This window comes from Streptomyces sp. CA-146814, assembly GCF_050942385.1.
Lineage (GTDB): Bacteria > Actinomycetota > Actinomycetes > Streptomycetales > Streptomycetaceae > Streptomyces.
The window spans coordinates 6,105,161-6,162,831 of the sequence record NZ_CP192068.1 but is presented as its reverse complement, the minus strand read 5'-3'; the positions used below and the strand labels follow the sequence as shown (position 1 = coordinate 6,162,831).

The 57,671-nt window shown below is 71.5% G+C and carries 48 protein-coding genes (2 of these 48 running past the window's edge); 17 read left to right on the top strand and 31 right to left on the bottom strand.

Annotation, left to right across the window (positions count from 1 at the left end; genetic code table 11):
- From ACQP09_RS27680 to eccD, 4 genes are all read right to left on the bottom strand, one after another.
- Positions 1 to 283, bottom strand: partial view of a M16 family metallopeptidase gene (locus tag ACQP09_RS27680; RefSeq protein WP_433404364.1) — the start only. The gene continues 1,097 nt to the left of window position 1, outside the view; only the first 283 of its 1,380 coding nucleotides appear in the window; the start codon lies at positions 281 to 283; its stop codon lies beyond the left edge, outside the window.
- Positions 280 to 2,493, bottom strand: a complete 2,214-nt coding sequence (locus ACQP09_RS27675; RefSeq protein ID WP_161268387.1) for a polyribonucleotide nucleotidyltransferase — start codon at positions 2,491 to 2,493, stop codon at positions 280 to 282. Before ACQP09_RS27675 ends, ACQP09_RS27680 begins: the two co-directional genes overlap by 4 nt.
- Before the next feature lie 289 nt (positions 2,494 to 2,782).
- Complete coding sequence (gene rpsO / locus ACQP09_RS27670) at positions 2,783 to 3,073, bottom strand: 30S ribosomal protein S15 (protein ID WP_355880623.1); 291 nt, start codon at positions 3,071 to 3,073, stop codon at positions 2,783 to 2,785.
- Positions 3,074 to 3,268: 195 nt separating this feature from the next.
- Complete coding sequence (gene eccD, locus ACQP09_RS27665; protein ID WP_433404360.1) at positions 3,269 to 4,774, bottom strand: type VII secretion integral membrane protein EccD; 1,506 nt, start codon at positions 4,772 to 4,774, stop codon at positions 3,269 to 3,271.
- 305 nt (positions 4,775 to 5,079) lie between these two features.
- Between eccD and eccCa the strand changes: the two genes are divergently transcribed.
- Complete coding sequence (eccCa, locus tag ACQP09_RS27660; protein WP_433404357.1) at positions 5,080 to 9,057, top strand: type VII secretion protein EccCa; 3,978 nt, start codon at positions 5,080 to 5,082, stop codon at positions 9,055 to 9,057.
- A gap of 225 nt (positions 9,058 to 9,282) precedes the next feature.
- Here eccCa and ACQP09_RS27655 read toward each other — a convergent pair whose 3' ends face one another.
- From ACQP09_RS27655 to eccB, 7 genes are all read right to left on the bottom strand, one after another.
- The gene (locus ACQP09_RS27655) at positions 9,283 to 9,582 is read right to left on the bottom strand and encodes a WXG100 family type VII secretion target (protein ID WP_432152322.1); all 300 of its coding nucleotides are present in this window, start codon (positions 9,580 to 9,582) and stop codon (positions 9,283 to 9,285) included.
- Positions 9,583 to 9,616: 34 nt separating this feature from the next.
- Positions 9,617 to 9,979, bottom strand: a complete 363-nt coding sequence (locus ACQP09_RS27650) for a WXG100 family type VII secretion target (protein WP_404058761.1) — start codon at positions 9,977 to 9,979, stop codon at positions 9,617 to 9,619.
- Between the two features lie 73 nt (positions 9,980 to 10,052).
- Entirely contained in the window at positions 10,053 to 11,312 is a 1,260-nt protein-coding gene (locus ACQP09_RS27645) for a S8 family serine peptidase (protein WP_433404353.1), read from the bottom strand.
- 28 nt (positions 11,313 to 11,340) lie between these two features.
- A complete protein-coding gene (locus ACQP09_RS27640; RefSeq protein WP_433404351.1) occupies positions 11,341 to 13,017 on the bottom strand; it encodes a hypothetical protein in 1,677 nt (558 codons plus the stop codon).
- Complete coding sequence (locus ACQP09_RS27635; RefSeq protein WP_433404348.1) at positions 13,014 to 13,463, bottom strand: hypothetical protein; 450 nt, start codon at positions 13,461 to 13,463, stop codon at positions 13,014 to 13,016. The genes ACQP09_RS27640 and ACQP09_RS27635 overlap by 4 nt, the downstream gene beginning before the upstream one ends.
- A 194-nt stretch (positions 13,464 to 13,657) precedes the next feature.
- Positions 13,658 to 14,914, bottom strand: coding sequence for a type VII secretion-associated serine protease mycosin (gene mycP, locus ACQP09_RS27630; protein ID WP_433404345.1), 1,257 nt, complete (start codon positions 14,912 to 14,914; stop codon positions 13,658 to 13,660).
- A 14-nt stretch (positions 14,915 to 14,928) separates the two neighbouring features.
- A complete protein-coding gene (eccB, locus tag ACQP09_RS27625) occupies positions 14,929 to 16,455 on the bottom strand; it encodes a type VII secretion protein EccB (protein WP_433404342.1) in 1,527 nt (508 codons plus the stop codon).
- A gap of 183 nt (positions 16,456 to 16,638) precedes the next feature.
- Here eccB and eccE point away from each other — a divergent pair, with 183 nt between their 5' ends.
- From eccE to ACQP09_RS27570, 11 genes are all read left to right on the top strand, one after another.
- Positions 16,639 to 17,979, top strand: a complete 1,341-nt coding sequence (gene eccE, locus ACQP09_RS27620) for a type VII secretion protein EccE (RefSeq protein ID WP_433404340.1) — start codon at positions 16,639 to 16,641, stop codon at positions 17,977 to 17,979.
- Positions 17,980 to 18,020: 41 nt separating this feature from the next.
- Complete coding sequence (locus ACQP09_RS27615; RefSeq protein ID WP_433404337.1) at positions 18,021 to 18,731, top strand: hypothetical protein; 711 nt, start codon at positions 18,021 to 18,023, stop codon at positions 18,729 to 18,731.
- 95 nt (positions 18,732 to 18,826) lie between these two features.
- Positions 18,827 to 19,060, top strand: coding sequence for a DUF397 domain-containing protein (locus ACQP09_RS27610; protein WP_356752851.1), 234 nt, complete (start codon positions 18,827 to 18,829; stop codon positions 19,058 to 19,060).
- A 241-nt stretch (positions 19,061 to 19,301) separates the two neighbouring features.
- Positions 19,302 to 22,373 (top strand): SCO5717 family growth-regulating ATPase, encoded by a 3,072-nt coding sequence (locus tag ACQP09_RS27605; protein WP_433404334.1) that lies wholly within the window; start codon positions 19,302 to 19,304, stop codon positions 22,371 to 22,373.
- A gap of 196 nt (positions 22,374 to 22,569) precedes the next feature.
- On the top strand, positions 22,570 to 24,447 hold the full coding sequence (locus ACQP09_RS27600; protein ID WP_433404331.1) for an ABC transporter substrate-binding protein: 1,878 nt from the start codon (positions 22,570 to 22,572) through the stop codon (positions 24,445 to 24,447).
- Positions 24,448 to 24,450: 3 nt separating this feature from the next.
- Positions 24,451 to 25,542 (top strand): ABC transporter permease, encoded by a 1,092-nt coding sequence (locus ACQP09_RS27595; RefSeq protein WP_433404328.1) that lies wholly within the window; start codon positions 24,451 to 24,453, stop codon positions 25,540 to 25,542.
- Positions 25,539 to 26,468 carry an ABC transporter permease gene (locus tag ACQP09_RS27590; protein ID WP_433404326.1) on the top strand — a complete coding sequence of 310 codons (930 nt, stop codon included), beginning with the start codon at positions 25,539 to 25,541 and terminating at the stop codon, positions 26,466 to 26,468. Before ACQP09_RS27595 ends, ACQP09_RS27590 begins: the two co-directional genes overlap by 4 nt.
- On the top strand, positions 26,465 to 27,517 hold the full coding sequence (locus tag ACQP09_RS27585) for an ABC transporter ATP-binding protein (protein ID WP_433404323.1): 1,053 nt from the start codon (positions 26,465 to 26,467) through the stop codon (positions 27,515 to 27,517). Before ACQP09_RS27590 ends, ACQP09_RS27585 begins: the two co-directional genes overlap by 4 nt.
- Positions 27,514 to 28,533 carry an oligopeptide/dipeptide ABC transporter ATP-binding protein gene (locus ACQP09_RS27580; protein ID WP_433404321.1) on the top strand — a complete coding sequence of 340 codons (1,020 nt, stop codon included), beginning with the start codon at positions 27,514 to 27,516 and terminating at the stop codon, positions 28,531 to 28,533. The genes ACQP09_RS27585 and ACQP09_RS27580 overlap by 4 nt, the downstream gene beginning before the upstream one ends.
- 116 nt (positions 28,534 to 28,649) lie before the next feature.
- A complete protein-coding gene (locus tag ACQP09_RS27575; protein WP_433406783.1) occupies positions 28,650 to 29,243 on the top strand; it encodes an ArsR/SmtB family transcription factor in 594 nt (197 codons plus the stop codon).
- On the top strand, positions 29,240 to 30,559 hold the full coding sequence (locus ACQP09_RS27570; RefSeq protein WP_433404318.1) for an MFS transporter: 1,320 nt from the start codon (positions 29,240 to 29,242) through the stop codon (positions 30,557 to 30,559). The genes ACQP09_RS27575 and ACQP09_RS27570 overlap by 4 nt, the downstream gene beginning before the upstream one ends.
- Here ACQP09_RS27570 and ACQP09_RS27565 read toward each other — a convergent pair.
- From ACQP09_RS27565 to rimP, 10 genes are all read right to left on the bottom strand, one after another.
- Complete coding sequence (locus tag ACQP09_RS27565; RefSeq protein ID WP_433404315.1) at positions 30,556 to 31,668, bottom strand: XdhC family protein; 1,113 nt, start codon at positions 31,666 to 31,668, stop codon at positions 30,556 to 30,558. The genes ACQP09_RS27570 and ACQP09_RS27565 overlap by 4 nt on opposite strands.
- A 49-nt stretch (positions 31,669 to 31,717) precedes the next feature.
- A complete protein-coding gene (locus tag ACQP09_RS27560; RefSeq protein WP_433404312.1) occupies positions 31,718 to 32,674 on the bottom strand; it encodes a bifunctional riboflavin kinase/FAD synthetase in 957 nt (318 codons plus the stop codon).
- A 47-nt stretch (positions 32,675 to 32,721) separates the two neighbouring features.
- Positions 32,722 to 36,393, bottom strand: a complete 3,672-nt coding sequence (locus ACQP09_RS27555) for a serine protease (RefSeq protein WP_433404309.1) — start codon at positions 36,391 to 36,393, stop codon at positions 32,722 to 32,724.
- Positions 36,394 to 36,591: 198 nt separating this feature from the next.
- Positions 36,592 to 37,491, bottom strand: coding sequence for a tRNA pseudouridine(55) synthase TruB (gene truB / locus ACQP09_RS27550; RefSeq protein WP_433404307.1), 900 nt, complete (start codon positions 37,489 to 37,491; stop codon positions 36,592 to 36,594).
- On the bottom strand, positions 37,488 to 37,964 hold the full coding sequence (rbfA, locus tag ACQP09_RS27545) for a 30S ribosome-binding factor RbfA (protein WP_433404304.1): 477 nt from the start codon (positions 37,962 to 37,964) through the stop codon (positions 37,488 to 37,490). Before rbfA ends, truB begins: the two co-directional genes overlap by 4 nt.
- Before the next feature lie 37 nt (positions 37,965 to 38,001).
- Positions 38,002 to 38,295 (bottom strand): DUF503 domain-containing protein, encoded by a 294-nt coding sequence (locus tag ACQP09_RS27540; RefSeq protein WP_015611818.1) that lies wholly within the window; start codon positions 38,293 to 38,295, stop codon positions 38,002 to 38,004.
- A gap of 198 nt (positions 38,296 to 38,493) precedes the next feature.
- Positions 38,494 to 41,628, bottom strand: coding sequence for a translation initiation factor IF-2 (gene infB / locus ACQP09_RS27535; protein WP_433404300.1), 3,135 nt, complete (start codon positions 41,626 to 41,628; stop codon positions 38,494 to 38,496).
- A 148-nt stretch (positions 41,629 to 41,776) separates the two neighbouring features.
- The gene (locus ACQP09_RS27530; protein ID WP_199787082.1) at positions 41,777 to 42,055 is read right to left on the bottom strand and encodes a YlxR family protein; all 279 of its coding nucleotides are present in this window, start codon (positions 42,053 to 42,055) and stop codon (positions 41,777 to 41,779) included.
- Between the two features lie 113 nt (positions 42,056 to 42,168).
- The gene (gene nusA, locus ACQP09_RS27525) at positions 42,169 to 43,209 is read right to left on the bottom strand and encodes a transcription termination factor NusA (RefSeq protein ID WP_404058817.1); all 1,041 of its coding nucleotides are present in this window, start codon (positions 43,207 to 43,209) and stop codon (positions 42,169 to 42,171) included.
- Positions 43,210 to 43,211: 2 nt separating this feature from the next.
- A complete protein-coding gene (gene rimP / locus ACQP09_RS27520; protein ID WP_366423944.1) occupies positions 43,212 to 43,715 on the bottom strand; it encodes a ribosome maturation factor RimP in 504 nt (167 codons plus the stop codon).
- A 176-nt stretch (positions 43,716 to 43,891) separates the two neighbouring features.
- Between rimP and ACQP09_RS27515 the strand changes: the two genes are divergently transcribed.
- Genes ACQP09_RS27515 through ACQP09_RS27505 form a run of 3 tightly spaced genes read left to right on the top strand, consistent with a single transcriptional unit; the run spans position 43,892 to position 45,867 of the window.
- A complete protein-coding gene (locus ACQP09_RS27515) occupies positions 43,892 to 44,410 on the top strand; it encodes a hypothetical protein (protein WP_433404295.1) in 519 nt (172 codons plus the stop codon).
- Positions 44,407 to 44,919, top strand: a complete 513-nt coding sequence (locus ACQP09_RS27510; protein WP_433404293.1) for a ferritin-like domain-containing protein — start codon at positions 44,407 to 44,409, stop codon at positions 44,917 to 44,919. The genes ACQP09_RS27515 and ACQP09_RS27510 overlap by 4 nt, the downstream gene beginning before the upstream one ends.
- Positions 44,920 to 44,949: 30 nt before the next feature.
- Positions 44,950 to 45,867 (top strand): aminoglycoside phosphotransferase family protein, encoded by a 918-nt coding sequence (locus tag ACQP09_RS27505; RefSeq protein ID WP_433404290.1) that lies wholly within the window; start codon positions 44,950 to 44,952, stop codon positions 45,865 to 45,867.
- A 64-nt stretch (positions 45,868 to 45,931) separates the two neighbouring features.
- Here ACQP09_RS27505 and ACQP09_RS27500 read toward each other — a convergent pair whose 3' ends face one another.
- The 7 genes from ACQP09_RS27500 to ACQP09_RS27470 form a co-directional block, all read right to left on the bottom strand.
- On the bottom strand, positions 45,932 to 47,635 hold the full coding sequence (locus ACQP09_RS27500) for a proline--tRNA ligase (RefSeq protein ID WP_433404287.1): 1,704 nt from the start codon (positions 47,633 to 47,635) through the stop codon (positions 45,932 to 45,934).
- Positions 47,636 to 47,704: 69 nt separating this feature from the next.
- Positions 47,705 to 48,277: a GNAT family N-acetyltransferase gene (locus ACQP09_RS27495; RefSeq protein ID WP_433404284.1), complete on the bottom strand. Its 573-nt coding sequence runs from the start codon at positions 48,275 to 48,277 to the stop codon at positions 47,705 to 47,707.
- A 97-nt stretch (positions 48,278 to 48,374) separates the two neighbouring features.
- Entirely contained in the window at positions 48,375 to 49,217 is an 843-nt protein-coding gene (locus ACQP09_RS27490) for a GNAT family N-acetyltransferase (protein ID WP_432151107.1), read from the bottom strand.
- Between the two features lie 166 nt (positions 49,218 to 49,383).
- Complete coding sequence (gene ispG / locus ACQP09_RS27485; protein ID WP_433404281.1) at positions 49,384 to 50,541, bottom strand: flavodoxin-dependent (E)-4-hydroxy-3-methylbut-2-enyl-diphosphate synthase; 1,158 nt, start codon at positions 50,539 to 50,541, stop codon at positions 49,384 to 49,386.
- A 174-nt stretch (positions 50,542 to 50,715) separates the two neighbouring features.
- A complete protein-coding gene (locus tag ACQP09_RS27480; protein WP_433404278.1) occupies positions 50,716 to 52,026 on the bottom strand; it encodes a M50 family metallopeptidase in 1,311 nt (436 codons plus the stop codon).
- Entirely contained in the window at positions 52,023 to 53,276 is a 1,254-nt protein-coding gene (dxr, locus tag ACQP09_RS27475; RefSeq protein ID WP_432151027.1) for a 1-deoxy-D-xylulose-5-phosphate reductoisomerase, read from the bottom strand. The genes ACQP09_RS27480 and dxr overlap by 4 nt, the downstream gene beginning before the upstream one ends.
- Positions 53,277 to 53,409: 133 nt before the next feature.
- Positions 53,410 to 55,365, bottom strand: coding sequence for an acyl-CoA dehydrogenase family protein (locus ACQP09_RS27470; protein ID WP_433404274.1), 1,956 nt, complete (start codon positions 55,363 to 55,365; stop codon positions 53,410 to 53,412).
- Between the two features lie 181 nt (positions 55,366 to 55,546).
- On the opposite strand from ACQP09_RS27470, the gene ACQP09_RS27465 reads away from it, so the two are divergent.
- Positions 55,547 to 55,837 carry a hypothetical protein gene (locus ACQP09_RS27465; RefSeq protein ID WP_433404271.1) on the top strand — a complete coding sequence of 97 codons (291 nt, stop codon included), beginning with the start codon at positions 55,547 to 55,549 and terminating at the stop codon, positions 55,835 to 55,837.
- Between the two features lie 13 nt (positions 55,838 to 55,850).
- On the opposite strand, the gene ACQP09_RS27460 is transcribed toward ACQP09_RS27465, so the two are convergent.
- Both ACQP09_RS27460 and ACQP09_RS27455 read right to left on the bottom strand, forming a co-directional pair.
- Positions 55,851 to 56,144: a GNAT family N-acetyltransferase gene (locus ACQP09_RS27460; RefSeq protein WP_433404268.1), complete on the bottom strand. Its 294-nt coding sequence runs from the start codon at positions 56,142 to 56,144 to the stop codon at positions 55,851 to 55,853.
- Between the two features lie 162 nt (positions 56,145 to 56,306).
- A complete protein-coding gene (locus ACQP09_RS27455; protein WP_433404265.1) occupies positions 56,307 to 56,735 on the bottom strand; it encodes a hypothetical protein in 429 nt (142 codons plus the stop codon).
- Positions 56,736 to 57,083: 348 nt separating this feature from the next.
- Here ACQP09_RS27455 and ACQP09_RS27450 point away from each other — a divergent pair, with 348 nt between their 5' ends.
- Entirely contained in the window at positions 57,084 to 57,431 is a 348-nt protein-coding gene (locus tag ACQP09_RS27450) for a hypothetical protein (protein ID WP_433404262.1), read from the top strand.
- A gap of 156 nt (positions 57,432 to 57,587) precedes the next feature.
- Here ACQP09_RS27450 and ACQP09_RS27445 read toward each other — a convergent pair whose 3' ends face one another.
- Positions 57,588 to 57,671, bottom strand: the 3' portion of a protein-coding gene (locus ACQP09_RS27445) for an aldehyde dehydrogenase family protein (protein WP_433404259.1). The gene runs 1,362 nt beyond the window's last position; 84 of the gene's 1,446 nt are visible here — the last part of the coding sequence; its start codon lies off the right edge, out of view; its stop codon occupies positions 57,588 to 57,590.

The following is a 57,671-nucleotide window of genomic DNA, read 5'->3' as shown; positions in this document are numbered from 1 at the left end:
GGGCGGTGCGCTTGGCGGTGCCCTTGAAGAGGAGGTGTTCCAGGTAGTGGGTCGCGCCGTTCAGGGTGGGCGTCTCGTCGCGTGAACCGACGTTGGCCCAGATGCCGAAGGTGGCGGACCGGACGGAGGGCAGGGTCTCGGTGACGATCCGCAGACCGCCGGGGAGGACGGTGCGGCGGACGGTGCCGATGCCGTTGGTGCCCTGGAGAAGCGTTTGGGTACGGGCGACGGCCCGCCCCTCCGAGGAGGGGCGGGCCGTCGTCGCGGAACTACGGGACGTCACTTGTCGGTGTCGTCCTTCGTCTCGTCCTCTTCACCCTCGATGACGGGGATGAGGGAGAGCTTGCCGCGGGAGTCGATCTCGGCGATCTCGACCTGGACCTTGGCGCCGACGCCGAGCACGTCCTCGACGTTCTCCACGCGCTTGCCACCGGCGAGCTTGCGGATCTGCGAGATGTGCAGCAGGCCGTCCTTGCCCGGCATGAGCGAGACGAACGCGCCGAAGGTGGTCGTCTTGACGACCGTACCCAGGTAGCGCTCGCCGACCTCCGGCATGGTCGGGTTGGCGATCGCGTTGATCGTGGCGCGGGCGGCCTCGGCCTGCGAACCCTGCTGGGCACCGATGTAGATGGTGCCGTCGTCCTCGATCGTGATGTCGGCGCCGGTGTCCTCCTGGATCTGGTTGATCATCTTGCCCTTGGGGCCGATGACCTCACCGATCTTGTCCACCGGGATCTTGACGGTGATGATCCGCGGGGCGTTCGGGGACATCTCGTCCGGGACGTCGATGGCCTCGTTCATGACGTCCAGGATGTGCAGACGCGCGTCACGGGCCTGCTTCAGCGCGGCGGCCAGGACCGAGGCGGGGATGCCGTCGAGCTTGGTGTCGAGCTGGAGCGCGGTCACGAACTGCTTCGTACCGGCGACCTTGAAGTCCATGTCGCCGAAGGCGTCCTCCGCACCGAGGATGTCGGTGAGGGCGACGTAGTGGGTCTTGCCGTCGATCTCCTGCGAGATCAGGCCCATGGCGATACCGGCGACGGCGGCCTTGAGCGGCACACCGGCGTTCAGCAGCGACATGGTGGAGGCGCAGACCGAGCCCATGGACGTCGAGCCGTTGGAGCCCAGCGCCTCGGAGACCTGGCGGATCGCGTACGGGAACTCCTCGCGCGACGGCAGCACCGGCACGATGGCGCGCTCGGCGAGCGCACCGTGGCCGATCTCGCGGCGCTTGGGCGAGCCCACGCGGCCGGTCTCACCGACGGAGTACGGCGGGAAGTTGTAGTTGTGCATGTAGCGCTTGCGGGTCACCGGGGAGAGGGTGTCCAGCTGCTGCTCCATACGGAGCATGTTGAGGGTGGTGACGCCCAGGATCTGGGTCTCGCCACGCTCGAACAGCGCCGAGCCGTGCACGCGCGGGATGGCCTCGACCTCGGCGGCGAGCGTACGGATGTCCGTGACGCCACGGCCGTCGATGCGGACCTTGTCCTTGATGACGCGCTCGCGGACCAGCTTCTTGGTCAGCGAACGGTACGCGGCGGAGATCTCCTTCTCGCGGCCCTCGAACGCCGGCAGAAGCTTCTCTGCGGCGATCTCCTTGACGCGGTCCAGCTCGGCCTCGCGGTCCTGCTTGCCGGCGATGGTGAGCGCCTGCGTCAGCTCGGAGGTGACGGCCTTGGCGAGCGCCTCGAAGACGTCGTCCTGGTAGTCCAGGAAGACCGGGAACTCGCCGACCGGCTTGGCGGCCTTGGAGGCGAGGTCCGACTGGGCCTTGCAGAGCGCCTTGATGAAGGGCTTCGCGGCGTCCAGACCGGCGGCGACGATCTCCTCGGTGGGAGCCTCGGCGCCGTCCTTGACGAGCTGGATGGTCTTCTCGGTGGCCTCGGCCTCGACCATCATGATCGCGACGTCGCCGTCCTCCAGGACGCGACCGGCGACGACCATGTCGAAGACGGCGTCCTCGAGCTCGGTGTGCGTCGGGAACGCGACCCACTGGCCCTTGATCAGGGCGACGCGGGTGGCGCCGATCGGGCCGGAGAAGGGCAGGCCCGCCAGGATGGTGGAGCAGGAGGCGGCGTTGATCGCGACCACGTCGTACAGGTGGTCGGGGTTGAGCGCCATGATCGTCTCGACGATCTGGATCTCGTTGCGCAGGCCCTTCTTGAAGGAGGGGCGCAGCGGGCGGTCGATCAGGCGGCAGGTGAGGATCGCGTCCTCGGAGGGCCGGCCCTCACGGCGGAAGAAGGAGCCGGGGATCTTGCCGGCCGCGTACTGCCGCTCCTCGACGTCCACCGTGAGGGGGAAGAAGTCGAGGTTCTCCTTGGGCCGCTTGGAAGCGGTGGTGGCCGACAGCACCATGGTGTCGTCGTCCAGGTACGCGACGGCGGAGCCGGCGGCCTGCTTGGCCAGGCGGCCCGTCTCGAAGCGGATGGTGCGGGTGCCGAAGGTTCCGTTGTCGATGACGGCCTCGGCGTAGTGGGTCTCGTTCTCCACTAGTGATTTCTCCATACTCGTCGTCTTTCGTCCTGCCGCCCGTGTGGCGGAGGACGGTGCGGGAGAGGCGCACCGTGGTGCGGGCCGGTCTTCGATCGAAGCTCCCGGGCATGTTCCCGGGGGCCACTACCGAGGACCGGCGGCGGCGTCACTGCGCCTCTCCCTGGTGTTGCGCTGGTGTTGCGTGGTGTTCCGGTGTCCAGATTACTGAGCTTGACACCGGTTGCGCACGTACGGCAAAGGGAGCGGTCCCCTCAGACGCGGGAACCGCTCCCTCTCCACGGCGTACTTACTTGGCGCCGCCGGCCGCACCGCGGCGGATGCCGAGGCGGTCGACCAGCGCACGGAAGCGCTGGATGTCCTTCTTGGCCAGGTACTGCAGGAGGCGGCGACGCTGGCCGACCAGGATCAGCAGACCACGACGGGAGTGGTGGTCGTGCTTGTGCGTCTTGAGGTGCTCCGTCAGGTCCGAGATCCGGCGCGAGAGCATGGCGACCTGGACCTCGGGGGATCCGGTGTCACCTTCCTTCTGCGCGAAGTCGGCCATGATCTGCTTCTTCGTAGCGGCGTCGAGCGGCACGCGTACTCCTCTTGATGTTCGAAGCGCCCACGAGTGCCCCTGGTCTTGTTCTCAGGGGAGCTTCCGTGACTCGGAGGCGAAGGTCCGATGAGCGCAGTCCCCAGGATGATCCGGAGAGGCGTACACAAACGGCCACTGGACAGACTACCAGCCATTCGGGTCACCCCCGGACGGTCTCCGTCCGGGGGCCGGCGGTCAGCTCGTGAGGGCGCGGATCGAGCGGTAGACGTCGAAGACCGCCAGGCAGAGCGGCAGCAGGGTGAGCAGCACGACCGTCTCGGCGATCTCCAGGAAGCGGCCCCAGAACGGGGTCACCCCCTTGCGCGGCACGATCAGGCCGATGGCGGTGATCAGGGCGGCGACGCCCGCGACGGCGGCGGCGAGCCACACCGTACGGATGTCCAGTGCGGCGCTGTCGCCCCGCAGCGCGTCGCGGACCAGGGTGAGCGGCGGGTTGAGGGAGAGGCCGAGGCCCAGGAACACCAGGGAGCCGAGGCCGGCGGCGAGCGTGCAGCCGACCTGGGCGGTGTAGCGGAAGAGGTGGGCGCGCATCAGCATGGCGATGCCGGTGGCGAGTGCGAGGAGCTGGCCCCAGAGGTTGTCCGAGAAGCCGAGCACCGCGGCGGCGGCCACGGCGACCAGCGCGCAGCCGCCGACCAGGCCGAGGAGCAGCTCGTGGCCGCGGCGGGCCTGGGCGGCGATCCGTACGGCGTCGACCGGGCCCTGCGGCGCCGGCTCGGAGGTGCCGTAGTCGCCGACGGCGGAGCGCGGCGGTTCGAAGCCGATGGGGAGGCGGGCGAAGCGGGTGGAGAGGCCGGGCAGGAAGGCCAGCGCGCCGACGGCGAAGGGGGCGCAGACGGCGGCGGCCTCGGTGGGCTTCAGCTCGGCGCTGATCGCGATGAAGGTGACGACGAGGCCGGTGGCGCTCGCGAAGACGAACGCGACGAACGGGCCGTCGCCGCCGGGCGCGGTGATCATGAGGATGACCGCGACCACCAGCACGGCGGCGCAGGCGAGCAGGAACTGCAGCCGTCCCACGCCCTGGCCCGTGCTGAGCGAGAGCAGTCCGGAACCGGCGACCGCGGCGTTCACCATCGCGCCGGTGCCGAGCGCGATGGCCGAGCCCCGGTCGTCGTAGACCCGGGCGCGGACGCAGGCGAGGGCGAGCAGGAGTACGGCGGTGGTGGCTGCCAGGATGCCGGGCAGGCCGTGCATGTCGTGGCGCGGGTCGGCGGTCCAGAGGACGAAGCCGAGCAGGCTGAGCAGGACGGAGCCGCCGAAGAGGCCGGCACCGCGCATGAGGGAGTCGCCCCAGAGCGTGCGGTCCTTGGCCACGGCGGTGGCGACGGCGTCGGACACGTCGTCGAAGACGGCGGGCGGCAGCGATTCCGCGAAGGGCCGCAGCGAGAGCAGCTCGCCGTCGAGGATGCGGTGGCCGGCCAGCGTACGGGCGCTGTCCAGGACGGTGCCGTCGCGGCGTACGAGGTGGTAGCCGACCGGTGCGCCGGGTGCGGGGCTCTGTCCGGAGAGCCGGAGGATCTCGGGGTAGAGGTCCGCGACGGGTACGTCTTCGGGCAACGCCACGTCGACCCGGCCGTCGGGTGCGACGACCGTGACCCGGCAGAAGCCGGTGCCGTTGCCGGACGGAACCCCGTGACTCGGCCGGCCGCCGGTCGTGGTGGCTGCCGCTTGGGCCGTCATTGTCACCTGCTGCTCCCCCTGTTGCTCCGGACGTCCGGTGGCGCTCCTCGGTGACCGCGGCTTCGCCGGAAACCGCTCTGTGCCGTTCTGGAGCTTCTGCCGGAAACACCCCTCAGGACGGTGGATCCCTCCCCGCGTCCCGAATGACCGTCTTCTTGCGGTAGTTAGCGGATGCGTATACGCATCGCGTCACCCTACCGCCATGGGGCCCCCGCTCCGCCAGTAGGATCCCTCCCGCGGATGGAGCCCGTCGCCACGGGGGCGCCGATAGGAACACTTCCGTCCGGCAAGGGAATTGGTGAGCTGTGAGCCAGATCGTCGTCAAGCGCCCACCTCGGGCCCTGCCCTCCGAAGTACCGGTCGATCAGGTGCAGTTGCAACCTCCGCCGGAGCTCCCCCGGGGCCAGCAGGAGGGCATGCTCATGCAGCTCCTGCCGATGCTGGGCATGGGTGGTTCGGTCGTCTTCTTCTTCATGGGGGACAACCCGATCATGCGGATCATGGGCGTGATCATGATCGCCTCCACGGTGGCGATGGCGATCGCGATGATGGTGCGTTTCCGGCGGGGCACGCAGGGTCAGCTGGCGGACATGCGGCGGGACTATCTGAAGTACCTGACGCAGACCCGGCGCGCGGTGGTGAAGACCGCGCGCAAGCAGCGTGACGCGCAGTTCTATCTGCACCCCTCGCCCGAGCAGCTCTGGGCGCTGGTCGCCGAGGGCAGCCGGGTGTGGGAGCGGCGGGTCGGTGACCCGGACTTCGCGCAGGTACGGATCGGGCTCGGCAGTCAGGAGCTGGCCACGCCGCTCATCGCGCCCGAGACGGCGCCGGTGGAGGAGCTGGAGCCGCTGACGGCCGGCGCGATGCAGCAGTTCCTGACGACGCACTCCACGCTGGACGGCCTGCCGATGGCGGTGTCGCTGCGGGCCTTCTACCACCTGACGGTCAGCGGCCACGCGGAGTCCGCGCGCTCGTCGGCGCGGGCGATGGTCGGCGCTCTGGCCTCGCTGCACTCGCCCGAGGACCTGGTGATCGGGATCGTGGCGGGCGCCGAGGCGGCCCCGCGGTGGGAGTGGGCGAAGTGGCTCCCCCACGTACAGGACAGGTCGTCGACCGACGGGGCCGGCAGCCGACGTCTGATCACCGGCAGTGTGCTGGAGCTGGAGCAGCAGCTGGCGGCCCGGCTCGACGGCCGGCCGCGGTTCCAGCCCGGCGGCCAGCCGCTCCTGGAGCAGCCGCACGTCGTCATCGTCCTGGACGGCGATGCGGTGCCGCCGATGTCGGTGCTGGCCTCGGCCGAGGGGTTGCAGGGCGTGACCGTCATCGAGGTGGTGCCGGGCGAGGTGACCGGGGCGCGCGGCGGGCTCTCGGTCGTGGTGCAGCCGCAGTCGCTGCAGCTGGAGTCGGGACAGGGCCTCGTCTACGAAGGGGTGCCGGACCTGCTGAGTCACGAGGCCGCGGAGGCGCTCGCCCGTCAGCTGGCCCCGCTGCACATGGCGACGGGCGGGGACGACGACGAACCGCTCCTGGCCAACCTGGAGTTCACCGACCTTTTGAACCTGGGGGACGCGGCCTCCATCGAGGTGAGCCGGACCTGGCGGCCGCGCGCCCAGGCCGAGCGGCTGCGTGTGCCGATCGGTGTCGGTGAGGGCGGCGCGCCGGTGATGCTGGACCTCAAGGAGGCGGCGCAGGAGGGCATGGGCCCGCACGGGCTCTGCGTGGGAGCGACGGGTTCCGGAAAGTCGGAGCTGCTGCGCACGCTGGTGCTCGGCCTGGCGGTGACGCACACCTCGGAGACCCTCAACTTCGTCCTCGCGGACTTCAAGGGCGGCGCGACCTTCGCCGGTATGGCGCAGATGCCGCACGTGGCCGCGGTGATCACCAACCTGGCGGACGACCTGACGCTGGTGGACCGCATGGGCGACTCCATCAGCGGTGAGCTCAACCGCCGCCAGGAGATGCTGCGCGACGCGGGCAACTACGCCAACATCCACGACTACGAGAAGGCGCGTGCGGCGGGTGCGCCACTGCAGCCGATCCCGTCACTGGTCCTGGTGATCGACGAGTTCAGCGAGCTGCTGACGGCGAAGCCGGACTTCATCGACATGTTCGTGCAGATCGGGCGCATCGGCCGGTCGCTGGGCGTGCATCTGCTGCTGGCGTCGCAGCGCCTGGAGGAGGGGCGGCTGCGGGGCCTGGAGACGTACCTCTCGTACCGCATCGGTCTGCGGACCTTCTCGGCGGGTGAGTCGCGGGCGGCGATCGGGGTGCCGGACGCGTACCACCTGCCGAACGTGCCGGGCTCCGGGCTGCTCAAGTTCGGTACGGAGGAGATGGTGCGGTTCAAGGCCGCGTACGTCTCCGGGGTGTACCGGGCGGAGGGCCGTCAGGCGGCCGCGTCCGGGGGGCCGCTGCCGGTGGACCGGAGGCCGGTCGCTTTCACGGCGGCGCCGGTGCCGGTGCGGTACGTGCAGCCGGGCCCGGAGGCCGCGGCCGGGGTGCCGGAGCAGCGGAGCGGGGACGACGACGCGCTGGCGGACACGGTGCTGGACGTGATCGTGCGGCGGCTGGAGGGGCGCGGCGCCTCGGCCCACCAGGTGTGGCTGCCGCCGCTGGACAACCCGCCGTCGCTGGACGAGATCCTGCCGGGGCTCTCGGCGGTGCCGGGACGCGGGCTGACGCAGCCCGGGTTCGAGGGTGCGGGACGTCTCGTCGTACCGCTGGGTGTGATCGACAAGCCGTTCGAGCAGCGGCGCGACACGTTGTACCGGGACTTCTCCGGCGCGGCCGGCCATATGCAGATCACCGGTGGCCCGCAGTCCGGCAAGTCGACGCTGCTCCGTACGCTCATCGCGGGCTTCGCGCTCACGCACACCCCGCAGGAAGTCCAGTTCTACGGGCTCGACTTCGGCGGCGGCTCCATGTCGTCCATCTCGGGCCTGCCCCACGTCGGCGGGGTCGCCTCACGACTGGACCCGGAGCGGGTGCGGCGTACGGTCGCCGAGGTGTACGGCATCCTGTCGCGGCGCGAGGAGTACTTCCGCAGCGCGGGCATCGACTCGATCGCCACCTTCCGCCGGATGCGGGCGCGCGGCGAGATCTCGGTGACGGACCAGCCGTGGGGCGACGTCTTCCTGATCATCGACGGCTGGGGCAACTTCCGTACGGATTACGACGCCCTGGAGAACGCCGTCGTGGACATCGCGGCGCGGGGCCTCGGTTACGGCATCCACCTGGTCGTCACCGCGTCCCGGTCCATGGAGGTCAGGGCCAGCCTGAAGGACCACCTGATGAACCGCCTGGAGCTGCGGCTCGGCGACGTCATGGACTCCGAGCTGGACCGCAAGATCGCGGTCAACGTACCGGCGGGCGTGCCGGGGCGCGGGCTGACGCCGGAGAAGCTGCACTTCATGGCGGCGGTGCCGCGCATCGACGGCATCAACTCCGACAGCGACCTGTCCGAGGCGACGGCCGCGATGAACACCGAGGTCTCCCGGCACTGGACGGCTCCGCCCGCGCCGCAGGTACGGCTGCTGCCGCGCTCCCTTCCGGCGGCCGAACTCCCGCCGGGCCACGCCGTTCCGGAGCGCGGGATCGCCATCGGTATCGACGAGAACAACCTGGCGCCGGTCTTCGTCGACTTCGACCACGACCCGTTCTTCCTGATCTTCGGCGAGAGCGAGTCCGGCAAGTCGAACCTGCTGCGGCTGGTCATCAAGCAGCTCACCGAGCGGTACGACGGCGACACCTGCAAGCTCTTCGTCATCGACAACCGGCGCTCGCTGCTGGATGTGACTCCCGCGTCGCACCTGGCGGAGTACATCCCCATGTCCAACAACATGGACCACCACATGGTCGCGCTCCACGACCTGATGAAGCGCCGCACGCCGTCGGCCGATGTCACGGCCCAGGAGCTGCGGGACCGCAGCTGGTGGCGCGGCCCGACGGTCTACGTGGTCATCGACGACTTCGACCTGGTCGCCACGTCGAGCGGCAACCCGCTGTCGTCCTTGACGGAGCTGCTGCCGTTCGCCCGTGACGTGGGCGTCCGCTTCATCATCGCCCGCAACACGGCGGGCGCGAGCCGGGCGCTGTACGACCCGTTCCTCCAGCGCATGACGGAGCTGGGCGCGCAGGGCGTGCTGCTGTCGGGCGACCCGATGGAGGGCGACGTCCTCGGCGGCGTACGGCCACGGCCGATGCCGGCGGGACGGGGCGTCTTCGTCACGCGGCGGAGGGGGAACCCGCTGGTGCAGACGGGGTTGGTGGACGGGGGGCGGTAGGGGGCTGCGGGTGGAGATGGGGGCGCCGGGTGTTCGGCGCCCCCCTTTGTGCGTCCGCTTGTACGCCTGCTTGTAGGTCTGCTTGTACGTCCGCATTGCCTGTGCTGACGTACAGCGGGCATGCATCAGGGTGGACACCTCCCGCGCGTGTCCACCCTGAATGGTGCTGCTGCCTTGCAGGCTGCTTCTTCCAGTCCGGAACTGCTACTGGCTACTTGCCACTGTCTACTGGAAGTTGGCCGCCGCGCGCTTGTCACCGCTGCGGTAGGCCGTCTCCGCGTCACGCACGGCGCGGGAGATCTGGGCCAGGTTCTCCTTGATGCCCGTCGCCTGCAGGTCCCACCGGTCCTGCGCGGTGCGGTAGGCCGTCTTGGCTTCGCCCTCCCACAGCTCCGAGACCGAGGCGATCATGCTCTTGATCGCCCGGAGGTCCTGGTCGAGCTGCTTGGCCTGACGATCGATCGACGCGGCCGCGAGATCGAGGCTGGCATAAGTGACGACCGTCGTACCGTCGTTGGTGGCCATGTGGTCCTCCTTCAGTCGAGTTACGGAATACCGGTCAGAAGTTGTTCAGGTTCGAGGTACGGGCCGTGGCCGCGGCGTCGCCCGAGTAGCCGTCGACGACGTCCACGCCCATGAGGGCCGCCTTGATCTGGTCCTCGTTGTCGCCGGAGATGGTACGGGCGGCCTTGATGGCCTCCTGGAAGCGCAGCAGTTCGTTGCCGATGCCGACCATGCTCTTGTTGATCTCGGACTGCTTCTGGTTGAAGTGACCGGCCCCGATGCCCTTCCAGGCGCCTTCCAGGCTGTCGATGGTCGCCTGCAACTGCTTGAGCTGTCCCTTCACCGAGTCGAACCGCTCGGAGAGCTGGCCTTCGAGCCTGAGTAGGGCTTCAGCTGAGACTTTCTGGTCTGCCGACATGGCTTTCCTTTCGTTCCGGTGGATCCTGCAAGCCGGCATGGATCGCCGGCCGGTACATGTGAGGAATCTGAGGTCAGGCCGCGCCGCGTCTGCGGACGACGGCGAAGACCACTCCGCCGAGGACGGCGACGCCTGCGATGCCGCCGAGGATCAGGCTCAGCGGGACGCCGCCGTCGGACGCCCCCTCGCTGTCGCCCGCTGCGACGGTCTCGTCGACCTTGTCGGCGCCCTCGTTCTGGGCGGGCTGTTCGCCGGCGGGGGCGGAGGGCGAGGGTGCGGAGGAGGCGGCGGGCGAGGCCGGGGAGCCGCCGGTCCGCTCCTCGGTGAGGGGGCTGATGTCGGGGTCTCCGGGGTCGCCCTTGCCCTTGAGGATGTTCATCGCGGGGCGGATGAGGCCGTGGCCGAGGTAGGCGCTGCGGTCGCCCTTCTTCCAGCTGCGGCTTGCTGTGTCGAAGAGGACGTTCAGGACCTGGTTGGCGGTCCAGTCGGGGTTGGCGGACCAGACGAGGGCGGCGGAGGCAGAGGCGAGGGCGGTGGCGGAGCTGGTTCCGCTACTGCCATAGCAGTAACTCTGGAAAGAATTGTCGCACCATCGCGGAATTTCTTTTCCGGGAGCTGCGATATCCACCATGTTCCCGTTCTGTGAATCCTCCGCAACCTTTCCGTTGCGATCCGCTGACGCGACACCGACCACTTGAGGATAGGCAGCCGGATACTCCTCCTTGTTGTTACCCGCCCCATCGTTACCGACCGCAGCGAAGAACAATTTCCCCTTGCTTTCGGCGTACTTAACCGCCTCGCGCTCACCCCTCGTGGAATACAGACTACCGAAAGACATGCTGATGATCTTTGCTTCGCTGTCAGCGGCGGCCCGAATGGCATCTTCAGTATCACGAGCGTTTACAGAATGCTTATTCTGAAATTCCGTGTCGGTGATGCGCATAGGGATGATCTTCGCCCCCGGGGCGAGCCCCTTGAGGCCGCCACCGGCTCCGGTACCAGCAATCAGCTCGGCCATATTCGTGCCATGACCATCGTAGTCATCGTTCTCATCTCCGGCGGCCCCTGTGGCATCAAAGCCTTTGAGGACTTGCCCTTTCAGAGAAGAGGTGTTCGGGTTGACGCCCGTGTCGATGACAGCAACTTTGATGCCTTCGCCCGTCGTGACCTTCCACATTTCCTCGGCTTGCAACGCGCTGAGGTACCACTGCTTGGACTGCACGTCCGCAGCCGCAGCAGGCTGTGCCATACCGGCAAAGACCACGCTCCACGAAGCTGTCACAGCCAGCGCGCTGAGTACACGCTTCTGGGGTCGGCCCATTCTTGCTGTCATTCCGACTTCCGAACCTTCCCTGGGGCTACTACTCGACCACCGGCGGAACGGCTCCGCGCCGTCGGGCCGCCCATGTTTCTTCGTCTTCCGTCAGGTAGTCCGGACGAGTCGATCCGGTGTTCTCCTCGTCCTTCCGGTCGTTCTTCCGCCGACCGGCGGGGCCTCGGACCAGGCCTGCGCCCCCAGCGGTGAAGCCCTTGGATCCGGAGCCCGACGTCCCCCGGGGGGCGCCGACCACTCCGTTGGCACCCGAGACAGGCGCGCCACGCTGGCCGGAGCGCGGAGCACTGCCACTCGCGCCGGGCCCGCCGATCACCGTTCCTCGCGGTACTCCACGTGCCCCGCCGGTCCCGGACGCCGCCGAAGTGGCCCGTTGCGGAGTACCACCGACGATGCCGTTGCCCTGTCCCGTACGAGTGCCACCGGGTGCGGCGGTGCCGCCGTGGGCAGGCATGGGACGGCCGCCCATCACGCCGGACTGACCAGCCGTCGGCAGGTGTGGGCCTCCGACGGAACGTCCCGTCGCGGACGGTCCACCTGCCATCGGACTTGGCCGGCCGACGGGCGTACCGGTGGCACCCTTGGCCGTGACACCCGCGCCCGTGGAGGCTGCCTTGCCCAGACCTGCTCCGGCCTGGGTCGCAGACCGGGGCACAGCCGGTGAACCCGTGGCTCGCGAGGAGCCCGCCGAGACGGGGGTGCCGAAACTGGGCGCTATCGCGGGCGTCGGTGTATTCACAGGTGCTGGGCCACTGGTGGCCGACGGGATGGGAGCGGTGCCCGTGGTCATCGTCGGGGCGGTCGGTGTCGCGACACTGTTGATCTCTGTCGATGTGCTCTTGTCCAGCACGGGCGCGGGGCCCAAGCTCTCGCCCAAGTTTCGGCCGTTGGAGGTGGGCGCCGTTTCAAGTCCGCCCGTGGCCACACGCGCCGGGGGGCCTTGTATCGGAGCATTACCGAGACTGTCTGCGCCCCTGGGCGCACCCTCAGCGGGCGACCCTTCCCTCTTGCCTTGAGGCTTGGGCACATTGATCCCGAGCCGATTGTCGAACCGCGGCGGTTCCTGCCCCGCCAGCACCTCCTCCGACACCGCGTAGTACGACGCCAGCCGGTTGATCTGGTTGATGGCCTCCTGGCGGTTCTTCTCCACCGTGAGGGCCGCCGCGTACTGCGGGTTGGTCTCGGTCCGGGCCGGGAACAGGATGTCGTCCACGTCCGTCTGGATCATCCGGCGGTCGCGCGGCGGCATGGAGTTGCGTACCGATGCCAGGCCGGTGCCGGCCACCGTGATCTGGGTGCCCGCCGCGTCCGCGAAGTCGCCGAGCTTCTCGGCGTGGGTGGCCAGGCCAAGGCCCCACTTGCGGAACGCCTCACCGGACTCGCCCTGCCAGTCGACCCCCTTGATGTAGTCGCTCAGCTCCTTTGACGCACGCTGGATCGCGTCCCTGGCCTCCCAGAGCGCCTTGCCCGCGTTCTCCATGTCCGCCGGGTTGGCGTTCTCCACCAGGTCGATGATGGCGTTGAGGTCGTGTCCCTCGAACGAGGTACGGCCTGCTCTGCCGCCGCCGCCCCCGAAAGGAAAGAGGCTCAGGACCTCCCGGCCCAGCTCCGTCATATCGGTGACGACCAACTGCGTATTGACGCGGCCCTCGTCCTGCTTCTGCAGTTCGGCAGGGGTCAGTTCCGGCTGCTTCTCGTCGCTCACTTCGTCTCCCACCCGTCGCCGGACTGGCCTTCACGGTTGTCGGCCTCGGGCTTGGCGGCCTTCTCCCGCTCCCGGTCCATCCGCGTCTGGATCTCGTGGAAGCGCCGCCGCGTCTCGTCGTCGACGTTGTCGAAGCCGACCGCCGCCGCGTGCACGCCCAGGCTCAGGTACTCGATCTGGTCGCCCAGCGACCGGGAGAGCGAGACCAGGGACTCGTGTACGCGGTTGTACTGGGTGTAGAGGCCGTCCGCCTCCGCGAAGCGGGCGTTCGGGCCGCTCAAGGAGGCGCGCGACACCGTCTGGGCCGCCACCTTCGACTTGCCGGCCGCCGAGCCCTCCAGGTCCGCGAGCAGAGCGTCCACCCGCTTCTTGAACGTCTCCAGCGCGCCTACGCCACGCCTGAGGTCACCTGGACCGGTCCCCATGCCGTCCTCCCCGTTATGCATCCCCGTTTGCTCGGATCGTTCCGCGTTGCTATCGCATCGGTGCGATCCGAGCCCATCTCATCCGGTAACTCTAGTCACTGCGTGGCGCCCGGCCAATTGGGTTGGTGGCCACGTGACTTGTCTCATGCGTCAAGTCGTAGCTCTCCTGCCTCAGGCCTGCGCCAGGCCTGCGTCAGGTCGACGCTCCTCCCCCGTCAGCCGCCGCCCGCCGCCCGCCTCGTACGGCGTCGTGTGTCCCGTACGGCCACTGCCGTACCGGCGATCGCGGCCACCAGGACGCCGCCGCCCACGACGACGTACGTCGCCAGGCGGGCGTTGCGTTCGTCGGCCGTTTCGCCGAGCTGGAGCTGGGCCGTGGTCGGGGCTTCGCCTTTGCTCACGCCTTCGCTCGCGACCGGGCGTTCGATCGGCTTGTCGTCCTCGGTCAGCGCGCGTACCGGGTCGACGACGCCCCAGCCCACGTGGCGGTCGTGGCCCGCCACCGAGCGTTCCGCCGTCTGCTGGAGCTGGGCCACGATCTGCCGCTGCGTCCAGCCGGGGTGCTTCGCCTTGATCAGTGCGGCGACCCCGGCGACGTACGGGGCGGAGAAGCTGGTGCCGTTGTCGGCGCAGTGGCCGCCGCCGGGGACGGTGGAGATCATGTCGACGCCGGGGGCGGCGATGCCGACGAACGGGCCGCCCTGGGAGAAGTACGCGCGTTCGTTGTTCCGGTCCGATGAGGCGACGGCGAGGACGCCTTCGTAGGAGGCGGGGTAGGTCAGCTTCGCTTTGCCGTCCACCCCGTCGTTGCCTGCCGAGGCGATGACCACGATCTCCTTGCCGAGGGCGTGGTCCACCGCTTCCTTGAGGCGCGGTGTCGGCTCCACGGCGTCGGCGGTGTCCTGGGAGATGTTGATGATGTCGGCCTTCGCCGTGTCGGCGGCGTAGCGGATCGCGTCGGCCAGGGTCTGTGCCGTTCCGTTGCCGTCGGCGTCGTTCTGCTGGATCGGGATGATCGTCGCGCCGGGGGCGAGGCCGGTGAAGCCCGTGCCTTTCGCCTCGCGCGCGGCGATGATGCCGGCGACCTTGGTGCCGTGGCCCACGGTGTCCGTGGTGCCGTTCTCCTTGCCGCGTTCGATCTCCCGGCCGTCCTCGGTCTTGAGCTTCTTCGGCAGGAAGTTCTTTCCCGCCTTGGCGTCCACGGCGCGGGTCAGCTGAGGGTTCTTCACGTCGACGCCGGTGTCGATGACCGCGACCCGGACCCCCTTGCCGGTGGACTGCTTCCACAGCTCGTCCATGAGGACCCGCTGCAACGACCAGGGGCGGCCCGGGTACATCTTTCCGCCGAAGGTGCACTGGGTCGTGTCGTCCGCGGCGGCCGTGGGGGCCGGGAGGGCGACCAGGAGGAATCCGGTGGCCGCCGTCGCGGTCAGCAGGCGCCTGGCCGGAGCAGGCGGCGTGGGGCGCGTCATCTGCGTACCGCTCCTCACGAACCCTGCGGCTGGCTCGCCGCACCCGTCGAGAGCCGGGGGCCCGTCGGCAGGAACGTGGACCAGGCGGCCGGGACCGGCGTGGGGTCGACGTCCTTGTAGCCGAGCAGGTTCTGCGCCTGCTGGGCCTCCTGGCGGCGCTGCTGCCGCTCCTTCTCCGAGCCGGACTCGCCGATGCCGGATCCGTCCTGTCCGCTGTCGCTGTTGGACTGCATCGCGTACCGCAGTCCGGTGTCGGTGACCAGGAAGAGGAAGCCGACGTCGGTCTTCGAGCCCTGGAACTGGCGGAAGAACTCGCCGGATCCGGGCGTGACGTACGCGCTGGAGGAGCCGGTGGGGAGCGTCGCCGGGAAGTTCGTACCCACCCAGGTGGAGAGGGTGGTGGCGCCGTTGTCGGCGTCGACGTCGCGCAGGACGTTGCACACGGTGTTCCGGCTTCCCTTCGCCGCGTCCGGGGAGTTGACGGGCTTCGGCTCGTGGACGGGCCAGTCCCGCTCCTCGCCGAAGGCCCGGCCCGGGGAGAACGCCGAGGCGCCCACCGGCTTCTCCTGGCCCGCCTGGTCGAGCTTGTCCAGGTCGCGGCTGCTGAGCAGGAGCTTGGCGATGAAGTCCGAGACGGGCGCGACCCTGCCGGGGAGGACGACGTACTGCTGGGTCCTGGTTCCGGCGGTGGCGGCCAGGACCATGCCGACCCGGTTGGCGTCGGTGTCCAGGGTGCCCGGGACACCGGCGGGCTGCCCCGGCTCGCCGTCCAGGGGCGGGAAGGTGATCCGGTCGCCGCGGTGCAGCGTCGCCAGCCACTGGGCGGAGACCCGCTGAGGCTTGGTGTTCTGGTCGACCAGGGTGCGCAGCAGCAGTTCGTCGTCAGTGAGCGGGTAGGCCTTGCCTTCGGCGTCCACCAGGTAGCGGGTGCGGTCGGGCCCCTCGACGTACATCGTCTCGCCGCCGCGCAGCTTCGACGTGCCCTCGGTCTTGTTCTCCTCGCGCTCGGCGAAGACGAACGCGGCCTTCTGGATGGCCCGGCCGCCCTCGCCGGGCTGCTCGCAGACCGCCCAGCGCTTGGCGGATCCGGCGTCCTTGGGGTCGGGCAGCCGGTCGGGGGCGTACGGGATGCCGAGCGTCGCGCCGTGCGGGATCGTGCCGTTGTCCAGGACCGATTCGTCGACGTTGACGACCTTGCCCTGGTCCTGGGCGAGCAGCAGCTTGGCCGAGGACATGTTCAGGACCGGGTGGAGCTGCTTCTTGCCGTCGGTCGTCAACACCACATAACGGGTGGTGGACTTGCTGGCGATGATGACGTTCTCGTTGGGGTTGTCCCAGTCCTTGGGGGCCACCGGCTTGAACATGCCCCAGGCGCCGAAGACGGCGAGGACGACGACACCGATGATCGCTCCCGGCACGACCGCGCGCAGCGGGCGCGGTGCGCCTTCCTCGGAGCCGGTCGGATGGGGTTGCAGGAACTGTGCGATCAACCTCCGCTTCGCAAAGGTGTAGGCGTTGAGCTCATCCCGCCGTGATGCCATGTTCCGCTGCCCCTTCTCCCCGATGGTCGACCAGGGTGCCACACGCCTCGTCGGCCCCTGGTGTCGCACCGGGCCCCTACTATGCCCGCAGGGGCTCGGCCCCCACTGCTCAGGTAGGGTGACCAACCGGTCAACGCCCGTACGGAAAACGGCGAATACGGGACACGAGGGGGCAACGCGGCAATGGGTGCAGCTACGCGCGAGCGTACCGGGCGGTCCGACCGCCGGGCCTCCGGTCCTTCCCGTCGGCAACGCAGCAACGAGCCGGCCGCCCCGGCCCCCGCCACCACGTCGGACGCTCCCGCCGCCACCACCCTGCGCGCCACCGCGCGGACCGGCCGGTCACGGCCGCTGCGGCGGCAGTTGGTGACCATCGAGGCGGCGCTCGCGGTGGCCGTCGTGGGTGCGGCGCTCGGCGGTGCGTGGCTGGTGCCCGCCGGCGTGCTCGTCGTGCTGTTGGTGCTGCTCGCGGTGGTACGCCGCCGGGGCCGCGCGCTCCAGGAGTGGCTGGCCGGCGCCCTGGCCTTGAAGGCGCGGCGGCGGGCGGCCTCGGCGGCGGGCGCCGACACCGAACCGATGCTCGCCCCGGTCGCGGAGAACGTCCCCGGCTTCGGCCCGCACATCCACGTCGACCGGAACCACCGCACGGTCGGCATGCTCGGCGACGGCACCTTCCTCACCGCCGCGGTGCGGGTCGAGGCGAGCGGTGAGGCGCTGCGGCCCGCGTTCGGCGCCCGTTCGCTCCCGCTGTCGCTGCTCGGCGACGCCCTCCAGGTCGACGACATCGTGCTGGAGTCGGCGCAGTTGGTGCAGCAGGTACGGGCCGCTCCGGCGCCGCATCTGCCCCAGCAGTCGGTGGCCCGCCTGTCGTACGGGCCGCTCCAGGACAAGACCGGGGCGCCCGCGCTCCGGATGACCTGGGTGGCGGTGAAGCTGGACCCGGAGCTGTGCCGGGAGGCCATCGAGGCGCGCGGCGGCGGTATGGAAGGGGCGCAGCGCGCTCTGGTGCGGGTCGCGGACCATGTGGCGAGCCGGATCACGGGGGCCGGGTTCCGGGCGGTGGTGCTGGACCAGGACGAGCTGAACTCGGCCGTCGCCACCTCCGCCTGCGCCAACCCGCTGCTCTCGGGCCGCGCCGGGCGCCCGGACGCCGCACCGCAGCGGCGCACGATGGAGACCTCGCGGGTCTGGCGGTGCGACGACCGGTGGCACACGACGTACGCCGTGGACCGCTGGCCCGAGCTGGGCCGGGGCGCGACGCCGCTCCCGCAGCTGGTGGCGCTGCTGACCTCGGTGCCCGCGTACGCCACGACGTTCAGCCTGACCGTGCGGCGCGGGGAGCGGCAGGGCGAGACGAGCGTCAGCGGCCATGTCCGGGTGACCGGCGGGTCGGACACCGAACTGGTCGGCGTACGAAGGACGTTGGAGCAGGCCGCCCGGCACGCGAAGGTGGGCCTGGCGCGGCTGGACCGCGAGCAGCTGCCCGGTGTGCTGGCGACGCTCCCGCTGGGAGGGGCCCAGTGAGAAGCGGATCGCGGAGAGGCGAAGCAGCGGTGGCGCGTGGTGTGACGGAGCGGACCGGGACCAGGCGCGGACTGCTCGGCCCCCGCCACGCGGGCCACACCGTGACCACCGACCACCTCGGCGCGCTGTCGCTGCCGGTCGGCGACGACGGCGTGATCATCGGCGAGGACGCGGAGGGCCGCCCGCAGCTGATCGGGTTCCACCGGCCGGTCCCGTACGACGTCACGCTGATCGGCGGCCTGTGGACCGCACAGGTGCTGGCGCTGCGCGCCGCCGGAACGGGCGCCCGGGTGGCGGTCGAGACCGGCCGGGTCCAGGCCTGGACCACGCTGGCGCAGGCGGCGGGCGCCGGTCTTGAGTGCGTCTCGCTGTACGACGTGGGACGGGTCCCGCCGACGGGTGCCACGGTCGGCAGCCCCGTGGTGGTCATCCGCGACTGCGGGATGCGGCCGCCGCGCGGCCGGGTGGTCTCCTCCCCCTGGCAGTCCGTGCTGACGCTGCTCCCTTATCTCAGCCCCGTTGCACCCCGGTTGATGCGCTCCTCCGCGCTCGTCGGCATCCAGCGGGTCTCGCCCGACGAGGCGCAGCAGATCGGCCGCATTCTGGGGCTGGCGCCGGCCGAGAGCGAGGCGCTGCCGACGCTGGCGGACGGGGTGACGCTCTGGGTGGCGGGGAGCGAGCACCACTGGGTGATGACGAGCGCGACGGACGCGGAGACCGGTCTGCTCGGCACAGCTCGCCGGATGGACTGATTCCTCTCCCGTTCGCACCCCATGTGCCGCTCCGACCAGGGAGCATGGGCCACGCAACGACACAGTTCGACAGTTCGATCGGAAGGGACGCCGGAATGGGCACCCAGCAGGAAAAGGACGAGCTCTACGCTCTCGACATCTCGGGCGTGGAGTGGCTGAGCGCACCCGGCACCGAGGACGTCGAGGAGCGGGTCGAGATCGCGCATCTGCCCGGCGGCGGGGTGGCCATGCGCTCCTCGCTGGACCCGGACACCGTCCTGCGGTACACCGAGGCGGAGTGGCAGGCGTTCGTCCTGGGTGCCCGCGACGGTGAGTTCGACCTCAAGTAGGCGCCACAGTCGGTACGAGGGTGGCGGCCGGGCCAGGCCGCCACCCTTCGCCGTTCTTTGCCGGGCGGTACGGCCTGCCGGAGTGCGCCCCATGGCGATTAGGGTGGGTGGGGCGCGGCACAGGAAAACCCGCGAGCGGGTTGCGCGTCGCAAGGGGGAGAGCCGGGCGTACCGGGCCCGATGAGACCGGTCGCCCCCACCCACCACGGCACAAGGGTGCTCGACCACACCAGGAGGCACAGTGAACAGCGATCGGGACGAGATCCGCGGCGGATGGAACACGCCCGTCGACGAGTCGTCCGACGCGGATCCCGCCGAGATGACGGGTGAGTTCACCATCGACTACACCCCTCCCGCCTGGTACACGCAGAACGCGGCGGGGGACTCTTCGGGCGGCGCGGGCTCGCACCTGGCACCGCCTCCGCCGCCGCACGGGACCCCGGTCTCGGTTCCGGAGCAGCCGTCCCAGCCCGGGTTCGCCCCCGACCGGACCCCCGCTCCCCCGGCACCGCCCACGGCCACGCCGCCGCCCACGCCCGCCGAGCCCGCTGTGCCCGCGGCCGCGGAGGCGGCTGTTCCGGCCGCATCCGCCGAGACGTCCGGTGACCCGGGCCCGTTCGGCGGTGGCGATGTGGAGAGCGGCGCCACGATGCGCTTCTCCCCGGCCGCCCTCAAGCGGGAGATCGCGGAGCGCGAGGCGGCGAAGGCTTCCGGTGCGGAGCCGGGTGCGGACCTGTCCGGTACGGAGTCGGGTTCCGGCTCGTCCGGTACGGAGCCGGGGCCGGCTTCCTCCCGTACGGAATCGGGCTCTTCGGACGTCGACGGTACGGGGTCGGGTTCGGCCGCCCCGGGGGCTCCGGAGCACGCGGGCTCCGCTGCCGTACCGGAACCGGCGGACGCGGACGACCCGGCCGGCGCGGACGACGACGCGGACAGCAGCAGCGCCCGGAGCAGCAGCGGTACGGACACCGACGACGACGGCAGCGGTACGCCCGGTGCCGGCACTCCCGACACCGAGGCAGGCTCCCCGGCCGACGCCGTACCGCAGGCCGCCGCTCCTCAGGACGCCCCGCCCGCCGCCCTTCCCGTACCGCAGCCGTCCGCGGCACCGGTGCCGTGGTCCGCGCCCGCCGAGGGTGGCGCGCTGCCTCCGCTGCCGCCCGCCTTCCAGCCCGCCGCTCCGCAGCCCACCGCCCCGCAGCCCGCGGCGCAGTGGCCCGCCCCGGTCCCGCCCCACGAGGCCCCCGGCGGCTACGGTTTCCCGCAGGCCACTCAGCCGCCGCAGGACCCCCAGGGCGCGGGCGGCTACGGCTTCCCGCAGCAACAGCAGCACCAGCAGCTGCCTCCGCAGGGTGCACCGGGCGGCTACGGCTTCCCGCAGGCCCAGCAGTCGGCACCTCTTCCCCCGCAGGCCTCCCCCAACCTGCCTGTCCCGCAGCAGCCGGAGCCGTACCGACAGCAAGGCGGGCCACAGCAGGGGCAGCAGCAGCCCGGACAGCCCCAGCCACCGCACGCCCAGCAGGGCCAGCAGCAGCCGGGCCACCAAGGCACCCCGGGCCAGCCCGTCGACCCGCGCGCCGGTGGCGCCTGGCCGACGCCGGTCACGCACGACCAGCGCGAGCGTTCCGTGCCGGGCGCGCCGCTCGGGTACACGGCCGCCGTCGAGCTCTCCTCCGACCGGCTCGTGCGCGGCAAGCAGAAGGCGAAGAGCAGCCGTAACCCCTCCGCCGCCTCCCGGTTCAAGCTGGGCGGGAAGAAGGAGGAGGCCGAGCGGCTGCGGAAGCTGGAGCTGATCCGTACGCCGGTGCTCTCCTGCTACCGGATCGCCGTCATCAGCCTCAAGGGCGGCGTCGGCAAGACCACGACGACGACCGCGCTGGGCTCGACGCTGGCCACCGAGCGGCAGGACAAGATCCTCGCCATCGACGCCAACCCGGACGCGGGCACGCTCGGGCGCCGGGTGCGGCGCGAGACCGGGGCCACGATCCGCGACCTGGTCCAGGCGATCCCGTACCTCAACTCGTACATGGACATCCGCCGGTTCACCTCGCAGGCTCCGTCCGGCCTGGAGATCATCGCCAACGACGTGGACCCGGCGGTCTCCACGGCGTTCAACGACGAGGACTACCGGCGCGCAATCGACGTGCTCGGCAAGCAGTACCCGATCATCCTCACCGACTCGGGCACCGGCCTCCTCTACAGCGCCATGCGCGGCGTGCTGGACCTCGCCGACCAGCTGATCATCATCTCCACGCCCTCGGTCGACGGTGCCTCCAGCGCCTCCACCACGCTGGACTGGCTCTCGGCGCACGGGTACGCGGACCTGGTGCAGCGTTCGCTCACCGTCATTTCGGGCGTCCGCGAGACCGGCAAGATGATCAAGGTCGACGACATCGTGCAGCACTTCGAGACGCGCTGCCGGGGTGTCGTGGTCGTCCCGTTCGACGAGCACCTCGCGGCAGGCGCCGAGGTCGACCTGGACATGATGCGGCCGAAGACGCGTGAGGCGTACTTCAACCTCTCGGCCCTCGTCGCGGAGGACTTCGCGCGCGCTCAGCAGCAGCAGGGCCTGTGGACGGCGGACGGCCAGAACCCGCCCCCGCAGTACGCCCCGCCGATGCCGGGCCAGCAGAGCTACCCGGCGCAGGGCCAGCCGATCCCCGGCCAGCAGGGCCAGCCGGGACAGCAAAGCCACCCAGGCCACCAGCCTCACGCGCCGCACCAGCCCCACGCCCCGCACCAGCAGCCCTACCCGCCCCAGCAGCAGCCGGGCGGCCCCGGCGGCCAGCAGCCGTACGCCCCCCAGCAGCCCGCCCCCGGCCAGCCCTACCAGCCGCAGCAGCAGCCGTACCCCGGCCAGCAGGGGCAGCAGGGACACCCGGGCCAGCAGGGACACCACGGCCAGCCGGGCCACCCCGCCCAGCAAGCTCACCCAGGCCAGCCGATGCCCGGCCAGCCGACCCCGGGCCAGCCCATCCCCGGCCAGCCGTTCCCGGGCCAGCACCCCTACCCCACCCACCAGCCCCAGCCCCAGCCGCCGTACGGGGGATATCAGCAGGGCGCTCCCCAGCCCCCGCAGCAGCCCTATCCCCCGCAGCCCGGCCCGGCCGGGCCGCAGAACGGGTGGCAGCAGTCGCCTCCGCCGCAGGGCCAGTCGGGTGCACCGGCCCCCGCCGCCCCTCCGCAGGGTCCGACAGGTGGTCAGCCGGGTGGTCAGGACAACCCGGCAGGCCAGCCCGATCTGCAGGGTCCGGTGGATCCGGCCGGGTGGCAGCAGACGCCTCCGCAGCCACCGCAGGCCCCTCACCAGTAAGGCGTTAGAGGTCTACACCAATGAGGGCCCGCACCGCTCGCGCGGTGCGGGCCCTCATCGCTGTTTTCCCAGCCCACACGCGGTTTGACGGACCGTTGACGAGCCTCGCGACCGCTGATAAACCTTCGCTTCACCAGCTGGCGAACCAGAGATCAACCCGCCTTCTCAAGCGAGTGATGACGCGAGGTCCCCGTCCATGGTCACAAGAGTCTCCTCCCGCACCCCCCGGCCCGGCAGGCGCCTGCGCACCCTGCTGGCCTCGGGCGCGGCCGCCCTGGCGCTCACCGCCGGGGCCGTCGTCCCGGGCAACCCGCTCGCGCCCGCGCCTTCCGAGGCCCGCGCCGACGACGGGAAGACGACGCTCACGGTCGCCGTCGCGCAGAGCGTCGACTCGCTGAGCCCGTTCCTCGCCCAGCGGCTGCTGAGCACGAGCATCCACCGGCTCATGTACGACTACCTGACCAACTACGACGCCAAGGACAACAAGGCGATCCCGGGCCTGGCCACCGCCTGGGAGCCGTCGGCGGACAAGCTGACGTGGACGTACACGATCCGGTCGGACTCGCAGTGGTCCGACGGGCAGCAGGCCACCGCCGAGGACGCGGCCTGGACCTTCAACAAGATGATGACCGACGAGGGCGCGGCCACCTCCAACGGCAGCTTCGTCGGCAACTTCGAGAAAGTGACCGCGCCCAGCAAGGACAAGCTGGTCATCCAGCTCAAGGAGCCGCAGGCCACCATGGCCGCGCTGGACGTGCCGATCGTGCCCCGGCACGTCTGGGAGAAGGTCGAGGACTTCTCCAAGTTCAACAACGACAAGGACTTCCCCGTCGTCGGGAACGGCCCGTTCATCCTGACGGACTACAAGGTCGACAGCTTCGTGAAGCTCAAGGCCAACAAGGACTTCTGGCGCGGCTCGCCCAAGTTCGACGAGCTGGTCTTCCGCTACTACAAGGACCAGGACGCGGCCGTCGCCGCCCTGCGCAAGGGTGAGGTGTCCTTCGTCGCGGGCAGCCCGAGCCTGACCCCCGCTCAGTCCGCCTCGCTGGAGAACGCCCCGGACATCAAGGTCAACGACGCGCCGGGCCGCCGCTTCTTCGCGCTCGCCGTCAACCCCGGAGCCCGTACCAAGGACGGCCAGAAGTTCGGCGACGGCCACCCGGCGCTACTGGACCAGAAGGTGCGGCACGCGCTGTTCATGGCGGTGGACCGCAAGACGATCATCGACAAGGTCTTCCAGGGCCACGCCGTGGAGGGCGAGGGCTACATCCCGCCGCGCTTCTCCGACTACTTCTGGAAGCCGTCGGCCGGTCAGAAGCTCGCCTACGACCCGGCGAAGGCCTCGGCCCTGCTGGACCAGGCCGGGTACGAGAAGAACAGCGCGGGCAAGCGCGTCGGCAAGGACGGCAAGCCGCTGAACTTCCGCATCCTCTGCCACGCCACCGACCCGAACGACAAGGCGATCGGCAAGTACCTCCAGGAGTGGTGGGGCGAGCAGGGCATCGGGCTGAAGGTCGACTGCCTCGACAACGTCTCCGACCCCTGGTACGCCGGTGAGTACGACCTCGCCTTCGACGGCTGGTCCGTCAACCCGGACCCCGACTTCGTCCTCTCCATCCACACCTGTGCCGCGCTGCCGTCCAAGGCGAAGGAGTCGGCCGCGACGGACAACTTCATCTGCGACAAGCAGTACGACGAGCTCTACAAGAAGCAACTGGCGGAGTACGACCCCGCCAAGCGGGCGGATCTTGTGCGGCAACTGGAGTCGCGGCTGTACGACACCGGGTACATGAACGTCATGGCGTACCCCAATGCCGTCGAGGCCTACCGCACCGACCACATCAAGTCCATCACCACCATGCCGGCGGCCGCGGGCAACATCTACGGCCAGGACGGTTACTGGAGCTGGTGGTCGGCGGTCCCGGCCGCCGGGGCCTCCTCGTCCGGTTCCTCCGACTCCGGTGGCTCCTCCACCGGAGTGCTCGTCGGGGTCGGGATCGCCGTCGTCGTCCTCGCCGGTGGCGGACTGCTGTTCGCCATGCGTCGCCGCTCCACCGCGGAAGACCGTGAATAGTCCATGAGCTCAGAATCCACTCCCGCGCTGGTCAAAGGCGCGGCAGGCGTGGAGAGCACCGCGTCCGGCGGCCCGGCTCCGGCCGGGCCGCCGGCCCGCTCCCCGCGCTCCCGCTCCACGGCCGCCTACCTCCGCTACGCGGCGGGCAAGCTGGCCGGTGCGGCGGTCTCCCTCTTCGCCGTCCTCGTCACCAGCTTCTTCCTCTTCCGGCTGATCCCGGGCGACCCGGTCAAGCAGATGACCGGCGGGCGTCAGGTGTCGACCGAACAGATCGCGGCGATGCGCCGTGAGTTCGGACTCGACCTGCCGCTCTGGCAGCAGTTCACGCAGTACTGCGGCAAGGCCCTGACCGGCGACTTCGGTACGTCGTACCAGTTCCGGGCGCCCGTCATCGACAAGATCTCCGAGGCGCTGCCCGCCACCCTGCTGCTCACCGGCACCGCCTTCGTCATCTACACGCTGCTCGGCATCTGGCTCGGCGCCCGCTCCGCCTGGCGCAACGGCTCCGCCGGCGACCGGACCAACACCGCGTTCGCGCTGACGCTGTACTCGGTGCCGTCGTTCTGGCTCGGCCTGCTCCTCATCATCACGCTGTCGGTCGGTATCGGCCCGATCCCGGGCCTCTTCCCGACCGGAGGCATGGAGTCCGGCACGACCACCGGCTTCGACCGCGTCCTCGACATCGCGCACCACATGGTGCTGCCCGTCATCACGCTCGTGGCGGTGGAGTACGCGCGCACGCTGCTGGTGATGCGCTCCTCGCTGCTGGACGAGATGGGCAGCGACTACCTCACGACCGCTCGCGCCAAGGGGCTGCGGGACGACCTCGTACGCCGGAAGCACGCCGTGCCGAACGCGATGCTGCCGACGGTGACGCTGCTCTTCGTGAACCTCGGTACGACGGTGGCCGGGGCGATCCTGGTGGAGACGGTCTTCTCCTGGCCGGGCCTCGGCGGCCTCTTCTACCAGGCGCTGAGCGTGCCCGACCTGCCGTTGGTGCAGGCGCTGTTCTTCGTCTTCGCCTCCGCGGTGATCCTGATGAACACGCTGGCCGATGTGATCTATCCGCTGCTCGATCCCCGGGTGGGCCGATGACTGTCACGACCGACAAACCCGAAAACGTACGGACGGACAGCCCGCGCGCTCTCGCCCGCGCCCGGCGGCGGCAGGCCGCGCTCCGGTTCTGGCAGCAGTACCGCACGCACCGCGCCGGACTCGTCGGCCTCGCCGTGCTCGTGGTCATCGCGCTGCTGGCGCTGGCGGCTCCGCTGCTGGTCGGCGCCGACTCGAAGAGCGTGACCGACGCGCCGGGCGGCCCGATGGAGGCGCCGAGCGGTCAGTTCCCGCTCGGCACCGACCAGTTCGGCCGCAGCCTGCTGGCCCTGATGCTCTGGGGCACCCGGGTCTCGCTCACCGTCGGCCTGCTGGCCGCTTTCCTCTCCGTGGCGATCGGCACGCTGATCGGGATCACGGCGGGCCACTTCAAGGGCTGGTACGCCACCGTCATCATGCGTATCACCGACTGGTTCCTGGTGATGCCGACCCTGGTTCTGGCCATCGCCCTGGCCACGGTCCTCTCCCGGTCGATCTGGACGACGATCCTGGCGATCGGCGTGACGACCTGGCCGACCACCGCCCGCCTGGTCCGGGCCCAGACGCTCTCCGTCGAGTCCCGCCCGTACATCGAACGCTCACGGGCGCTCGGCGGCGGCCACCGGCACATCATGTCCCGCCACGTCCTGCCGAACGTCATGCCGCTGGTGCTCGCCCAGACCACGCTGGTGATCTCCACCGCCATCCTCACCGAAGCGACCCTCGCCTTCCTCGGGCTCAGCGATCCGACGATCGTCTCCTGGGGCGGGCTGCTCCAGGACGCCCGCGAGGCCGGCGCGGTCAGCTCCGGCAACTGGTGGTACCTCGCCCCGCCCGGACTCGCCATCGCCGTCGTCGCACTCGCCTTCACACTCTGCGGCCGCGCCATCGAGTCCGTGCTCAACCCCAAGCTGGGGGTGTCCCGTTGACGGCGACAACCACGACCACTCCGCCGAACCCGGACCCGTCCGCCGCGCCCGACCTCTCCAAACCGGTCGGTGACCCGCCGCTCCTGGAGGTGCGGAACCTGACCGTCACGTACGGAGGCACCGTCCCGGCCGTACGGGGCGTCGATCTGCGGGTCGAGGCCGGGCAGAAGCTCGGGATCGCCGGGGAGTCCGGCTGCGGCAAGTCGACGCTGGCCCTCGCGCTGCTCCGCCTCCTGCCCGCGTCGGCCAAGCTCACCGGCGAGATCCTGCTCGACGGCGAGGACATCCTCACCATGAAGTGGGGGCGGCTGCGGGCGGTCCGCTGGGCCGGCGCGTCGATCGTCTTCCAGGGCGCGATGCACTCGCTCAACGCGGTGCACCGGGTCGGGGACCAGATCGCCGAACCGATCCTGCTGCACAGCAAGGCCACCCCGGCCGCCGCCCGCCAGCGCGCCGGAGAGCTGCTGGAACAGGTCGGCATGCCCGCCGCCCGCGCGCAGGCGTACCCGCATGAGCTGTCCGGCGGTCAGCGGCAGCGCGTGATGATCGCGATGGCGCTCGCCTGCGATCCGCGCCTGATCGTCGCGGACGAGCCGACGACGGCGCTGGACGTGATGATCCAGGCCCAGATCCTGCGGCTGATCGAGCAGCTGGTGGCCGACCAGGACGTCGGCCTGATCATGATCAGCCACGACCTGGCGGTGCTGGCGGACACCTGCGACCGGCTCTCGGTGATGTACGCGGGCCGGGTCGTCGAGGAGGGCCCGGCCCGGCAGGTGTACGCGGAGGCCCGCCACCCGTACGGCCAAGCGCTCTCCGCCGCCTTCCCGAAGATCGGCGACCTCTCCTCCCGGCGCGCCCCGCGCGGCCTGCCGGGCGACCCGCCGGACCCGGCGGCACTGCCGGACGGCTGTACGTTCCATCCGCGCTGCCCGGTGGCGCTGCACTCCTGCGCCACGGAGGACCAGGAGCTGCGCGAGGCGGGCGGCGAGCGACGGGCGGCGTGCGTACTGGTGGACACGGACGGCAAGGCTAGGAGCACCTCATGAGCACGGCCCCCCTCCTCAGCGCCGAGGCCCTGAAGGTCGCCTTCCCCGGCCGGCGCGGCGCCGCCACCGCCCGCGCCGTCGACGGCGTCGACCTGGACATCCGGCCCGGCGAGATCGTCGCGCTGGTCGGTGAGTCGGGGTGCGGCAAGACGACGCTGGCCCGCTCACTGCTCGGCCTGGTCCCGCCGACCGCCGGCCGGGTCACCTTCGCGGGTGCGCCGCTCGACTACGCGGGCCGGGCGCTCAAGGCGTACCGGAAACGCGTACAGCTGGTGCTCCAGGACCCCAGCGGCTCGCTCAACCCGCGCCACACGGTGTACGACGCGGTGGCCGAAGGCCTGCGCATCCACGGGTACGCGGGCGACGAGCGGGCGGCCGTCTCGGAGGCCCTCTCCCGGGCCGGACTGCGGCCCCCCGAACGCTTCTTCCTGCGCTATCCGCACGAGCTGTCCGGCGGCCAGCGCCAGCGCGTGGTGATCGCCGGTGCACTGGTGCTGGAACCGGAGTTGATCGTGGCGGACGAGCCGGTGGCGTCGCTGGACGCCTCGGTACGGGGTGAGATCCTGGCCCTCCTCCTCCGCCTCCGCGACGAACTGGGCCTCTCGGCACTGGTGGTCACCCATGACCTCGGTCTGGCCTGGAACATCGCGGACCGGGTGGCGGTGATGTACCTCGGCCGGATCGTCGAGACGGGCCCGGTCGAGCAGCTGCTCACGGCGCCTCGGCACCCGTACACGCAGGCCTTGTTGTCCGTCCTCCCGGAGGCGGAGACCGAACCGGTCGTCCTGAGCGGCGAACCGCCGGACCCTTCGAAGGTCCCGTCCGGCTGCCGCTTCCACGTCCGCTGCCAGATCCTCGCCTCGGGCGAGGCGGAGCGGGCCGGTGTGGCGGAGGCCTGCCGCACGGTGAACCTGCCGGTGCTGAACGGCGGCGGAGCCCCTCAGGTGGCTTGCCACTGGGCGGCGGCGTGCGGCGGGGAGGCCGGGGGTGGGGCCGCCGACGTGCGGACGACCTGAGGCCGGTGCGTCAGCGGGTCCGGTGGCGGGCGTAGATCAGTCCACCGGCCGGCACCCGTCGGCACCCCAGCCATGACCCTTCCCACGCCCCGTCGCCGGACGAGGGATCGGTCGTCCTGGACGCCAAGGGGCTGCGCGCCCTGGCGCATCCGGTCCGTGTGCAACTGGTCGGCCTGCTGCGGAAGTACGGCCCGTCCACGGCCACCCGTCTCGCGGAGCGGCTGGGGGTGAGCTCCGGGACGGCCAGCTACCACCTGCGGCAACTCGGCGCGGCCGGCTTCGTCGAGGAGGACACCGAACGCGGCAACGCCCGCGAGCGCTGGTGGCGTTCGGTGCACCGGACGACCTGGTTCAACGACCCGGAACTGGCCGAGCGGGAACCCGAGGCCGCCCTCGCCTACCAGCAGTCCGTCGCCTCCATCTACGCCCTGCGCACCCAGCAGGCGCTGAACGGGCTGCAGACGATGCCCCGCGCCTGGCGGGAGAGGTTCGACCTGAGCGACTGGGTTCTGCGGCTCACCCCCGAGGAGACGACCGCGCTCTACGAGGAGTTGTCGGGTGTCATCGGCCGCTACCGGCGGGACACCCCGGAGAACGCGGCGACCGCTCCGGCGGGCGCGGAGCGGGTCGGCCTCATCACCCACTTCCTGCCCGAGCTGGACGCCCCAGCCCCAATCCCCGCCCCAGCCCCGGAAGCGGAGGCACCGTGAGCGCCGGGGACCCGGGCGCCACCGGCGTCATACCCGCCGAACGGTCCTTACGGCCGCTGGCCGGGGTGCTGGCGGCCATCGCCGCGTCCGTGACCGGCACCCGGATCTCCCTCATCGCTCTGCCCTGGTTCGTCCTCGTCACCACGGGCAGCGCCACCCGGACCGGGCTGGTCGCCTTCTGCGAGATGGCGCCGTACGTCCTGTTCAAGGCGTTGTCCGGCCCGCTGGTGGACCGTACGGGCCCGCGGACCGTCTCCTGGACCATGGACCTGGCGAGCGCGGCCGCCGCGGCGGCCATCCCCCTGCTGCACACCCTGGACCAGCTCTCCTTCCCGCTCCTGCTGGGCCTGGTCGCGGTGATCGGGGCCGCGCGCGGCCCGGGCGACCTGGCAAAAGAGGTCATGGTCCCGGAGGCCGCCGAGCGCGCAGGAACCCCCCTGGAGCGGGCCATGGGCCTGTCCGGCGTGATCGAACGGCTCGCCTCCACCATCGGCCCGGCGGCGGGCGGCGCCCTGGTGGCGCTGCTCGGCCCCATGACCGGTCTGGTCGTCAACGCGGGCTGCTTCGTCCTCGGTTCGGTGATCGTCGCCGTCGCACTGCCGCGCGGGACGGGACGACCGGCCGTGGCCCCCGCAGCACCCGCCGACGACCGGCAACCGGGCTACTGGCGGCGGTTCGGCGAGGGCTTCACCTTCCTGCGCGGCGATCCGCTGCTGCTCGCCGTCATCGTCGTGGTCGGGATCACCAACCTGCTGGACGCGGCGCTGACCAGCCTGATGATCCCCGTCTGGGCCGGGGAGTCGGGGAACGGCCCGGCGGCGATCGGCCTGGTCAGCACGGTGATGGGGGCCGCCGCGGCCGGCGGGAGCCTGATCGCCGCGATGGCCGCCCACCGGCTGCCCCGCAGAGCGGTGTTCCTCATCGGGTTCCTGCTGGCCGGGGCCCCGAGGTTCCTGGTCCTCGCGGTGGACGCCCCCCTGGGCGTGGTGCTGGCCGTCTTCGCCGTCAGCGGCTTCGGCGCCGGGTTCATCAACCCCGTGCTGGGCGCCGTCTTCATCGAACGGGTGCCGCGCCGGATGCTGGGCCGGGTCAACGCCCTCGGCGACTCGCTGGCCTGGTCCGGCATCCCGCTCGGCGGGCTGCTCGCCGGGGCGGCGGTGACGGTCGCCGGTCTGACGCCGGTGCTGCTCGTCTGCGGGGCCGCGTACTTCCTCACCACGACCCTGGCCGGACTGCGGCCGGAGTGGCGGGCCATGGACCGTTCACGCGAGGTCGGCGTACCGCGGGAGGCGGCGACGAGCGGCGAGCGTCCTTAGAGACGAGGCCCCCCGTGGTGGATCGCCCCCGTCAGCTCGCCGAGCGGACGCCCGGTCCCGCCCCAGCGGTGCTGGATGATCTCGGCCGCGATGGAGACCGCCGTCTCCTCCGGCGTACGGGCTCCGAGGTCCAGGCCCACGGGTGAGGCGAGGCGGGACAGGTGGGCCTCGTCCACTCCGGCCGTACGGAGGCGGGCGAGGCGGTCGTGGTGGGTGCGGCGGCTGCCCATGACCCCGATGTACGCGGCCGGGGTGCGCAGCGCGGCGATCAGCAGGGGCACGTCGAACTTCGGGTCGTGGGTGAGGACGCAGATCACGGTCCGGGCGTCGACCTCGGTCGCCTCCAGGTAGTCGTGCGGCCAGGCGCGGACGACCTCGTCGGCGGTCGGGAAGCGTTCGCGGGTGGCGAAGGCGGGGCGGGCGTCGCAGACGGTGACCCGGTAGCCGAGGAAGGAGCCGATGCGCGCGGTGGCCGCCGCGTGGTCGATGGCGCCGAAGACGAGCATGCGGGGCGGTGGCGCGTACGTACGGACGAAGACGGACACCTCTGCCATCCGGCGCTGACCGTGTGCTCCGTACCACTGGACGCCGGTCAGGCCCTGCTCCAGCAGCCCGCGCGCGTCGTCCGTGACGGCGGCGTCCAGCCCCTCGGAACCGAGCGTGCCGTGTACGCCGGTGGCGCGGACCACCAGCCGGGCGCCGGTCTCCGCCTCGCCGGACAGGACGGTGGCCTCCGCGACCGGCACATCGGCGGCGATCGGGTCGAGCAGGGCCGCGAGATCGGCCAGCTCGGCCTCGGAGGCGTACGCGCGCACCAGCACCTCGATCGTGCCGCCGCACGTCAGCCCGGCGCCGAACGCCTCGTCGTCGCTGATCCCGTACGCCACCACGCGCGGCCCCGACCCGGCGAGCACCTCGCGGGCCACCTCGTACACATCGCTCTCGACGCAGCCGCCCGAGACGCTGCCGAGTACGACACCCTCCGCGTCGACGGCCATCACCGCGCCCGGGTCGCGGGGCGCGCTGCCGTGGACGGCGACGACGGTCGCCAGGGCGAGAGGCGTACCGGCGGCGCAGCGGGAGCGGAGGTCGGGCAGGAGGTCGCGCACCCTGTCAGCATCCGCCGCCCGGAGGCGCGGCGCACGGGGAGCGGGTGCGTCAGTGCGTGCGGTCGTACGCGGCGACCAGCTCGCTGCACCGCTTCACATCGGCGGCCATCGCCACCAGGAGGTCGTCGATCGTGTCGAACTTCAGCATGCCGCGTACGTACGCGAGGAAGTCGACGGCCACGTGCAGCCCGTACAGGTCCAGGCCGACGCGGTCGATCGCGTACGCCTCCACCGTCCGCTCGGTGCCGTCGAACTGCGGGTTCGTGCCGACCGAGATGGCGGCCGGCATCGACTCGCCGTCCACCTCCAGCCATCCCGCGTAGACGCCGTCGGCGGGGATCGCGGTGTGCGGGAGGGTCTCCACGTTGGCCGTCGGGAAGCCCAGCTCACGGCCGCGCTGCGCGCCGCGCACCACGATGCCCTCGACGCGGTGCGGGCGGCCGAGGATCTCGGCGGCGCCGGCGACATCGCCTTCGGCGACCAGGCGGCGGGTGAGCGTGGAGGAGAACGGCTGGCCGTCGCCGGCCGCGCCGGTCACGAACAGGTCGATGACCTCGACGGTGTAGTCGTAGGTGGCGCCCAGCTCGGTCAGCAGCGCCACGTTCCCGGCGGCCTTGTGGCCGAAGCGGAAGTTGGGGCCTTCGATGACGGCCTTGGCGTGCAGCTTGTCGACGAGGACCTTCACGATGAAGTCGGCGGGCGACAGCTTCGAGAACTCGGCGGTGAACGGCAGGATCAGCACCGCGTCCACGCCCAGCTCCGCCATGAGTTCGGCGCGGCGGTGGTGCGGGGCGAGCAGCGGCGGGTGGCTGCCGGGGCGGACGACCTCGCTGGGGTGCGGGTCGAAGGTGACGGCGACGGACGGAACGCCCAGCTCACGGGCGCGCTCGACGGCCCGGCCGATGATCAGCTGGTGTCCGCGGTGCACGCCGTCGTAGGAGCCGATGGTGACGACGCTGCGTCCCCAGTCCTGGGGGATGTCCTCCAAGCCACGCCACCGCTGCACTGTGACCGCTCCTCGCCCGAACCTGTGTACGTGTGTATGTATGCCGATTACGCAGGTCTAAGACTGCCATGCTCACGCCCCGCCGCCTGCATCGGCATCGGCATCGCCTGACGTGATGTCTCCAACGCCTCCACCGTGCGCCGGGCGCTGGGACCGACCACCGCGGCCCACTCCTGCGGGGCGTCGGCGAGCCAGCGGATGACGAGACCGCCGAATCCGGGCACGTCCCGGGCGAGTTCGACCAGCCGGCGGTCGAAGCGGGCGGCGCCTTCCGGAGTGCGGACGAGGAGCATGCCGGTGCGGTGGACGAGCGCGCGCGTACGGACCTCCGGGCGGGCTCCCGCACCTGCTGCGGCGGCCTGGAGGAGCGCGTCCAGCACGTCCGGGTCGCGGCCGGTGGACTGCTCGAACTCCAGCAGGACCTCCAGCAGCTCGGCCCGCAGCGGCCGGGACGCGGTGGACCCGGCTCCGGCGAGGACCCGGGCCAGTGCGGCGCGGACCGGTGGCGGGGCGGGGCGGTCCCGGAGGAGGCCGGTGACCAGGGGCAGGAGGAGGGCGCGGGCGGCGGGGCCGTGTTCGAGGCGGAGGTCGACGTACTCCGCCGCGTGGGTGCCGTCCTCGGGGTGGGCGTCGATGTACTCGCGTACGAGCCCGGCGACGTGCAGCGCGAGTGCGGGCGTGTCGAGTCCGGCCAGCGCCCGCAGGACCGTGGCCGCGCCGTCGCCGGGGCGGGCCAGGCGGGCGCGGAGGGCGGCGAGGACCGGCTCGGGGTGGAGCGGGAAGACCTCGGCGAGCAGCTCCACGGGGAGGCGGGGGTCGCCGTGGGCGAAGAGGCGCAGCGCCTGCGGGAGGTGGCGGCCCCGGCTCTTCGGGTCGCGGACGAGGAGGGTGAGGGCGGCGGCGTGGAGCTCGGCGTCCTCGGAGCGGGTGAGCAGGATCCCGGCGGCCGAGCGGAGCAGGGCCCGGTCGCCGTCGGCGGTGATCCGGGGCTGGAGGAGTCCGGCGTACCGGGCGGCGGCGGAGCGGCGGGCCGGGCGGTCCTCGTCGCGGGCCCAGCGCTCGACGGCCCGGCAGAGCGCGGTGGGCTCGTCCTCGGCGAGGGCGGCGAGCAGCTCACCGGCCCGCTGGTGCGGGGTGGCGATCAGCGCGTCGGTCAGCTCGTCGACGGCCAGGTCGCGGCGGGCGTACAGCAGGGCCTGCGCGGCGGCGGCCACGGTGGGGCGCAGGGGCACGTCCGGCGCGTCGGGGCCGACGGCCAGCAGCGGGCGCTCGTCGGTGAACCAGCGACAGAGCAGCGGCTGCACGGCGACCGGGGCCAGCGCGAGGCGGCGGGCCACGGCGTCGAGGTACCGCTCGTCGCCGTCGGTGCGGGGTACGCCGTCGGCGGGCACCAGGCGGCGGAGCAGGTCGATCCGGTCCTCCTCGGGCAGCCGGAGCCGCCGCCAGAACCAGGGCCCGAACTCTCCGTACGCCCCTGGTTCCACCGGCCGGCCGGTGGCGGCGGCCGAGCGCCGGGTGATGCGCCCGGCGAGGACCCGGAGAACACCGAGGTACGGACGCGCGTCGGGCACCCGGAGCAGGCTGCCGCCGAGGAGGTGGGCGGCCCACCAGGCGGCGTCCTCGTCGCGGGGACGGCGGAGGCGGTGCCCTGCGCCCGCCGGGCCGAGGTGGCGGGGGCCCTCGGCGTCGTCGTCGTGCGGGCGGCGAGAGGCGTCCTCGTCGTGCGGGCGGCGAGCGGCGTCATCCTGCGGCCCGTCCTCCGCCCACAGCCGGTCCAGCGCCTCGATCAGGTCGGCCATCCGGTGCGCGAGCGCGGCCGTGCCCTGGCGGCGGCCGAGGAGCACCATCGCCTGGATCACCGGCCCGATCCGGTGCCGGGGCACGGGCAGGGAGCGCGGCTCTCCCCCGGTGCTCGGCGGACGCACCGCTCCACCGCTCCCCCGGTGCCAGCGGTGCACCAGGGAGCGGAGCGCCGCGTCCAGGTCCAGATGCGCGCCCTGCACCCAGTCGCCCAGCTCCTCGTGGGCGAAGCGGTAACCGGCCCCGGCCGGCACCAGAAGCCCCTCGGTCAGCACGGCCGAGGCCCACCCGGTGCGCCACGGGAAGACCTCCTCGAACGCCTCCCGGTCCAGCTCCCCCTGTCCCGGCCCCAGACACCGCCGGGCCGCCTCGTGGACCTGGCCCGCGACCCGGGCGGCCAGTCGGCGTACGGCGGTGCCGCGCGGCTGCTCACCGGCGGCGGCCGCGACCCGGACCGCGATGCGCACGCACATGAGGTCCAGGTGGGCGCCGAAGACGTCCTCGGTGTCGGGGCGGCCCGGGACGCCGGGCGGCAGGGCCTCGCGGACCTCGGCGAGGAGCCGCAGGGTGAGCGGGTGCCGGTCGTGGCCGGGAGCGAGGGCGTGCGGCGGGATGCCGAGGCGCTCCTTGGCCCGGTCGGCCTGGCCGGGGGTGAGGTCGGCCAGGCGCAGGGACGGCGGCAGCGCCCGGGCGGGGCGGTGCGGGCGGTGCAGGGCGCCGGGCGGGTAGAGGGCGCCGGCGGTCTCCCAGTGTTCGGGGCGGCAGGCGACGACGAGCCGGACGCCGTGCTCGCGCAGCCAGCCTGCGGTGGCCGCCGTCCACTCGGCGAGCCGGTGGGCCAGGAGCGGCGGCATCTCCTCGGGGCCGTCCAGGACGATGAGGAGCGGGTGGCCCGCGTCGGCGGCGAGGCGGGCGACGCGTTCGGCGGTGGCCGTGGCCATGTCACCGAGGGCTCCGGCCGCGGCGACGATCCGGGCCGAGCGGGTCAGCGTACGGTCGGCCGCGTCCACGACGGAGGTGTCGTCGGCGAGCAGGTCGGCGCCGCGCAGCCAGAGCGTGGGCGCGGGGGCCGTGGCGTCGGCGCGGCGGGCGGCGAGGGCGGCCAGCTCGGTGGTGCGGCCGGTGCCGGGTCCGCCGACGAGGCCCAGGACCGTGCCCGTACCGGCCTCGAAGGCGGCCAGCTCGGCGTGGATGTCCTCGCGCTCGACCGGTGCGGTGCGTGCCTCGGGCCCGTCCGCCGAGCCGACGGAGGTGGCGGTGAGCTGGAGGGCGCCGGCGAGGTTGAGGTCGGGGCCGTAGGCGGGGGCGGCGGTGGCGTTCCGTACGAGGAGGGCGTCGAGGGCGGCGTCGGCGCCGCGCGGGATCGGCAGGGCGAGCCCGGCGGACTCGTACGGGGTGATGAGGGCGGTGCAGAGGAGGCCGAGGACCGCGCCGGTGGCCGGGTCGGTGACCGGTCCGCCGATCGCCGCGCCGCCGGAGCGCAGGGCATCGCGGCCGTCGGTGCCGAGGGCCAGCTCCAGGGCGGCCGGGACGGCGTGGCCGGAGCCGTCCGGGGCGGTGTAGGTGGCGGGGGCCGTACCGAGGACGCGGGCCTGGCGGCGGCCGTGGGCGGCGATCCCGACGTACCGTCCGGGCTCGGTCCGCTCCCGTACGGCGATGGGCAGCGGCTCCACGCCGAGCGTCCCGGAGCCTCCCGTACGCAGGAGGGCGAGGCCGAGGGCCGGGAGCGCGGTGATGTCGTCGGGGCCGACGGAACAGGTGCGGCCGCCGGTGCCGTGCAGGAGGTACGGGCCGGGGGCGGCGGTGGCCTGGTGGGCGGTGACGACCGTGCCGCGGTCGTCCGCGACGAAACCCGTCCCCCGCGGCCGGCCGGCCTGATCACAGATTCTCACCAGCGTCGACCGGTCCCCACTGCCCATGGTCCGACGGTAGGCCGCCGGTGATCGCACGGAGGGGCGCGGACCGGGAACGCGCCCCCCGCGCCCCCGGTATTCACTCCGAGCGCCCGTCCATCAGGGTGAATAGGCGTGTCCTGGCGGAGCAGAGATGGTCCCGGGGCGGGGAAGGTGGAGCGGGCACCGGTGGGGGGTGGGTGCCCGCTCCATACGATCCGGGGATCAGGCGAAGACGGCGAGGCTCTTGGCCTTGCCCTTCTCCTCCTCCACGAGCACGAGGAAGGTCCCGTCCGGGCCGAAGACCGCGACCGGCCCCGGCGGGTGGGCGGGCATGTCCAGCCGTACGCCGTTGAGGAGCAGCTTGGCGCGCTTCTCGTCGACGTCCCAGCGCGGGAAGGCGGAGGCGGCCGCGTCGGCGACCGGCATCACCGTCAGCTCCTCCTGGTGCTGGTCCAGGGTGCGGGCCGCGTCCAGTCCGTAGGGGCCGACGCGGGTGCGGCGCAGCGCGGTCAGGTGGCCGCCGACGCCGAGTCCGGCGCCGAGGTCGCGGGCGAGGGCGCGGATGTACGTCCCCGAGGAGCAGACCACGGAGACGACCAGGTCCAGGACGGGCGTGCCGTCCTCGGCTACGGCCTCTCGGACGTCGTAGACGCGGAAGGAGGAGACGGTCACCGGGCGGGCCGGGATCTCGAACTCCTCGCCGCCGCGCACCCGCGCGTAGGACCGCTTGCCGTCGATCTTGATGGCGCTGACCTTGGACGGGACCTGCATGATCGCGCCGGTCAGCGCGGCCACCCCGGCGTCGATGCCTTCCCGGGTCACGGCGGAGGCGTCGGTGGACGAGGTGATCTCGCCCTCGGCGTCGTCGGTGACGGTGTCCTGGCCGAGCCGGATCGTGCCCAGGTACTCCTTCTCGGTGAGCGCGAGGTGGCCGAGCAGTTTGGTGGCCCGCTGGACGCCGATTACGAGGACTCCGGTCGCCATCGGGTCGAGCGTTCCGGCGTGGCCGACGCGGCGGGTGCGGGCGATGCCGCGCATCTTGGCGACGACGTCGTGCGAAGTGAAGCCGGACGGCTTGTCGACGATGACAAGGCCGTCCGGCGTGGTGGTCTGCTCGGTCATGCGGAGGCGGGACCCTCGTTCTTGTCGGCGGGGTCGGAGGCCTCGTCCTCGTCGTCCTCGGGCTTGCGGTACGGGTCGGCCTCGCCGGCGTACTTGGCGCCCGTGGAGACCTCGCGCACCTCCGCGTCCTTGGCCCGCGCCTTGTCGAGGAGGTCCTCGATGGTGCGGGCGTTGTCCGGGAGGGCGTCCGGGACGAAGGCCAGGCTCGGCGTGAACCGGACCCCGGTCTGCCGGCCGACCTCGGAGCGGAGGACGCCCTTGGCGCTCTCCAGCGCCGCGGCGGAGGCCGCGCGCTCCTCGTCGTCGCCGTAGACCGTGTAGAAGACCGTGGCCTCCCGCAGGTCGCCGGTGACCCGGGCGTCCGTGATCGTCACGAAGCCCAGCCGCGGATCCTTGATTCGCCGGTCCAGGGTCTCCGCGACCACGACCTGGATGCGATCGGCCAGCTTGCGGGCCCGCGCGTTGTCGGTCACCGGTCCGTCACTCTTCCTTCTGGTGTTCGCTTGCGTGTCAGTCTTCGTCACTGTGCAGCCGCCGTCTCACCGACAGCAGCTCCACCTCGGGTCGGGCGGCCACCAGCCGCTCGCACCGGTCCAGCACGTCCGTCAGGTGTCCGGTGTCACCGGAGACCACGGCGAGGCCGATCTCGGCCCTGCGGTGGAGATCCTGCCCGCCGGTCTCCGCCGCACTCACCGCGTACTTGCGCTGGAGTTCGGCGACGATCGGACGGACGACGGAGCGTTTCTCCTTCAACGACCGTACGTCGCCGAGGAGCAGATCGAAGGACAGGGTCCCCACATACATGTGTGTCCGGATGTCCCGCCGGTTCGGGTTCGTGCCCCGCCAGAGCTTGGCGGAGACATCAGAACCGTACCGGAACGGCCGGAGCCGATCGACGGAAATACGACCCGTCGACCGGCCCCGACCGTGGTGGCCGGGTTCCGGGGGCGAACCCCCGGAACCCCGCCGAATACCAGCGGATCCTTGCGGACCCGAGGTGGATCAGCCTCGCGGCTTCTCGCGCATCTCGTACGTCGCGATGACGTCGTCGATCTTGATGTCGTTGAAGTTTCCGAGGTTGATACCGCCCTCGAAGCCTTCGCGGATCTCGGTGACGTCGTCCTTGAAGCGGCGCAGACCGGAGATGTTGAGGTTCTCCGCGATGACCTTGCCATCGCGCAGCAGGCGCGCCTTGGTGTTGCGCTTGACCTCGCCGGAGCGGACCAGCACACCGGCGATGTTGCCCAGCTTGGACGAGCGGAAGATCTCGCGGATCTCCGCCGTGCCGAGCTCGACCTCTTCGTACTCCGGCTTGAGCATGCCCTTGAGGGCCGCTTCGATCTCTTCGATCGCCTGGTAGATGACCGAGTAGTACCGGACGTCCACGCCTTCGCGCTCGGCCATCTGCTCGGCACGCCCTGCGGCGCGCACGTTGAAGCCGATCACGATGGCGTCGGAACCCGTCGCCAGGTTGATGTCCGACTCGGTGACCGCACCCACACCGCGGTGCAGGACCCGGATGTCGACCTCTTCACCGACGTCGAGCTGGAGCAGCGAGGACTCGAGAGCCTCCACCGAACCGGACGCGTCGCCCTTGATGATGAGGTTGAGCTCCTGGACCAGACCGGCCTTGAGCGCCTCGTCCAGGTTCTCCAGGGAGAACCGGACACCCTTGCGGGCGAAGTTGGCGTTGCGCTCGCGGGCGGCACGCTTCTCGGCGATCTGACGGGCCGTACGGTCCTCGTCGACGACCAGGAAGTTGTCGCCGGCGCCCGGGACGTTGGTGAGACCGAGCACCAGGACGGGGGTCGAGGGACCCGCTTCCTGCACGTTCTGACCGTTGTCGTCGAGCATGGCGCGCACCCGGCCGTAGGCGTCGCCCACGACCATCGTGTCGCCGATGCGCAGCGTTCCGCGCTGGACCAGGACGGTCGAGACGGCACCTCGACCGCGGTCGAGGTGGGACTCGATCGCAATACCCTGCGCGTCCTGGTTCGGGTTGGCCCGCAGGTCGAGCGAGGCGTCGGCGGTGAGGACGACGGCCTCCAGGAGCGCCTCGATGTTGAGGCTCTGCTTGGCGGAGATGTCGACGAACATGGTGTCGCCGCCGTACTCCTCGGCCACCAGACCGAACTCGGTGAGCTGACCGCGCACCTTGGTCGGGTCGGCGCCCTCGACGTCGATCTTGTTGACCGCGACCACGATCGGCACCTCGGCCGCCTTGGCGTGGTTCAGCGCCTCGATCGTCTGGGGCATCACACCGTCGTTGGCCGCCACCACGAGGATCGCGATGTCGGTCGACTTCGCACCACGGGCACGCATGGCGGTGAACGCCTCGTGACCCGGGGTGTCGATGAAGGTGATCTTGCGCTCTTCGTCGTTGACGTCCGTCGTGACCTGGTAGGCACCGATGTGCTGGGTGATGCCACCGGCCTCGCCCGCGACCACGTTGGTCTTGCGGATCGCGTCCAGGAGTCGGGTCTTACCGTGGTCGACGTGACCCATGACGGTCACGACCGGCGGACGGGAGACCAGGGCCTCTTCGCCGCCCTCGTCCTCGCCGAACTCGATGTCGAAGGACTCGAGCAGCTCGCGGTCCTCCTCCTCGGGGCTGACGATCTCCAGGACGTAGTTCATCTCGTCCGCGAGCAGCCGGAGCGTCTCGTCGGAGACGGACTGCGTCGCCGTGACCATCTCGCCGAGGTTCATCATCACGGCGACGAGCGACGCCGGGTTGGCGTTGATCTTCTCCGCGAAGTCGGTGAGCGAGGCACCGCGCGACAGCCGGACGGCCTGTCCGTTGCCGCGAGGCAGCATGACGCCGCCGACCGACGGGGCCTGCATGGCCTCGTACTCCTGGCGCCTCTGCCGCTTCGACTTGCGGCCACGACGCGCCGGACCGCCGGGACGGCCGAACGCACCCTGCGTGCCACCACGGCCACCGGGACCACCCGGACGACCGCCGAAGCCGGGACGACCGCCGAAGCCGCCGCCACCACCGGGACGACCGGCACCGCCGCCGCCACCGCCGGGACCGGCCGGACGGCCAGCGAAGCCGCCGCCACCGCCACCACCGGGACGGCCGGCGAAGCCGCCGCCACCACCGGGACGACCCGCACCGCCGCCGCCGGGACGACCGCCGGCACCGGGACCACGGCCACCGCCGGGGCCACCACCGGGACGCGGGCCGGCAGCGGGACGCTGCGGCATCATGCCCGGGTTGGGACGGTTACCGGCGGGACCGCCGCCGGGACGCGGGGCCTGCGGACGGGGCATGCCGCCCGGAGTGGGACGGGCACCGCCCTGACCCTGACCGCCCTGGGGGCGCGGGGCGCCGCCGGGGCCGCCCTGGGGACGCGGGGCGCCGGGGCGCTCCGAGCCGCCACCGGGGCGCGGGGCACCGCCGGGACGGGGCGCCGAGGGGCGCGCCATGCCGGTGGAACCGCCGGAGGTGAAGGGGTTGTTGCCCGGACGGGGACCGGCCGGACGGGCGCCGCCGGGGCGCGGTGCGCCCTGGCCGGCGGGACGTGCGGGGCGGTCGCCGCCACGCTCGCCACCGCGCTGGCCGCCCTCGCGGGCTCCACCGTCACGCTGGCCGGCGTCGCGCTGGCCGCCGGCCGGAGCCGGACGGGCCGGACGCGGTCCGGGAGTGGCACCCGCGGGACGCGGGGCCTGGGGCTGCTGGGGGGCGGCCGGCTGGGCCGGAGCCGGAGCCGAGAACTCGGCGGCCGGGACCGGGGTCACCGGGGCCGCCTTCGGCGCGGGCTTCGGACCCGGACGGGGGCCCGCCGACGGAGCCGAGGGCTCTGCCGGGGCGCTGGTCTCCGGGGCCTCGGCAGCGGCCGGCTTGGGGGCCGGTGCGCCGGGCTTCGGGGCAGCGGGACGTGCCGCAGCGGCCGGGGAGGGCGCTGCGGGCTTTGCGGGCGTCGCCTTGCGGGGCGCGCCAGGCTTGGCAGCGGACTTGCCGGCGTTGCCGCCGGGCCCCTGCAGTGCGTCGGTCAACTTGCGTACAACCGGCGCCTCGATCGTCGAGGACGCCGAACGGACGAATTCACCGAGTTCTTGGAGCTTGGCCATGACGACCTTGCTCTCGACGCCGAACTCCTTGGCGAGTTCGTATACCCGGACCTTAGCCACTTCGCTCCTTTTAGGTCCGGGTTACCGCCGGACCGTCGCTACTTCATGGGCGTACTCATCGCGTACTCATCGAGTGCTCATCGCAATCTCGACCTACTTCCAACTCGCGAGGTACCTGACCGCACGGGGTCCCGTGCCGTTCACTTTCTTACGGTGTCACCCGCTCGACGAACCGCGTGAGTGCCGCGGTGTCGAACGGCCCCTTGGCCTTGAAGGCCCGGGGGAACGCCCGGCGGCGAACCGCCAGGTCGAGACAGACAGAGGTGGGGTGCACGTAAGCACCCCGGCCGGGCAGCGTACCGCGTGGATCAGGGGCGCAGGCGCCCTCGTCCACCACGATGCGCAGCAGCTCGCTCTTGGCCACTCGCTCCCGGCATCCCACACAGGTTCGCTCGGGGCAAGCGCGGGCTTGCGTCCGGCCAGACACGTTTTAGTCTACCTCCCCGTACCGACCTCACCCCTTTGGGGCAAAAATCGAACGGATGTTGTCGTGATCTCAGCGGCGTACAGCCAAGATCTATTCCCTGGAGCGGCTCCGGGTCAACGCCTTTCCGAGCGCTCCCGGGCCCGCTCGGCCCGCTCGCGGTCGGCGGTCTCGCGCTCCTCGTCCGTCTCGGTGTCCGGGCGGATGTCGATGCGCCAGCCGGTGAGGCGCGCGGCGAGGCGGGCGTTCTGGCCCTCCTTGCCGATCGCCAGCGAGAGCTGGTAGTCCGGCACGGTGACGCGGGCGGAGCGGGCGCCGAGGTCGACGACCTCGACCTTGCTCACCCGGGCGGGCGAGAGCGCGTTGGCGACCATCTCGGCCGGGTCGTCCGACCAGTCCACGATGTCGATCTTCTCGCCGTGCAGCTCGGCCATGACGTTGCGCACCCGGCCGCCCATGGGGCCGATACAGGCGCCCTTGGCGTTGAGACCGGAACGGGTGGAGCGGACCGCGATCTTGGTGCGGTGACCGGCCTCGCGGGCGATGGCCTCGATGACCACCGAGCCGTCGGCGATCTCCGGGACCTCCAGCGCGAAGAGCTTCTTCACCAGGTTCGGGTGGGTGCGCGAGAGCGTCACCGACGGACCGCGGACGCCCTTGGCGACCCGTACGACGTACGTACGAAGGCGCAGACCGTGCGTGTACTCCTCGCCCGGGACCTGCTCCTGGACCGGCAGCATGGCCTCCATCTTGCCGATGTCGACCAGGACGTTCTTCGGGTCCTTGCCCTGCTGGACGACGCCGGTGACGACATCCCCCTCGTGGCCCGCGTACTCACCGAAGGTCTTGTCGTCCTCGGCGTCGCGCAGCCGCTGCAGGATGACCTGCTTGGCGGTGGTCGCGGCGATCCGGCCGAACCCGGAGGGGGTGTCGTCGAACTCCTTGGGCTCCTGGCCCTCTTCGAGGTCGGCCGGGTCCTCCTTGGCCCACACGGTGACGTGGCCGTTCTCGTCGAGCTTCACCCGCGCCCGGCGGTAGCTGCCGTCGGTGCGGTGGTACGCGATGAGGAGGGCCGACTCGATCGCCCCGACGAGCACGTCGAAGGGGATCTCCTTGTCCTGCGCCAAGCCCTTCAGAAGCTTCACATCGATGTCCACGGCTACGCCTCCTCTTCCTTCTTGTCCTTGCGGTTGAATTCGATCTCCACGCGCGCCTTGGCGATCTCGTCGAAGGCGAGGCGGCGGGACGTGGGCTTGCGGCCCTTGACGCCGGGCACTTCGAGGTCCAGCCCGTCCTCGTCGACGGCGAGGATGCGGGCGACCAGCTCACCGGAGCCGTCGGCGGCGAGGTGGAACCTGGCCAGCCGGCCGGTGGCGCGCACGTAGTGGCGGGGCTCGGTCAGCGGGCGCTCGGCGCCCGGGGAGCTGACTTCGAGGACGTACTCGCCCTCGCCCATCGCGTCGGTCTCGTCCAGCTTCTCGGAGATCGCGCGGCTCAGCTCCGCGCAGGCGTCCAGCTCCACGCCCTCGTCGGAGTCCACGATGACCCGCAGCACTCCACGCCGGCCCGCCCGGGACACCTCGATCTCTTCCAGGTCCAGCTGCCGCGCGCTGACGAGCGGTTCCAGCAGCCCGCGCAGCCTCTCGCTCTGGGTGGTGCTCATCCGGGTGACTCCTCGGCCGCGTGTGCTGTTGTGGGGATCGTCGCGTGTCAGGTCAAAGGGTATCCGGTCGCCAGGGGTGTTGCCGTCCGCCCGCCCTGTCACCGCGGGTACGCTCGCGTGCGGTGATCAGTTCAGGACAGATCCTGTCAGGATCGGTCCCGGCCCGAAGGAGAAACGTGCGGAGCACGGGGACGACCCGCAGGGGGGCGCTCACCGCGACGGGGGCTTTCGCACTGGGTGCGGTGCTGACCGGCTGCGGGGACGACGACAAGAGCACGGGCCGGAACGGTCCCGTCCGCACCGAGGCCGAAGCGGTCCGGGTGGAGCGGAGGCTGCGGACGGCGGCGGCCCGCACCGCCGCCCTGACGCTCGCCCACTACGACCTGGCCACCGAGGCCCACCCGGCGCTCGCGGAGGGCCTGGCGCCCCTGCGGACGGCCGTACGGGAGCACACCAAGGCCCTGGCGGTGAAGGGCCGAAAGGCCGCCGCCCCGCCCGCGCCCGGTCCGGTCTCCGCCGACGCGAAGGCGGCCGTGCGGGAGCTGGCCGCCGCCGAGCGCCGCCGGGCCGACGCGCACGCCGAGGCGCTGCTCACCGCCGAACCGGAGCTGGCCCGGCTGCTGGCCTCGGTGGCCGCGGCCGCGGCGGTCCACGCGTACCTGCTGACCGAGCTGGCCAAGGAGACCTCGTCATGACCCTGCCCTCCGAGGACGAGACCCCCTCCCCCGCGCTCACCGCCACCCAGGCCGCGCTGGCCGCCGAGCACGCGGCCGTCTACGGGTACGGGGTGCTCGGCGGCCGGATCGCCGGGAAGCGGCGCACCGAGGCGAGCGCGGCGTACGACGGCCACCGCGCGCGCCGGGACGCGCTCATGCGGCGCGTGCGTGACCTGGGCGGTGCGCCGGTCGCCGCCGACGCCGCGTACGCTCTGCCCTTCGCGGTTACCGACACCGCGTCGGCACTGCGTCTCGCCGCCGTCCTGGAGGACCGGGTGGCGGGCGCCTGCTCCGATCTCGTACGGGCCACCGAAGGACCCGCGCGGGCCGACGCGGCGGGCGCGCTGCGGGAGGCGGCCGTGCGGGCGGCCCGCTGGCGGGGCGGCAACGTAGCCTTTCCGGGGCTCGCCGAGCGGGCCCCGGGCGCCGGTCCGGCCGAGAAGACGGGCCCGGTGGAGGCCGCGGGAGCGGACACGCCCGAAGGCTGACCGAGGGACCGGAAAGGGATCAACGGACGTATGGGTTTCGAACCGCCGCAGCGCCTGGTGCGCGCGCTCGGCGAGATGTACGGGGGCGGCGCGGCGGCCGACTGGCTGGACCGCCTCCCCACGCTCACCGAACAGGCGCTCGACGCCGCCGGGCCGGACCTCACCGTGGAGCGGGTGGCCGCCCCGGGCGGGCGCAGCGCCCTGGTGCTCCTGGTCCGGCAGGCCGACGGGACCCCGGCCGCGCTGAAGATCGCTCCGCCGCGCGCCGAGCCGGAGCAGGAGCGGGCGGCGCTGGCGCACTGGAACGGCTGGGGTGCGGTGAAGCTGCTGGAGGGCTCCGCTCCCGACGCGTCCGGGGCGCTGCTGCTGGAGCGGCTGCACCACGAGGTGTCGCTGCGTTCGCTGCCGGAGGCCAAGGCGCTCCTGGAGGCGGCGGGCACGGTCCGGCGGCTCTGGGTGGAGCCGCCCGCCGGGCACCCCTTCGAGACCGTGGCCGAGCGGACCGGGCGGCAGACGGCGGGCATGCGGGCGGCCGCCGAGGCCGATGCGGCGCTCGCGCCGCTGGTGGACACGGCTCTCGCGGCCCGTACGGAGCTGGTCGAGGCCGCTCCCGAACTCCTGCTCCTGCACGGCAACTTCCGCCAGAGCAAGGTGCTCTCCGGCGAGCGCGCGCCATGGCTGACGGTGGGTCCCGAGCCGCTGGTCGGTGAGCGGGCCTACGACCTGGCCCGGCTGGTGCGGGACCGGGTGGAGGATCTGATCGCCTCTCCGGGCGGGCCGGTGACGGCACGGCGGCGGGTCAAGAAGCTGGCGGAGTCGCTGGAGGTGGACCAGGCACGGCTGCACGGCTGGACGCTGTTCCGGGCGGTCGAGTCGGGGACCCGGGCGCTGGCCGAGGGGCGGCGGCAGATGGGCGAGGTCAACCTGGAGTTCGCGGGCTGGCTGTAACGGTTCGCCGTACGGCGAAGGCCCCCACGCACACACGTGCGCGGGGGCCTTTCCCATCGGCTGATCAGGCCAGGTCGGCCGTCAGGCGGGCGATCGCCTCGTCGACGGTCAGCTCCTCGCGCTCACCGGTGCGGCGGTCCTTCAGCTCCAGGACGCCGTCGGCGGAGCGGCGGCCGGCGACCAGGATCTTGGGCACGCCGATCAGCTCGGAGTCGGTGAACTTCACGCCGGGCGAGACGCCGGGCCGGTCGTCGACCAGGACGCGCAGGCCCGCCGCGTTGAGCTTCTCCGAGACGTCGAGGGCCAGCTCCGTCTGGAGGGCCTTGCCCGCGGCGACGACGTGGACGTCGGCCGGGGCGACCTCGCGGGGCCAGCACAGGCCCTTGTCGTCGGCGGACTGCTCGGCCAGGGCAGCGACGGCGCGCGAGACGCCGATGCCGTACGAGCCCATCGTGACGCGGACCGGCTTGCCCTGCTGGCCGAGCACGTCGAGCTGGAAGGTGTCGGCGTACTTGCGGCCGAGCTGGAAGATGTGGCCGATCTCGATGGCGCGGTCCAGGGTGAGGCCGGTACCGCAGGTGGGGCAGGGGTCGCCCTCCTCGACCACGACGACGTCGACGTACTGGTCGACCTCGAAGTCCCGGCCCGCGACGACGTTCCTGGCGTGCTTGCCGTCCTTGTTGGCGCCGGTGATCCAGGCGGTGCCGGGGGCGACGCGGGGGTCGGCGAGGTAGCGGACCTTCTCCAGGCCCTGGGGGCCGACGTAGCCGCGTACGAGGTCGTCACGGCCGACGAAGTCCTCGGCGGTGACCAGCTCGACGACGGCGGGCGCCAAGTGCTCGCCGAGCTTGCCGAGGTCGACCTCGCGGTGGCCCGGGACGCCGACGGCCACGATCTCGCCGTCCACCTTGACCAGCAGGTTCTTCAGCGTGGCCGAGGCGGGGACGCCGAGGTGCGCGGCGAGGGTCTCGATGGTCGGGGTGTCGGGGGTGTCCAGCTCCTCGACCGCGCCGTGCGCCGAGCCGTCGACCGGGGCGAGCGCGAAGGTCACGGCCTCGGTGTTGGCGGCGTAATCGCAGTTCGGGCAGTCCGCGAAGGTGTCCTCGCCGGCGGCGGCGGGCGCCAGGAACTCCTCGGAGGCCGAGCCGCCCATCGCGCCGGAGACGGCGGAGACGACGCGGTGGTCCAGGCCGAGGCGCTCGAAGATCTTGATGTACGCGGCCCGGTGCAGCGCGTAGGAGTGCGCGAGGCCCTCGTCGGTGGTGTCGAAGCTGTACGAGTCCTTCATCTGGAACTCGCGGCCGCGGAGCACGCCGGAGCGGGGGCGCGCCTCGTCGCGGTACTTCGTCTGGATCTGGTAGAGCATCACCGGCAGGTCCTTGTAGGACGTGCACTGGTCCTTGACGGTCTGGGTGAAGATCTCCTCGTGGGTCGGGCCGAGGAGGTAGTCGCCGCCCTTACGGTCCTGGAGGCGGAAGAGCAGGTCGCCGTACTCCTCCCAGCGGCCGGACGCCTCGTAGGGCTCCTTGGGCAGGAGTGCGGGGAGGAGGACCTCCTGGGCGCCGATGGCGTCCATCTCCTCGCGCACCACGTTGGAGATGTTGTCCAGGACCTTCTTGCCGAGCGGCAGCCAGGACCAGATGCCGGCCGCGTTGCGGCGCACGTACCCGGCGCGGACCAGCAGCTTGTGGCTGAGCGTCTCGGCGTCCGCCGGGTCGTCGCGCAGTGTCTTGATCATCAATCGGGACATGCGCTGGACCTGGGCCATGATGAACTCCTGCTCGCGAAAGTGGTGAGCCCGAGGTTAGCCGGGGGGTGCGGGCAGGCGGAAATCCATTCAGCCCCGGGGCCTGCGGAGCGGCAGAGGGGCGCCCATCACCGCGTACGGCAGTGGGGCGCTGGGGAAGACCACCTGGCGGGCCAGGTCGCGGTAGCCGAGCGCGCGGTAGAGAGCGCGGGCCGGGCTGTCCTTGTCGATCGCGGAGAGGATCGAGCGGGGCTGCGGGACGGCGTCGGTGATGGTGGTGATCAGGGTGCGGCCGATGCCGTGCTGCTGGTGGTCGGGGTGGACGTGCAACTCGGTGATGACGAAGGAGTCGTCGAGCCAGCCGTCGGAGCCGGTGGCGCGGAGGTAGGGCTCGACGACGGTGGACCACCAGTGGGCGCGGTCGTTGGGCAGCCCGTAGACGAAGCCGACGAGCCGTCCGCCGGGGGTGAGGGCGCCGAGCGCGCGGGCCTCGGGGTGGTCGAGGTGGCGCAGGACGATGTGGCGGCGTACGTCGATCTCGTCCTGGCTGAGCCCGAAGGCGGCGGCCTGGACGTGGAGGGCTTCGTCGACGCGTGCGGCCAGGTCGATGGGGCCGACTGCGATGCCGGGGTCCGCGGGGCCGTGCGCGGTGACTGGTGCCATGCGCGAACCCTACTGGCCGGGGTGGGCGGGCCGGTACGGGCGGGAGGCCGGGAAGCGCCCCCGTACGGGCTGTTCAGAGGCTTTCCGTGCGGGCCTTTCAGAACAGGACGCTCATGAAGGTGCCGGTCTCGCGGAAGCCGACGCGGCGGTAGGCCTTGCGGGCGGCGGTGTTGTAGTCGTTCACGTACAGGCTGACGACGGGGGCGACATCGGCCAGGGCGTAGCGCAGGACGGCGGCCATGCCGGTCTCGGAGAGGCCCTTGCCGCGGTGTTCGGGGGCGACCCAGACGCCCTGGATCTGGCAGGCCTGGGGGGTGGCGGCGCCGATCTCCGCCTTGAAGACGACCTTGCCGTCGTCGATGCGGGCGAAGGAGCGGCCGGCGCCGATGAGTTCGGCGACGCGGGCCTGGTAGAGGAGGCCGCCGTCGCCGGCGAGCGGGGAGATGCCGACCTCTTCGGTGAACATCGCCACGCAGGCCGGCATCAGGACCTCGGTCTCGTCCTTGCGGATGCGGCGGACGAGCGGGTCGGGAGCGATGTCGGCCGACGGGCTCTCGGTGACCATGAGGGGCTGGTTGGCGCGGACTTCGCGGGCGGGGCCCCAGCCGGGTTCGAGCAGCCGCCAGAGCAGCGCGGTGGGTTCGGCGGGGCCGACGATCGAGGAGCAGCGGCGGCCGGCCCGGCGGGCGCGGTCGGCGAAGGCGCGTACGGCTTCGGGCCCGGCGCAGATCGGGACCAGGTTGGCACCGGCGTAACAGAGGGAGCGGAGCCTGCCGTCGGCGTACCAGCCCCACATCTCGCCGCCGAGGCGCCAGGGGTCGAGCCCGGCGACCTGGACGCGGGACGTGACGAAGGCGTTGGCCACGGGCTCGCTCTCCAGGATGGCGAGCGCTGCGCCGAGGTCGCTGGGTTCGAGGACCCGGGTGGTGGTCTGCGTCAACACGAGGGGGCCTCACCATGCGGTCTGCTGATTTCCGCACTGTACCCAACAAGGCCCGAGAGCGCTGCCCGGGTCCGGAAGCGGGCGTCCGGGCAGGCCCTGGAGACGCCGCCGCCCCGCCGGGCGCGAGGCTCGGCGGGGCGGTGATGACCGGGAAAGGCGCAGGTCAGGCGCCGATGGAGACCTGGGGCTCGCCGGAGGCGATGCCGTCCTTCTCCATCTGCTCGGCGATCTTCAGCGCTTCCTCGATGAGGGTCTCGACGATCTTCGACTCGGGCACGGTCTTGATGACCTCGCCCTTGACGAAGATCTGGCCCTTGCCGTTGCCGGAGGCGACACCGAGGTCAGCCTCGCGGGCCTCGCCGGGGCCGTTGACGACACAGCCCATGACCGCGACGCGCAGCGGCACCTCCATGCCCTCCAGACCGGCGCTGACCTGGTCGGCGAGCTTGTAGACGTCGACCTGGGCGCGGCCGCAGGAGGGGCAGGAGACGATCTCCAGGCGGCGCTGCTTCAGGTTGAGCGCCTCCAGGATCTGCAGGCCCACCTTGACCTCCTCGGCCGGCGGGGCCGAGAGGGAGACGCGGATGGTGTCGCCGATGCCCTCGGAGAGCAGCGCGCCGAACGCGACGGCCGACTTGATGGTGCCCTGGAACGCCGGTCCGGCCTCGGTGACGCCGAGGTGGAGCGGGTAGTCGCTCTGGGCGGCGAGCTGGCGGTAGGCGTTGACCATGACGACCGGGTCGTTGTGCTTGACCGAGATCTTGATGTCGCCGAAGCCGTGCTCCTCGAAGAGGGACGCCTCCCACAGGGCGGACTCGACGAGGGCCTCGGGGGTGGCCTTGCCGTACTTCTTCAGGAGCCGCGCGTCCAGGGAGCCGGCGTTGACGCCGATCCGGATCGGGGTGCGGGTCTCGCCCGCCGCCTTGGCGATCTCCTTGACCTTGTCGTCGAACTGCTTGATGTTGCCGGGGTTCACGCGGACCGCCGCGCAGCCCGCGTCGATCGCGGCGAAGACGTACTTCGGCTGGAAGTGGATGTCGGCGATCACCGGGATCTGCGACTTGCGGGCGATCGTGGCGAGGGCGTCGGCGTCGTCCTGGGTCGGGCAGGCCACGCGGACGATCTGGCAGCCGGAAGCCGTCAGCTCGGCGATCTGCTGGAGGGTGGCACCGATGTCCGACGTACGCGTCGTCGTCATCGACTGCACGGAGACGGGTGCGTCGCCGCCGACCGCGACCGTGCCGACCTGGATCTGTCGGCTGACCCGTCGGTCGGCGAGCTTGGTCGGAACGGCCGGCATTCCGAGAGAAATCGCAGTCATGCGCTGTGCATCCCCAAGGTGTGGATCAAGGTCCCGATGTCGGCGGGCTCCAGGCTTCGAGGTTACGGCACCGGAGCCGGGGCGCACGCACCGTACGGACAAGTCAACCAGATGGTGACCGACCGGACACAAGGCGTGTGCCCGGCGGTCACCTCTCCGAGGGCTTGCGGAGGCTCAGCTGATCTTGACCGGGTTCACGATGTCGGCCACCAGGACCAGCAGCGTGAAGCAGATGAAGAGTCCGGCGACCACATAGGCGACCGGCATCAGCTTCGCCACGTCGAACGGGCCCGGGTCCGGGCGCCGGAAGACCTTGGCCAGATTACGCCGCAGCGACTCCCAGAGCGCGCCCGCGATGTGTCCGCCGTCGAGCGGGAGCAGCGGCAGCATGTTGAACAGGAACAGCGACAGGTTGAAGCCGGCGAGCAGGAACAGCATCATCGCGACCTGGTTCTGCGCCGGGATGTCGAGGTTCATCACCTCGCCGCCGATGCGCGCGGCCCCGACCACGCCGACCGGTGAGTCATCCGCGCGCTGGCCGTCGCTGAACGCCGCGTTCCACAGGTCGGGGATCTTGGAGGGCAGCGCGATGATCGCGTCGACGCCGTTCTCGATCATGTCGCCCATGCGCACGACGGAGTCACCGAAGCCGAGCGGCACGATCTCGGTCCGGGCGGCGAAGCCGAGGTAGCCGGCCTTGACGAAATCGTTCGGGATCACCTCGCCGTTGCTGTCCTTCTTGGCGACATCGTTCTCGCGCAGGACGGCGTTGAGCGTGACTTCCTTACCGTCGCGTTCGACGACGATGGTGGCGGGGCCGATGGTCTCGCGGATGCGGTCCGAGAGCGTCGCCCAGTCGTCGACCTTGGTCCCGGCGAAGGCGACGATCTTGTCGCCCTCCTGGAGTCCGGCGGCCTTGGCGGGCGAGACGGGGTCCTTCGGCGCGCACTTGTCGCGGTTCTCGCTCTGCGCGATCACGCACTTCTGGACGCCGCCGACCTCGGTGGTCTGCGTCTGGAAGCCGAAGGTCATCGCGACGCCCATGAAGATGGCGACCGCGAGGATGAGGTTCATGAAGGGCCCGGCGAACATCACGATGACGCGCTTCCACGGCTTGCGCGTGTAGAAGAGCCGCTTCTCGTCGCCGGGCTCCAGCTCCTCGTACGCGGCGGAGCGGGCGTCCTCGATCATGCCGCGCCACGGTGAGGTGGAGCGGGCTTCGAGCCGGCCGTCGGCGCCGGGCGGGAACATCCCGATCATGCGGATGTAGCCGCCGGCCGGGATGGCCTTGATGCCGTACTCCGTGTCGCCCCTCTTCTTCGACCAGAGCGTCGGGCCGAATCCGACCATGTACTGCGGGACCCGGATGCCGAACATCTTGGCCGTGGAGAGGTGGCCCAGCTCGTGCCAGGCGATGGAGAACAGCAGGCCCACGACGAAGACGGCGATCCCCAGGACCGTCAGCAGGATCGAGGTCAGACTCATGCGCGCGCCTCCGCTGTCGCTTTCGCCGAGAGTTCCCGGGCCCGTGCGCGGGCCCAGGTTTCCGCTTCGAGGACGTCCGCGAGGCTGAGCGGGGTTCCCGGGGCGGGGGTGCCGTGTTCGGTCACCACAGCGGTGACCGTATCCATGATTCCGTTGAAGGGCAGCTGTCCGGCGAGGAAGGCGTCGACGCACTCCTCGTTGGCCGCGTTGAAGACGGCGGGTGCCGTGGAGCCGAGCGTACCGACGTGGCGGGCGAGGCCGACCGACGGGAAGGCCTCGGTGTCCAGCGGGAAGAACTCCCACGTGGACGCCTTCGACCAGTCGAAGGCGGGGGCCGCGTCCGGGACGCGCTCGGGCCAGCCGAGGCCGATGGCGATGGGTCCGCCCATGTCGGGCGGGGTGGCCTGGGCGAGGGTGGAGCCGTCGGTGAACTCGACCATGGAGTGCACGTAGGACTGCGGGTGGACCACGACCTCGATGCGGTCGAAGGGGATGTCGTAGAGGAGGTGCGCCTCGATGACCTCAAGACCCTTGTTGACGAGCGTCGCGGAGTTGATCGTGATGACCGGGCCCATGGCCCAGGTGGGGTGGGAGAGGGCCTGCTCGCGGGTGACGTCGGCCAGCTCCTCGCGCGTACGGCCCCGGAAGGGCCCGCCGGAGGCGGTGACGACGAGCTTGCGGACATCGGAGCGCTTGCCGGCCGCCAGGGCCTGGAAGAGCGCGGCGTGCTCGGAGTCGACCGGGATGATCTGGCCGGGGGCGGCGAGCGCCTTCACCAGCGGGCCGCCGACGATCAGCGACTCCTTGTTGGCGAGGGCGAGCGTACGGCCCGCCTTCAGCGCGGCCAGCGTCGGGGCGAGCCCGATGGAGCCGGTGATCCCGTTGAGCACGGTGTGGCAGTCGCTCGCGGCGAGGGTGGCCGCCGCGTCGGGCCCGGCGAGGATCTCGGGGAGCGGCTCCCCGGCCCCGTACCGCTCACGCAGCGCCTCGCGGAGTCCTCCGACCGCGCCGGGGTCGGCGACGGCGACCGTGTTCACCCGCAGCCGGTGGGCCTGCTCGGCGAGGAGGGCGGTCCGGCCGCCGGCGGCGGAGAGCGCGGTGACCCGGAAGCGGTCGGGGTTGCGCAGGACCAGGTCGATGGCCTGGGTGCCGATGGACCCGGTGGAGCCGAGGATCACCAGATCCCGGCGGCCGTCCGCGGTGTCGAAGAGGAGATGCGGATCGGCGAGGGGGGCGGGGCTGTCGCTCATACCCCCCATTGTTGCCGCTCCGGCTGTGTGCGTGGACAGCGCGTCCCGGTGGGGCGGAGATTCGGTGGCTTCGGTACGGAGGGGGCGCGCCCGGTGTGCGGGCGCGCCCCCTTGACGGGTTACGGGTGGCGGCTCAGCGGACCGGCCGGTGCCGGTTCTCCTCGGCGGAGGGCCCGGGGGCGGCGTCCGCGATCCAGGGGCCGTCGCCGCTGGGGTCGATGACGCCCTCCTCCAGCCAGGTGTACGTACCGGAGAGCACGCCGTCCACCACGCGCCGGTCCAGGTCGTCGGTGTTGGACCAGAGCCGCGTGAACAGCTCCTCGACCCGGATGCGGGCCTGCTCGCAGAAGGCATCCGCAAGCTGGTACGCCTCCCGGCCGTGCTCCCCCGCGCCCCGCAGATGCTCGGCGCGGACGCAGGCGGCGCTCATCGCGAAGAGTTCGGCGCCGATGTCGACGATCCGGCCGAGGAAGCCTTGCTTGGTCTCCATCCGGCCCTGCCAGCGGGACATGGCGTAGAAGGTGTACCGGGCGAGCTTGCGAGAGGAGCGCTCGACGTACCGGAGATGCCCGGAGAGGTCGCGGTGCCCGGCGGGGTTGAACTCACCGTACGTACGCGGCAGCTGCCCGGCCCCGGTGACGAGCTGAGGCAGCCAACGAGCATAGAAAGCCGCCGCGTTGGCACCGGCCTTGGCCTTGTCGGCGAGCGGCTTCTCCGGATCGATGATGTCCCCGGCGACCTTGAGGTGGGCGTCGACGGCCTCGCGGGCGATCAGCAGGTGCATGATCTCGGTGGAGCCCTCGAAGATCCGGTTGATGCGCATGTCGCGGAGCATCTGCTCGGCCGGAACGGCCCGCTCTCCGCGGGCGGCCAGCGACTCGGCGGTCTCGAAGCCGCGGCCGCCGCGGATCTGGACGAGTTCGTCGGCGATCAGCCAGCCCATCTCGGAGCCGTACAGCTTGGCGAGGGCGGCTTCGATACGGATGTCGTTGCGGTCCTCGTCGGCCATCTGGGAGGAGAGGTCGACGATCGCCTCCAGGGCGAAGGTGGTGGCCGCGATGAAGGAGATCTTCGCGCCGACCGCCTCGTGCTGGGCGACGGGCCGCCCCCACTGCTCCCGTACGGCGGACCACTCGCGGGCGATCTTCAGGGACCACTTGCCGGCGCCGACGCACATGGCGGGCAGCGACAGACGCCCCGTGTTGAGGGTGGTGAGCGCGATCTTCAGCCCGGCGCCCTCGGGCCCGATGCGGTTGGCGGCGGGGACGCGGACCTGGTGGAAGCGGGTGACGCCGTTCTCGATGCCGCGCAGCCCCATGAAGGCGTTGCGGTGCTCGACGGTGACGCCGGGAGCGTCGGCCTCGACGACGAAGGCGGTGATGCCGCCGGGGTGCCCGTCGGAGGCAGGCACCCGAGCCATGACGACGAGCAGATCGGCGACGACCCCGTTCGTCGTCCAGAGCTTCACACCGTCCAGGAGGTAGTCGTTCCCGTCGGGCACGGCGGTGGTGGCGAGGCGGGCCGGGTCGGAGCCGACGTCGGGTTCGGTCAGCAGGAACGCGGAGATGTCGGTGGTGGCCAGCCGGGGCAGGAAGGCGTCCTTCTGCTCCTGGGTGCCGAAAATCTTGAGCGGCTGCGGTACGCCGATCGACTGATGCGCCGAGAGCAGCGCACCGACCGCGGGGCTCACGGATCCGACCAGGGCGAGCGCCTTGTTGTAGTACACCTGGGTGAGCCCCAGACCGCCGTACTTGGTCTCGATCTTCATGCCCAGGGCGCCGAGCTGCTTGAGCCCGTCGACCACCTCGTCCGGGATCTTGGCCTCGCGCTCGATCCGCGCACTGTCGACGTGCGCCTCGCAGAAGGCCCGCAGCCGCGCCAGGAACTCCTCGCCGCGCCGGATGTCATCGGGCGGCGGCAGGGGGTGCGGATGGATCAGGTCGAGCCGGAAGCGCCCGAGGAACAGCTCCTTGGCGAAGCTGGGCTTACGCCAGTCCTGCTCCCGCGCAGCCTCGGCGACCCGCCGCGCCTCACGCTCGGTGACCTTGGGTGCTCTGGGGACCTGGGGGGTGTTGTGTGGTGCGGACATGTGGGGCCTCACCTCGCCGCGTGCCACCAGGACGGACAGGCACCTGGACGCGCGGACTGCGTAGGAGCTGGCTGCTTACTGGTCCGTATGTAACCCATGTACCCGGAGTTCGGCACCTGCACCAGGCCTGGCGGGCGAGGTGGATTGCGTACTGTGCATGCCACATCCCCCTGGAGGCCGCATGCCCCTGACATCCCTGCTGCTGGGCGCCGCACTGTTCCCCGCGGGCCTCACGCTGGCAACGGACTACCGGGGCGCCGCCGGGACGCTCGCGAACGCCTTTCTCGACCCCAACCAGGGTGACCGCGCAACCCTGCGGCACTACGCCCGGCGGGGGATCGACCACCCCGAACTGCACTTCTTCAACGAGGCCCCACGCCATCCGAGGTTCGTACGGATCGGGGGCGGGTTCGTCTCGGCCGTCGGGTTGGTGTTCCTGACGGGCGGAGTCCTTGCCCTGGTGCGTGGCTGACGACTGCTCCCCCTCAGCCGAGCCGACCGGGCCACAGAAGCATCGGGTCGTAGACCGGGGACTCCGGGGCGTGCTTGATCCGGGCGTCGACCACTTCGTACCCCCATCGCGGGTACGCGCTGCGCGCGGGCTCGTTGTCCACGATGCAGGTGAGGGTGGTCCAGGCCTCGGGGCGCCTGTCGGCCATCGCGTCGTGGAGTCGCCTGCCGATGCCCTGGTTGGTCGCCTTCGGGAGGACCATGAGCTCCCGCAGCCAGAAGACATCGCCGGCCTCTGCGATCGTCGACGATCCGGCGCGCTGCGTCACCGTCGCGCCGGACGAAGGTGAGGCCGGGTCCTGGGGCGTCGCTGAGCGGTCGAGGAGCCGTACGGCGCGCTTGTGCTCACTCAGGTCCGAGCGGCATATGCCTTCCAGGCAGACGAGTTCGGCTTCGTTGTGGCGTGCTGCTCGGCGGTGCGAAGACCCGGCCTATTCGAGGATCCGTGTCGGGAACGAGCGGCGAGAGATCAATGGCAGCCGCCCGTTGGGCCCCGAGATCCTGAGCTGCTTGCCCTGCTGAGCCGAGACCTTGACGGTGGAAGCGGCGCTGACGGGCAGCGTGATGAGTTGCGACAGCTCGTGCCGGGTGAGGCCCGTGACCACCTCGTTGCCACACACAAGAACGGCGAAGACGAGGGATGCCGCTTCGGAGGTAATTCTCCGTTTGTCTTCACCGGAGAACGTGAAGAAGTAGTCTCCCGGACCCTTGCCGTCGTTGTACTTGATGAACAAGTGGCGATCATGGTTCACGACATAGTGGCCGTACTTCACACTCGCGCGATTGAGTGCTGTGAACTTCTCCGAGTCGGCGATCGCGACCAGCGCCGCACCATGCATGAAGTCCTTGTGATCAATCACTGTTCCCCCTTCGAACGGCCGCAGACGAGGGCCGGAGGCGTGGGCGCCCGAGATCGCCCTAGCGTACCGATCAGCTGATCGCTGAGCCTGAGGTTCGAAGATGGTCAAGTGCCGTACTTCCAGATGGAGATGGCCGTGCCGGATACGCGCCAGATGCGTGGCGGATCGCGGGCGGAACGACGGGGCCGACGGACAGCAGGACGGTAGTCAGCCGACGCCTCGGGCGCGCTTCACAGCCGGCCAGGCCGGGCGAGGCCCCGCCCGTACCCACCCGGTGGCTGCTGGTCCCGGCCGGGCGCAAAATGGGAGTGCGCACTTCATCGGCTTCCCCATGTAGAGGTTGATCACATGAAGCTCTTCGCGCGGTCTCCGGAGGAGAAGGCGAAGCACTCGGCCAAGAAGGCGGAGCGCAAGGTGGAGTTTCAGCGCCGGAAGGCGGAGGCCCTCGGCCGTATCCCGCCGGACGAGTTGGCGGCGATCCCCGTCACGCGGGAGCGCTTCTCCATCGAGGTCACGGAGAACATCGCCACAGCAGGCATGGACACGACCAAGGCGCTCAAATACCGGTGGACGGTCACCGACACGGCCACCGGCGTGCCCCAGAGAACGGGCTACGCCTTCACCTACGCCGGAGGGCACCGGGAAGCGACCATGTTCGTCGCGAAACTTCTCAGCGGCAAGAAGAAGATCAAATAGGGCGCTCCATGTCCTCGCCGCTTCCGCGCGCGGCGAGGACATGGAGGAAAACTTGAGGCGGCAGCCCCCGCACAGTGGGCTGCCGCCGGTCCTTGTGCGTGCCCCGCCCGCGCTCGCTGTCCAGGCGGGAGGCGCGGGCGGGGTCGTTGCGGGGTGTTACAGGGCCAGGCCCGTGAGGACCAGGACGCGCTCGTACGTGTAGTCGTCCATCGCGTAGCGGACGCCCTCGCGGCCGACTCC

Excerpts from the sequence above, each read along its gene's own strand:
- eccE (WP_433404340.1), top strand. The coding sequence starts at position 16,639 with ATGGGTGCAGCTACGCGCGAGCGTACCGGGCGGTCCGACCGCCGGGCC.
- ACQP09_RS27465 (WP_433404271.1), top strand. The coding sequence starts at position 55,547 with ATGCCCCTGACATCCCTGCTGCTGGGCGCCGCACTGTTCCCCGCGGGC.
- ACQP09_RS27655 (WP_432152322.1), bottom strand. The coding sequence starts at position 9,582 with ATGGCCACCAACGACGGTACGACGGTCGTCACTTATGCCAGCCTCGAT.
- mycP (WP_433404345.1), bottom strand. The coding sequence starts at position 14,914 with ATGACGCGCCCCACGCCGCCTGCTCCGGCCAGGCGCCTGCTGACCGCG.
- ACQP09_RS27555 (WP_433404309.1), bottom strand. The coding sequence starts at position 36,393 with ATGGGCAGTGGGGACCGGTCGACGCTGGTGAGAATCTGTGATCAGGCC.
- rimP (WP_366423944.1), bottom strand. The coding sequence starts at position 43,715 with ATGAGCACCACCCAGAGCGAGAGGCTGCGCGGGCTGCTGGAACCGCTC.
- eccB (WP_433404342.1), bottom strand. The coding sequence starts at position 16,455 with ATGGCATCACGGCGGGATGAGCTCAACGCCTACACCTTTGCGAAGCGG.
- ACQP09_RS27470 (WP_433404274.1), bottom strand. The coding sequence starts at position 55,365 with ATGTCCGCACCACACAACACCCCCCAGGTCCCCAGAGCACCCAAGGTC.
- ACQP09_RS27505 (WP_433404290.1), top strand. The coding sequence starts at position 44,950 with ATGGGTTTCGAACCGCCGCAGCGCCTGGTGCGCGCGCTCGGCGAGATG.
- ACQP09_RS27610 (WP_356752851.1), top strand. The coding sequence starts at position 18,827 with ATGGGCACCCAGCAGGAAAAGGACGAGCTCTACGCTCTCGACATCTCG.
- ACQP09_RS27600 (WP_433404331.1), top strand. The coding sequence starts at position 22,570 with ATGGTCACAAGAGTCTCCTCCCGCACCCCCCGGCCCGGCAGGCGCCTG.
- ACQP09_RS27495 (WP_433404284.1), bottom strand. The coding sequence starts at position 48,277 with ATGGCACCAGTCACCGCGCACGGCCCCGCGGACCCCGGCATCGCAGTC.
- dxr (WP_432151027.1), bottom strand. The coding sequence starts at position 53,276 with ATGAGCGACAGCCCCGCCCCCCTCGCCGATCCGCATCTCCTCTTCGAC.
- truB (WP_433404307.1), bottom strand. The coding sequence starts at position 37,491 with ATGACCGAGCAGACCACCACGCCGGACGGCCTTGTCATCGTCGACAAG.
- ACQP09_RS27450 (WP_433404262.1), top strand. The coding sequence starts at position 57,084 with ATGAAGCTCTTCGCGCGGTCTCCGGAGGAGAAGGCGAAGCACTCGGCC.
- ACQP09_RS27590 (WP_433404326.1), top strand. The coding sequence starts at position 25,539 with ATGACTGTCACGACCGACAAACCCGAAAACGTACGGACGGACAGCCCG.
- ACQP09_RS27580 (WP_433404321.1), top strand. The coding sequence starts at position 27,514 with ATGAGCACGGCCCCCCTCCTCAGCGCCGAGGCCCTGAAGGTCGCCTTC.
- ACQP09_RS27595 (WP_433404328.1), top strand. The coding sequence starts at position 24,451 with ATGAGCTCAGAATCCACTCCCGCGCTGGTCAAAGGCGCGGCAGGCGTG.
- ACQP09_RS27650 (WP_404058761.1), bottom strand. The coding sequence starts at position 9,979 with ATGTCGGCAGACCAGAAAGTCTCAGCTGAAGCCCTACTCAGGCTCGAA.
- ACQP09_RS27635 (WP_433404348.1), bottom strand. The coding sequence starts at position 13,463 with ATGCATAACGGGGAGGACGGCATGGGGACCGGTCCAGGTGACCTCAGG.
- ACQP09_RS27500 (WP_433404287.1), bottom strand. The coding sequence starts at position 47,635 with ATGGCCCAGGTCCAGCGCATGTCCCGATTGATGATCAAGACACTGCGC.
- ACQP09_RS27645 (WP_433404353.1), bottom strand. The coding sequence starts at position 11,312 with ATGACAGCAAGAATGGGCCGACCCCAGAAGCGTGTACTCAGCGCGCTG.
- eccD (WP_433404360.1), bottom strand. The coding sequence starts at position 4,774 with ATGACGGCCCAAGCGGCAGCCACCACGACCGGCGGCCGGCCGAGTCAC.
- ispG (WP_433404281.1), bottom strand. The coding sequence starts at position 50,541 with ATGACTGCGATTTCTCTCGGAATGCCGGCCGTTCCGACCAAGCTCGCC.
- ACQP09_RS27510 (WP_433404293.1), top strand. The coding sequence starts at position 44,407 with ATGACCCTGCCCTCCGAGGACGAGACCCCCTCCCCCGCGCTCACCGCC.
- ACQP09_RS27540 (WP_015611818.1), bottom strand. The coding sequence starts at position 38,295 with ATGTATGTGGGGACCCTGTCCTTCGATCTGCTCCTCGGCGACGTACGG.
- ACQP09_RS27480 (WP_433404278.1), bottom strand. The coding sequence starts at position 52,026 with ATGAGTCTGACCTCGATCCTGCTGACGGTCCTGGGGATCGCCGTCTTC.